Raw genomic sequence first — 57,671 nt, 5'->3', positions numbered from 1 at the left:
TGACGCTTCCCTCTTGAGCGGCCAAGCCGACGGGGACGAGCAACAGGCAAAGGCTAAGTATCGTTTTCATGACGGTTGGATGGCGGGAAGCGTGCGGGCGTTAATTATCAATTGTCTTCTACTAGTGACACTGAAGCACCGTTCCGCGCTGACGCTGACCTCAGAGACGACTAACCCTCGCCGCTCTGCCGCCGCCAAGTCGTATTCGGCTTTGGCGAGCGCCAACTCGGCACCAAACTCACGGCCCGCCAAGGCGTCAGAGCGTCTCAGACGCAGCACGACCTCTGCGGGGTGGTCCAGGCTCAGGCCGTCATGGCCGGCGAGTTCCTCGAATGCGCCCAGGTCGGATGCAGTCAGGACCAGGCGGGGCCCGGTGGCCCAGTCGAGCCACCACCGGCGGCGAACGATGGCTCCAGCGACCCTGCTCAGCGAGACCACGATCTCGCGCACAGGCTCTACCTCTTGGTCAGAGCGCATTTCGGAGCCCATGTGCTCGGTCTTCCGTACCAGCCGCCACTGGATCTTGAGTTCGTCGTTCTCGGGCCGAAGTAGGCCGTGGACGGTCTCAACCGTGCTCGTCATTCCCTCGCCGGAGAAGACGTCGGAGCCCCTCTTGATGATGAAGGGGAGGGAGTCGGAGTGGAACATCGAGAGGTCGCTCTGCGGGATGTAGAGTACCAACGATGTCATGCCGCGCCGTGGCGCGGAAGGTCTGCCGAGGGAGGACCTGTCCTTGCTGGCATACGGCCTCCGATCTACCGTGGCGTCCTTCAGCAGTGTCGTGTGGTTCTCCGGAGGAGGAAGCGGTATGCGGTTCATGCTCACATTAGGCGTCGTGGCTTTGGTATTCGCGGCGGACGCCGCACCTGCAGCGGCCCAGAGCTCGGATCGACTGAATCCCATGATCGCGCTACACGAGGCGGGTATGCCGGTGTTCGGGATGTATGCGCCCCGGGCGAGTGCGGGGCGAAGGGGTGCGCCTGCCGGTCCGGTGAAGACGCCGGCCCAACTCGCTGAGGAGACGCTCGCGTATACGATGAGTGACTTCGTCTTCGATGGTTCGATGGAGGGCGGTGTGGATCGTGGCCTGCCTGCGTTCAACAGCTTCGTCTCCGCGATGAGCGGTGCTGGCGCATCAACGCGAACGAATCCTCTTGTCGTGAAAATGCAGGAGGTCGGCACGGACTATGCGGGTGCACGGGACGCCATCGCGAAGCAGTTGGACGCCGGAGCGAGCACGCTCATGGCGGTGAAGGTCGAGTCTGCGGAAGAGGTTCGGCAGGCCGTGGCCGCCATGCGATATGAATCGAACGGCGGCACGCGTCCGGACCGCGTCGGAAACGCTCCTGCCTATTGGGGCGTGAGCGAAGCCGAGTATCGCGCCAAGGCAGATGTGTGGCCGCTCAACCCAGACGGTGAACTCATTCTATGGGTCATTGTCGAGAGCCACGCGGGGCTCGCGAACCTGGCCGAGATTGCGGCCGTGCCAGGGATCGGCGTGCTGTGGCCGGGAGCTGGGACGCTCCGGGGCATCTTCTCGTCGCAGAACGCCGAGGGCGAGCGCGTACAGAACCAGAACGGCTGGGAGCACGCGATTCAGTCGGTGTTGTCTGCCTGCAAGGAGAACGATCTCGAGTGCGGATTCCCCTCTAACGCCTCCGACATCGCGATGCGCATGGAGCAGGGTTTCAGCGTGCACGTGATGGGGTGGGGCGACTCGGGCTTTGCGACGGTTGAAGCCGGACGAAAGGCTGCGGGCCGCTAGCGTTTCTATGCAAGATCGCGTCGTCCGTCTCAACGCAGCGCTCTAGAGGCATCGGTCGAAATGCACTGGTCGGTGACTGGCGCGACAACAGTAGTAATCGATGGTTCTCAGGACGAGATTGACGGCTTGATCACTGTGACGCCGACGGAGACTCGGGACTTCATGTTGGTGGCCTTAAAGAGGATGATGTCAGTGGTGCAGAGGGCCATCACGATCGAGGTGATTGGTTTCCCGCCGGAAGGCTCTCCGGTGTTGGACTACGTGGCCGTCGCTGCGGTGCTTGAGACGTTGCGCGGAAAACGCATAGAGCAGATCGGGGTGGAATGGCCCTTCCATTTCCGCGGGGATGCAGGTGCTCGTGAATGTGGAGAGGCGCTTTGGGCGCCTTGCTGAAGGGAGCATGAGAGATGAGGCAGCCGGCGTGTTTGAGCGCTTCAAAGAGATGCTGTTGCGGCTGTAGCGGCGCAGTCTGGTAGCGCACCTGATTTGGAGCGACTTTTGGGACTTCGGTGGGCCTCGACGCATCTGTGACACAGTTGTGGGGGCGCTCGCGGTTTGACCCCCTGCACGGCATCTTGCCAGGGTCGCGACCCCATCAAAACCCGCGGGCCCACCCCTAGTCCTTCGAGCATGTCGTGCGCCTCCTGCCCAGGTATAGTTTGAAAGTCTCCCGACGGTCTTTGCTGCTGCTAGCGACCGGCTTGATGGCGGCATGCAGCCCATCCTCAAACGGCACGTTGTTTCAAGATGTGCGCGTTATCGATGGTACAGGCTCGCCCTCGTCCCCGGGGTCAGTGCGCGTCGTCGACGGCCGAATTGCCGAGGTCGGCGAGCTCACGCCGCGCAGAGGTGAGACCGTCGTGAATGGTGGGGGCGCTGTACTCTCGCCCGGCTTCATCGACACGCACAGCCATCACGACCGAGGATTGCTCAGCGACATGCGGTCCGCTCGGGCCGTGGTAAGTCAGGGCATAACGACCATCGTGGTGGGTCAGGATGGCGGCTCCCAATATCCCCTCGTCGACTTCTTCACCCAAGCCGAGGCGACGCCTCCCGCGGTCAACGTTGCATCGTACACTGGACACGCAGCGCTTCGGCGGGAGGTCATGGGTGATGATTTGCAGCGCACAGCGACCCCACCCGAAACGGACTCGATGTCTGTGCTGCTCCGGGCGGATATGGAGCAGGGCTCTTTCGGTCTAAGTACAGGCCTCGAGTACTCGGCTGCCCTCAACAGCACGACCGAGGAAGTGGTCTCCCTGGCCCACGTCGCCGCCGAGTTCAATGGCCGCTACATCAGCCACATCCGAAGTGAGGACCGGACATTCTGGGATGCCATCGATGAGATCCTCTTCATCGGCTCCGAAGCTGGCCTCCCCGTCCAGGTGAGCCACATGAAGCTTGCCATGACCAGCCTTTGGGGTCGCTCGGATGAACTGCTCCAGAAGCTGGATGCGGCCAGGGCGAGGGGCGTCGACGTCACGGCGGACGTCTACCCATACACGTACTGGCAGTCCACGATGAGAGTGCTGGTACCGGACGGGAACTTCACTCGAGAACAGGTCGGGTTTGCCCTCCGAGAAGTGGCGCTGCCGGATGGGATCATTTTCGGACGCTTCACCCCGGAACCGTCCTACGTGGGCCTTACGCTTGAGGAGATCGCGTTAGAGCGGGAAGAGGATGCGGTCACCGCGTATCTCGCCCTTCTAGACATGGCGTACGGTCCCGACGCTCCTGATGACGTGCGAGAGTCGATCGTCGCTCGCAGCATGAAGGAGGAAGACATTGCCGGCCTCTATCAGTGGGCGCATACGAATGTGAGCAGCGATGGTGAACTCGCGGGGCCCCATCCACGTGGGTATGGGTCCTTCACGCGAGTGCTTCGTACGCAGGTGAGGGAGGACGGAATGCTCTCTCTCGAGGAGGCGGTCTATCGGATGACTGGCCTCGCAGCTGAACACATGGGAATCGTGGATCGTGGGGTCATCCGAGAAGGAGCATGGGCCGACCTCGTACTGTTCGATCCCGAGATGGTCACGGACCACGCGGACTTCGAGTCTCCCCAGCTTGCTTCGACGGGCATCCACGGCGTGTGGGTCAACGGAGTCCAAGTCTGGGACATTGATTCCGTCGTGCAGTCGGCGTATCCAGGCCAGGTGCTCAGGCGTGGTGGTTAGGACGGGGGTGAGTGCTGCGCGAATGTGATCACTAACCCCTAGCCCGAGCTGCCTCCGCATGCCAAGACCCATCACTCAGCGCTGCCTTGGCTTTCCGGACAAATGGGTCGTTGGAATACCTGTCCCCTGCTGGACCTCTACTTCTAGTCAGTGAGACTGCTTGGGCCTGATCACCGGCCCAAGCAGTCCAACGACGGCCGCACCGAGCCTCATCGGTTCACCGGCCGCGGCCCGCTCCGCCAGATCTCATCGTAGATCCATGGCCGCGTCCCGTACGCGCGCTGCTGTGGCCATACCTCGTCGAGCGTCATCCCGTCGTACAGAACGCCTCCCTTCATCACCGACTGGATGTCGGTCGTGTTCCGGATGTTGTCGAGCGGGTTGGAGTTCAGGATCATCAGATCGGCCAGCTTTCCGACGGCCAGAGATCCGACGTCCTGCTCGGCTCCCAGGAAGTACGCGCCCTCGTTGCTCGCGAGTTCGAGCGCCCCCATCGGCCCCATCGCGGAAGCCGCGACCCAGACCTCCCAGTGCGAGGCGAGCCCGTGCTGCTGGCCGTGTGAGCCGATAGCGCCATGGCCGCCCTCTGCGATGATATCGGCAAGGACCTGCGCGAGCATTGGATAGCTGTAGTCCGTCTCAGGACGCTGGAACGGGCGGCGTGCGTGGGGAACCAACTGCTTCCACGGCATCCACAGCCGCAGTTTCTCATTCCTCCACACCTCGGTCTCCTGGAAGAAATACTCGTCGTTCCAGGGCCCAGGGCCTCCGACCATGAAGGTCGGTGAGTACACGGTGTTTGCCATCCCGAAGAAGCGCGTGGCATCCGAGTACATAGGCACGTAGCTGATCGGGTGCTCCCACGCGGTCTGTCCGTCCATGATCATGCTGAGGTTGTAGGCCAGGTCGCCCCCCTCGGCGGTAACCATGAGGCCACGCTCACGCGCGACATCGGATACCCACTGACGCTGATTGCGACGGGGCTGCATGTACTGTTTCAGCGAAACCGCGCCCCACGACTGCAGTCGCGCGATGTTGTCGTCGGTGACCTCGTAGCTGCTCAGGTCGTTCTGTCGGGCCGCGTCGCCCCGATAGAGGGGGTCACCAGTCGTGAACGTGCGCGATCCGACGAGCGTGCCCTGCTCGATCATCTGGATCGCGGGGAAGATGTCCTGCGACCACATCGAGTTGTCGAGGTTCGTCGTGACACCGTACGCGAGAGGGACGGCCGCCTCGAACGCCTTCGGCGGGATGATGCCCCGGTACTCGCGGAAGAAGTGCGAGTGCATGTCGATGAAGCCTGGAATGAGCGTCTTTCCTGTCGCATCGACGACGTGGTCGGCTCCTGAAGTGTCACAGGATCCGATGCAGGTAATCCGACCGTTCGTGGCAACCAGCGAGCCGTTCTCGATGACCTGTCGGTTCTCGAGGGTGATGATGCGGGCATTGGTAACCGCGATGGTTCCATCGGGGAGTACGTCACGATCGAGCTCGAGCTCGATCGCGATCGTATCCGTCGTCTCGGCCGCGACGTCGTGCCGGTAGTACGTCGCACCGCTCCCGAACTCGACCGTGTTTTGGTCGCGCCAGCTCGGATAGATGCCGCCGCCACGACTCAGCTGCGTGACCGGAAGCGCACCGCTCTTCTTGTCGATGCCGACCGGGACAACCGCGGACGGGATGGGCACCATGTACACGTTGTCGCCCTCGTTGAACGCGGCCCGGCGGCCATCCGGCGAGATGACGACCTCATCGGCGAATGGAAGCATCAGATGGACGCGTGGGTCACGACCATCGCGGGCCACTGACATGAGTCTGGTCGAATCAGCCCGGTTCGTTCCAAGCTGGGGGTAGTAGATCCGTCCCTCCGGTCCGAAGGATGGGCGCAGGAATTGGGTCCGTGTGGAGAGCGTCGGCCCTTCGACGCGCACGATCCGGTCACCCGCTCCGCCATCGGCCGGAAAAACCGTGATGTCGTACCAGGGATTGTGGGCCATCGTGCGTTGACGAGCCGTCGCGCCCGAACCCCACGTCGCCACGATCTCGGAGCCGTCCAGGCTCCAGCGGGTGTGTGAGTATTCGCCGTGTTCCTGGCTGACCTGCTGCGGCGTCCCACCACCGCTCGGGATCTTCATGACGTGACCTGCGCCCGTCTCGTCGACGGTCGTGTACGCGATCCAGGCACCATCCGGGGACCACGACGGCGCGTACTCAAAGTGCGGGTCGGAGTCCGACGTAAGGCGACTCGGTGTTCCGTTCGGCAGGCTCATCACATAGATGCGCCCCCCTGCCGTGAAGGCGAGGCTCGATCCGTCCGCCGATCCGGTCTGCCAGCGGGTGTACGTCACCGGCATGGGGCCGTCGTCGATGCGGAAGGCCCGATACGCCTGTTCCGAGATCGTCCGATGGACCCTCGCGTCGAAGTCGATCGTCGCGACGTTGCCGCTCGCCACGTCGAGGCGGCGGATCTTGCCACCTTGGGATATGACGATGCCGCTTCCGTCAGGCGTCCACGAGTAACCTGGAAGTGGGCGAATCGTCTTCATGCCCTCCGTCATGTCCTGGCTGATCGGATCCATGACGATACGCTCGGAGCCGTTTCGCAGGTCACGGACCCAGAGCGCGGTGGAAGGTCCGAACTCATGCCCCTTCCACTCGATCGTGCCGTCGGGCATCCGGCGAGCGAACGCCATGTAGCGCCCGTCGGGGGAGACCTCACCGGCGATCGCGCCACCCGACGACAGTCGGTACTGACGCGAAGGGACACCACTGGTGACGCGGGTCACCGCGCCGGTCGCGAGATCCATGCGTGAGAGGTTGTTCGCACCCTGCATCGCATCCGCGACCGTCTCGTCATCGATGTGATCGACCGCCCATTGGACCGCCTGCCCTCCGGTTCGGACCTGGTAGTAGACATAACGACCATCCGCGGAGGTCGACGGCCACGAAGGCGCTCCACCTTCGTTGTCGACCAGCTGGATGCCCGTCCCGCCGTCCTGGTGGTACATCGAAATTCCGCCGTCCTCGACGACAAGGATGTACTCTCCGTCGGCGGTCCATTCGGGCATGGTGACGCGCGTGTCCATGCTGGTCTGAACCTGACGCGGGTGCGACCCGTCGGAGTCCATCACCCAGAGATTGGCCTGACCACCTCGGTCCGAGATGAACGCGATCCGGGTCCCGTCCGGCGAGTACTTGGGATGATAATTGAGCGCGACGCCGCTTTCCTGCGTCAGGCTCTCGGCGTCTCCACCTCCCATCGGCACGCGGTACACGTGAGCCAGCATATCGAAGACGACCCACCGACCATCCGGTGAGACGTCGACGGACATCCACGTGCCCTCGTCGGTCTGGAAATCGATCTCGCGAGTCTCACCCCGCGCGAGCGTCACATCCCAGTCCTCGGACTCCTCCTGCGCCGCAGCCGGAGCGGCTGGCCACGCCAACGTGAGAGCGAGGAAGACAGAAAATGAGATCCGGAAACTGAGCGCACGCCACATCGCAGACTCACATCGCTAAGTCCTGGGCCAGGCCTGGGTGGCCTGCCCGAAGTGGTCAGACTAGGGTTGGCGGTGCGGCGTAGCCAGTCCCGGGAAGGGCCTGGAGCTCACATCGACCCCGGGTCCGGCAACGTGTCTGCAGGATTCGAGAAGATCCGCTGGTTCGGCAGAGCACCGAGGTCGACGACTGTTCCGTCCCTGATGACGGTCTCGATCACGCGAATGTTGCGGATGTCCTCGAGCGGATCCGCCCCCAGAATGACCACATCGGCGAACTTCCCTTCCTCGAGGGTCCCCAGTTCGTCGAGCATGAGACAAGCCATCGCTCCATTCTTCGTCACTGCCACGATCGCCTCCATCGGCGTCATCCCTAATTCGACGAGCCCCTCGGTGGCGAGCACACTCCCCGTCCCGAAGGACTGACTGAGCGCTTTTGTGGGGTCGCGCCGGAATTCAGGCGCAGTCCCGAGGTAGTTGTCCGTGCCGATCGTCGTCACACAACCGGTCGCGATGAGCTTCTCCGCATTCTGGCGACGGATGTCCATGCCTTCGCCGTTCCCGCGCGCCTCGGCCCGCAGTTCGGCCGAGGTTCTCGCCCTCTCCTGTCCCGCGTCCTCCTCCTCCTCTTCTGCCTCGCTTTCGGCACGATCCGCCTGCTGCTTCAGGTGTCGTTCCCAGGGCTCACCCGTGAGCGTGTTCGACAGCATGGCGCAGATCGTCCCGCGTCGGGCGATGTCCTCGGCGAGCGCGTCGGACATGACGCTCGGAAGTACCTCCGGGTGCTGAATGAGATCGATGCCGGCCTCGACAGACAGTCGCAGGCCTTCCGGGCTCGTCGAGTGCGTCTCGGCCACCAGGCCTCGCCTGTGTGTCTCCTCGACCATGACCTCCTGGGCCCGTGGGCTGAAGCCGATCATGATTGGGTTCGAGAAGTGACTCGTCCCCCCGAACTTGATGAAGTCCGGTCCCAGATCGAGATAGTCGTTCACGGCGACACGCAGATCCTCGGGCTCCATCTCCATCCACTCCTCACCCGACCCCTGCGTAATGAAGTCGTTGAACTGCTCCTGAAAAAGCGTGAGACCGGTGCCGCGCACGAGCGAGAAGGTGATGGAGTACGGCCCACCCCACCCCACGATGTTCCCCGCCACGAGCATACGAGGACCGACCACCTCTCCTCGAGCGATCGCGTCTCGGACCTCCATGAGTGGAAGCAGCGACCCGTAGCTGTCCCGCACCGTCGTGAATCCGTTCTTGAGCTGGAGCTGGGCCGACTCGAGCGTCAGGTCTGCGTTCCTGTCTTCATACCGGACGATCGTCTCTCCTGCCCCGTACAACGAGAGATGGACGTTGCTGTCGATGAAGCCCGGGGTGACGAATTTGCCCCTACCGTCGATGACCTGGGCCCCATCAGGGACGTCCACGCTCCCGCTGGGACCGACCGCGCTGATGCGGTTGCCCGTCAGGACGATCGTTCCATTCGCGAGGGGCGGACCTCCATTTCCGTCGATGATCGTGGCGCCGACGATCGCGATGGCGCTCTGCGCGACCAAGGCCGCGGGCGCGAGCAAAGCGAAGGCGAGCAGGACGGCGATGGGACGGAACGTGATGTGCCTCGGCATGGTCGATCCTCCTTTGCGGCGACGCGGCGGTGAGCTTACCGCCATCGCAATCGCACAGCCAGTGATCCGGCGGTTCGCTTGCCCCGCGCGAGGCGAGGAGCATCTTACTCCGCCTTGGTCGGCCCACTGCTCTTGAGGTGAACGTCATGTTGTGTACGTCGGGCTCGGAGAACCCTCGGGCCAGCAGGCGGTCGGCGACGTCCACGATCTGGGCGTAGTCGTCGAAGCCTGAGATGTTGCGCTCAAGCGGCGGCGGGCGAGGTGGCTCGACGATCAACGTCGCCCCATCTTGGCCGCGACCACTCCCGCCCGCGCATTGTTGAAGGTTCGTCATGAACTCACGTCGCATCCTGCCCGCACTCGCTTCGATCCTGCTCTTCCTTCCCGGACCGGTGACGGGTCAGTGGACGAGCCGCTACACCCAGGTCGGGAATGGCCACCACGTGTACCTCGAAGGGTACGAGCTCCCCACCCTGGCGACCGGCCCGATGGATCCGGCCGTCTCGCCCGATGGCACGCAGATCGCGATGGCCGACCGAGGCTGGCTGTGGCTCGTCGATCTCGAGACCGGGGTCGCCACGCAGCTCACGACGGGCGGAGAGATGGACTCACGTCCTCGCTGGGCCCCGAACGGCGACCGGATCGTCTTCGTGCGCGATGACGGAGCGGACACGTGGATCGTCGAGATCGATGTGGCGAGTGGACGGGAGGACATCGTGGTCGACACAGACGCGATCGAACTCGATCCCAGCTACGGCCTGGACGGATCGATCTGGTACGCCTCAGGCGAATCGGGGGCGATCCGCATTTGGCGGCTCGATCCGGACGGCACGACACGCACGGAGGTCGCAGGCGAGGGCAGGGTTTCTCGCAGACCTCAGCTCACACCGGACGGTGGCCAGCTGCTGTACCTCGAGAAGGGCGGCAGCAACCGGGTGCTTCTTCGGGACCTCACCACCGGAGAAGAACGAACGATCGTCGAAGGGATGCTCCTCTCGCAGACCGAGCCTGCCCTCTCGCCCGACGGGCGTCGGGTCGCCTTTCAAATTCCCCAGGCCCACGGCGACGGGTGGGAGCTTCGCTTCGCTTCGCTCGATCGTCCTGGCTCCACGATGCTTCTCGCGGGCGGAGGCGACCGCCTGCCCCTCGCCCCGGCCTGGGGCCCCGACGGCCAGTGGGTCTGGTTCAGTGAAGCCGGCGACGACGAGATCTTCCGTCTCTACAAAGTCTCCGTTGACGGAGGTCCCGTTGAGATGGTCGACATCACGGCGTTCGACACCGCGGCTCGCTGGGGTCGGCTGCGGTTGACGACACAATCGGCCCTCCAACCCGGGCCCGTCGCCACCCGCGTCTCCGTGGTGGATGCGAACGGTCATGCTGTGTTTCCCCGGGGTCATGTGCCCCGGTTCGACGGCCAGACGGGGCGGGTCTTCTTCTACTCCGACGGCGTCGTGGAGCTGGACGCACCTCCGGGCGAGGTGACAGTGACGATCGCCCGAGGGCTCGCTGCGCCCGCCGAGCAACGCCGAGCCGTGGTTTTGCCTGGACAGGTCGCAACCCTGGAGATCCAGCTTCGGCCGGTGTGGGACGCCGCGGCCGCCGGATGGCTCTCGGGTGACCAGCACTTCCACCTCAACTACGGCGGGCCCTACCGACTCGACCCGGAAGACCTGCGTGCGGTCATGGCTGGAGAGGGTCTCGATGTGGCCACACCGCTTGTGGCCAATCTCCACGAGCGCTTGGGAGAGCAGCACTGGTTTGGGTGGGCCGATGGCGGTGCGGCCCCGATGGTTCGTTTCGGTCAGGAGGTTCGCTCTCATTTCTTGGGACACCTGGGGCTGATCGGGACCGACGAGATGTTCTGGCCCTGGGTTTGGGGTCCGGGCTATCAGGCGTACGGCCAGGACGACCGGGCCAACGACGAGGTCACGAAATTCGCCCGCCGTCAGGGAGGAATCGCGTCGTATGTGCACCCGGCGGGCGCCGACCCCTTCGGCGATCCGGCGGCACTCGGCCTTCCAGTAGGACTCGTCGCGGACGGTATCCTCGGCGACGTACAGGCCCTCGAGATCGCCTGCCTCTGGACCGACGAGCTCGGGACTGCCGAGGTCTGGTACCAGTTCCTGAACCTGGGATGGCCGGTTGCGGCGACGTCGGGCAGCGACGTGATGCTGAACTTCTACCGGACAATGGCGCCCGGCGCGACGCGGACCTACGTCCACACCGGCGATGCACAGGACTTCGACAGCTACCTCGCGGGAGTCGCGGCAGGACGGAGCTTCGTGACGAACGGTCCGCTGATCGAATTTGAGGTCGAGGGAGCCGGCCCGGGTGAGACGACGCCGGCCGATGGCACCGCAGAGTGGACACTCGCCCTGCACACCGCCGTGGGTGTCTCCAGGGTCGAGATCATCGTCAATGGCGAGGTCGCCTGGAGCGACGAGGCTGGAAGCGGGGCGCATCAACGCTTCTCAGGCAGCGTCGAAATTCCGGCTGGAGGATGGATCGCCGTGCGGGTCGTAGGCCCGGACACAGAGTCATGGCCAGCGATGGACAGCTACGCCTTCGCGCATAGTTCGCCGACCTGGATCGGCGAGGTCGGCAGCGTCGATCGTGAAGCCGAACTCCGGTCGGTCGCGACCCTACGTGCGGCGCTGGTGGGCGCGAAGGCCTCGCTCCTGGAAGGATACGAAGGCGCCGACATTCCGACTCTCATCTCTCGTTTCGAGGCCGCGGAGGCCGCGCTCGACGCCCGCAAAGGCGGGGTGCCCCGCCCCTGAGCGACCCCGATCCCGGCCGATATCGCTACCTGCGATACCTGAACACGGCGGTATTCTGGATGTCGAATTCGTCCCGGAGGATGCCGAGCAGGAGATCCCCCAGAACGGCCTGAAGCTCCAATTGTTCCGGACAAATGGGTCGTTGGAATACCTTGTCCCCCCCCATGCGAAGCCGCCAGAAGCCGTCATTGACCACGACCTGGTTGGTTCCGCAGGGCGGGTCTTCTTCGGCATCCAAAGTCCGCCCGACAGCCGGTGACACTCTCAACACTTGGGAGTCGTCGGCGCTGACGCGTTGGGCGTCCGGGCGCTCTGGCTTGACAGCGAGCAGGCCAAAGCCGCAACTGCAGGTGGAGCATCCACGCAGATTCGGAGTTCGCGATGTCACGTGCCACCATTGTCCTCGCCGTCGCCATGGCGCTGGCCAACCCTCTCTCGGCCCAGATGTCCAAGGCGGACGTCATGTCGTTCCTCGACTCCCAAGAGGAGCAGCTCACAGACATCGCCATGGAGATCTGGGATCTCGCCGAGGTCGGGTACCTGGAAGAACAAAGCTCAGCACTCTTGGCTGGCGAACTTGAGGCCCATGGCTTCGACCTCGAGTGGGGCGTCGCGGGGATCCCGACCGCATTTGTCGCGACATATGGCTCCGGATCGCCCGTGGTGGGCGTGCTCGCTGAATTCGATGCGCTTCCGGGCATCAATCAGGACGCTGTTCCGTTTCGTTCACCCATCGAGGGGAAGATCGCAGGGCATGCCTGCGGCCATCACTTGTATGGCACTGCGTCCAGCGCAGCGGCGATTGGGGCCGCAGAGTGGCTGCGGCAGACGGGCAATCCGGGCACGATCAGGCTCTATGGCACGCCTGCGGAGGAAGGCGGCTCGGGTAAGGTCTACATGGTCCGCGAAGGCCTCTTCGACGACGTCGACGTGGTGCTCGCCTGGCATGCTGGCGATCGCAACAGCGCCAGTCCTGGATCCAATCTGGCGGTGAAGTCGGCCAAATTCCGCTTCAGCGGTGTCTCGGCCCACGCCGCCGGCGCCCCCGAACGCGGACGGTCGGCTCTCGACGGGGTGGAGGCTATGAATTTCATGGCGAACCTCATGCGCGAGCACGTTCCGCAGGAGTCACGCCTGCACTATGTGATCACATCAGGAGGCTCGGCGCCCAATGTCGTGCCCGATTTCTCCGAGGTGTACTACTACGTCCGGCACCCTGACCCAGAGATGGTGCGCGCCATCTTCGACCGGCTCGTGAGCGCGGCAGAAGGGGCAGCATCGGGGACCGGGACGACAATGGAGTACGAAGTCATTGGTGGGTCGTACTCGCGTCTCTCCGTCACCGCTCTGCAGGAAGTCGTGTACGAGAATCTCATGACGGTGGGCGGCGTCTATTACGACGACCAAGAGTGGACATTCGCCGAGGCTCTGAAGAACGAGTTGCCTGCCGCACCTGAGTTGGAAAGCGCGGCGGAAATCATGCCGTTCGAGTACCGTCGCACCAACGCCTCGTCCGACGCCGGAGACGTGAGCTGGATGGTGCCTGCTTCCACGTTGTCCACGGCGACGTGGATCCCCGGAACGGGCGCCCATTCCTGGCAGGCCATCGCTGCAGGGGGCACCACCATTGGCGCGAAAGGCATGATGGTCGCAGCGAAGACGATGGCCCTCACGGCGATCGATCTCTTCACCAGTCCCGAGAAGGTGGCCGCGATCCGAGCGGAGTTCGAAGAGTTCCGTGGCGTGGACTTCCAATACGACCCGCTCATTGGCGATCGCGCTCCGCCACTGGACTACAGGGCTTCACTGATCGGTGGTCGCTAGAGGATGGAGCACCGCCGCATGGTGAAAAGTTGGAGGAGCCGGGGCCTGGTTTTCTTCCTCCTCGGGGCGATAGCCGCGTGCGAACCGCCCGAGCCTGTGGATTTACTGCTCCACAACGGAAAGATCGTGACGGTCGACGACGCTTTCTCGATCTACCAGGCGGTAGCAGTGCGCGACGGTGTGATCGTCGACGTCGGCGGGGATGATCTGCTCTCCCGGTACGAAGCGACTCGCACGATCGACCTCGAAGGGAAGACAGTCCTTCCGGGGTTCAACGACACACATCTGCACATCAGCGGCGACCCCATCCGTCAAATCGACCTGACTGAGACCGGTTCGGTCGCGGAACTGCAAGAGCAGGTCCGGGCCAAGGTCGCAGAACTCGGGGAAGGGGAGTGGATCACCGGATATGGCTGGTCCGAAGATGCCTTCACAGAACAGCGCAAACCGACACGAGCGGACCTGGACGAGGCGGCTCCGAGCAATCCTGTGACGCTAACCCGAGCGGGTGGGCACAGCGCGGTGGTCAACAGCTTGGCGTTCGATCTCGCGGGGATCACCAAGGACAGCCCGAATCCAGATCGTGGCATCCTCGAGAAAGATGGGCGGGGCGAACTGAACGGCGTCATCCGGGAGCGCCAGGACATCGTGGGCAGGCTTGTCCCTCGTGCGACACGAGAGGAGACCCGCCCGAGCTTCGTACAGCACCTTCAAGACCTGCTCGAGCTTGGCATCACGAGCATGACTCAGGCAGGTGTATCGACGCGCGGCTACGAAGAGTGGGAGACGGTTTATAGCGAGCACGGAGAGGGACTCCCGCGCGCCAGCGTTCAGATCAGATGGGGCGGACCCGAACAAATGGAGGCCTTCGGCAAGAAGACCGGCGACGGAGACGACCGGCTGCGGGTTGGGGCGGTAAAGGTCTTCGTCGATGGTGGCTTCACTGGGCCCAGCGCTTATACGATCGACGAGTATCTGAGTGAGCCCGGTTTCCATGGGTCACTCGATATCGACGAGCAGGAATTGTTGACGCTCGTCGGGCAGGCCCATGAGATGGGATGGCAGATGGGTTTCCACGCCATCGGAGACGCGGCGATCAAACTCATCGTCGACTATTTCGCTCAGACGCTCGAGGCCTCACCGCGCGACGATCATCGGCATTACCTCAACCACTTCACGGTGCGTCCTCCGCCGGAAGTGATGGAGTTGATGGCCGAACACGGGATCATGATCACGCAGCAGCCGAACTTCACCTACACGCTCGAGGGTCGGTACGTCGAGTACCTGCACGAGGAGCATGCGGCGCACAACAACCCGCTACGCAGCCCTATGGATCACGGCGTTTTTGTGGCGCTTAGCAGTGACATTCTGCCCATTGGCCCAATGGTGGGCATTTACGCTGCGGTCACACGGAAGGGTGCATCAGGCGCCGTCTTCGCACCGGAAGAGCGACTGACGATGGAAGAGGCGATTCGTGGCTACACACGGAACGGTGCCCACATCACGTTCGAGGAAGGCGTCAAGGGCACTCTGGAGCCGGGTATGCTGGCAGACATGATTGTCTTGTCCGACGACCTGTTGACGATCGATTCTGAGCAGATCCTAGACGTTCTGATCGAGACGACCATCGTCGGTGGGCGGGTCGTCTTTGAGCGGTAACATCGGCGCGTCTGCCTCCGCAGGAGGAGGTACGGATCGACCAGAGCTGAAGCGAGCGATCAGCGGCTTCGGCTTCTTCGCACTCGCGTTCGGCTCGATGATCGGAGTCGGGTGGATCACCGCGCTGGGCGGGTGGTTCGAGCAGGCAGGCCCGGTCGGAGCGATTGTCGCGTTTATTGCCGGCGGCACGCTCATGTTGATCATCGGGCTGTGTTACGCCGAGGTCACACCCATGCTCCCGGTCACCGGTGGAGAGGTCGCATACGCGTACAAGGCGTATGGTACCTCGAAGGCCTTTATTATCGGGTGGTTCTTGGCCTTCGGCTACCTGTCTGTTTCGGCCTTCGAGGCCATTTCGGTGGGGTTGGTCCTCTCGTTTCTGTTCCCCCAGGTCGACGTCTTCCCGCTCTACGAGATCGCCGGCTCGACGGTCTACGCTTCGCACCTGTTGCTGGCGCTCGTCTTCACCGGCTTCATCACGGCCATCAACTACTTCGGCGTGGGAATCGCATCGCGCGTACAGATTGTTCTGACCGCGCTCTTCCTGCTCTGCGCTGGCCTGTTTGTGGTGTCGGGAATCAGTAGTGGGGAGCTCGGCAATTTGGCTCCTTACTTTGGGGATGTGACGCTCGGGACCGGTGGGCTCGGAGGCATACTTGCCGTCTTCGTGACGGTGCCCTTCTGGTACGTCGGCTTCGACACGATTCCGCAGGCCGCAGAGGAGCGTCGGGAAGATGCTCCGCTGAAGCGGCTAGGCCTCTATGTGGTCCTCGCCATCATCGGTTCCACGGTTTTCTACATTGCCATCATACTCGGGGCCGGCATGGCCGGGCCTTGGCGGGAAACCGTGGAGAGTGATCTGCCAACAGCCGCGGCGTTTGCGGCGGCTTTCGAGTCTCAGACGCTCGTGCGGCTCGTGCTCGTGGCTGGTCTCATCGGGCTGCTTACGAGTTGGAACGGATTCTTCTTGGCGGGTTCCCGCGTGCTGTTTTCGTTGGGCCGCGGCCGCATCATCCACGAGTCGTTCGGTGAGGCGCATGCCCGATACGGGACCCCCGCGAGGGCTGTCCTGTTCAGCGGTCTGGTGACTTTCTTGTCGGCTTGCCTGGGCCGAGGTGCGATCCTCGCCTTCGTCGATGTTGGGTCGTTCTGCATCGCGCTGGCGTTTCTCGGAGTGTCGCTCTCGCTGATTAGACTCCGGAAGGCGTTCCCGGATCTGGAACGGCCGTACCGGCTACCAGGCGGAAACGCGCTTGCGTACGTGGCGGCTGCCGGGTCGCTGTTCATTCTGCTCGTGATGCTCGTACCGGGGAGTCCGAGTCAGCTCGTTTGGCCTCTGGAGTGGTTCGTGCTCGCGGCGCTCAGCGTAACCGGGCTCGCCTTCTGGTTCAGTGCCCGTGGGTACAGACAACGGGTATCCGAAGACGACCGGGCGAAGCTGATTCTGGAGGACTACGCCTAGGAGCAGAGCGAGATCAGTTGCGGGTGCACGTGCTGAGCGATTCCCTCGAAATCTCGGTCGCGAGCTAGCACGGGGTGTTCCCGCCGCAGCGCCATGACTGTGATGAGCCAGTCGATCACCGATCGCACCGTGCAGCCTCCGCTCCGGCAGATCCGCCCGACGAGCACTGCATCTTCGAAGCCTGCGAGCCCTTCGACGTCGAGGATCTCGGAGCACCCCAGAAAGTGCCTGAGTTGTGCGGGCTCAGCTTCGGTTGGGCATCCGGGCAGGAGTTTCATCACGACCGGTGCCAGAGTGGCAATTGGGGCATCTCACTTCGTTGAGTCAACGAGCATTTCTCTCGGGCGGGCCGTGCCCACCCGACGAAACGACCCCCGGCGCCTCACGGCACCGGGGGTCGTTTTCCGCCTAGAAGGCCGAGAAGTCGTCTAGTTCCAAACGATCTCGTTGTCCCAGGTGCACCACGGCTCCGTCAGACTCAACCAGTCCTGCGCCGGAGACCCGATCATCCAGTTCATTGCCGGCTGCCCGATGGGCGCACCCGGAGGTGCATTTACGCCGCCGACTGCTTCAGCCGGTGCATGTGGACGCTCCATGAAACGCTCGATTTCCTGAGCGAGGGTCATGCCGTGCGGACCCGCCTCTGCGAGACGGGTCTTCATCCGGTCCAGCATCCCGTTCGTCGTGGCCCGTACCGAATGCATGCTCGCGTTTCCGGCGAGCCACATCATCCGGTCGATCACGATGGCCTGAACGGCCTGCTGGATCTGTGCCTCGTAGGCATCGGACGACATCTCACCGAAGGTCGAGCGGATCAGGCCGCCGAGCACGGCATCAAGACTCAGCTGGTCATCGTCCAACATCGACTGCTGAACCAGCCGCGCCGCGCGGTCAGCCGTGAGCAGGCTATTTACGGTGTGACTCGCAGCCACGACTGCTGGTGTTACCGCGTCGAAACGCCCGCCCGTGTAGCGCGGGAACGTCTCGCGGCTCCGTCCGTATCCCGGCGGACGAGGCGGAATCAGTCCGATCACGTCACGTGGCAGCGCCAACTCCGACGGCTGTAGCGTGCGCATGAGGGCACTCAGGGCTTCCCGCTGGGCACTGGCGGAGACGGTCTCGAACGGTGTCAGCCCGTCACCCCGGGTCGCGTAGACGTATTCCACACCACCTACCGCAGTCGCAGTCGATGCGACCTGGTACCGGTGGTACATGTAGAGCGGCACCAGCGCTTCTTCGATCGTGGCCATGGGGCGGCCACCACGGATCGCGGCTTCACCGAAGTTCGACATCGCCGCCGCGCGTACATCCATCATGCGGTTGAGTTCGGCGGCCATATCGGTGCCGTTTGCCCACTGATCGGCCTGCGGCCCGTTGCCGACATCCCCGCCCGTCATGTAGCGGACGTCGTCGTCCCATGCGTCCTGAAGTATCTCCATGAGCTCGGCTTCTTCGTCCGTTCCGTCCGGGAAGTCCGAGTAGCCGTACTTGATTGAGGCGATGTCCCATTCGCCGATGTCTGTGTCGTAGACCTCGGAGTGGTCGAGCCGTCCGTTCTCGAGCGTCACCAGCGGGTGCGGATAGTCCAGCACGGAGATGCGGCCCGCGGTCGAGTTGTAGTAGTTGTGCCCCAACCCGATGGTGTGTCCGACTTCGTGCGCGGACAGCTGCCGGATGCGCGCGAGCGCCCACTCGGAAAGCTCCGGTGGGTTCTCATCACCGTCGGTGTAGGGTGACAGCATTCCCTCTGCCATCATGTAGTCCTGACGAACACGCAGAGAGCCGAGGGTCACGACACCCTTGATGATCTCTCCGGTGCGCGGGTCAGTCACGGAGCCACCCGTGGACCAACCACGCGTTGAACGGTGCACCCAGTTGATCACATTGTAGCGCGCGTCCAACGAACTGATGCTGTCTGGCCGCATCCTGACCTGGAAGGCGTTGTTGTACCCGGCAGCCTCGAACGCCTGGTCCCACCAACGAGCACCGTCCAGAAGCGCCGAGCGTACGGGCTCAGGCGTGCCGGGATCCAAGTAGTAGATGATCGGCTCGACCGGGTCGCTCATGGCCGCATTGGGGTTCTGCTTCTCGAGGCGATGACGGCGGATGGCCCGTTGCGTCATGTCCTCACCGAGCGGGACCGCGTAGTCCTGGAACGAGTTCGCGCCGTAGCCCGACCGTGGGTCGTACATGCGTGGCTCGTAGTTGTCGTCGGGAAGCCCAACGAACGAGTGATGCAGGCGAATGCTCGCTGCGGCACCCGTAGCTGCCACGCTGCTCACGCCCTCGAAGCCGCCGCCACCGCGCCCGAAGCCCCGACCGCCGCCGCCGGCGGCGTTCACGAAGGTCAGCTCGGCTTCCATCTCCGTATTCGTGGGGAAGACGTTCGTCATCTCCATGAAGACGGTGCTGCGATTCGCATCCAGCCGATACGTACCGGGCTGCATCGACGCGCCGGCATTGATGTGGTCGGCGAGCACGAACGGCGTCGCGTCCACGAGCACTCTGCCACCCGTCTCTGCCGCAGGGGCGAAGTCCCAGATGACGGAGCGGGCGAAGGCGTCACGGACGGCGCGCCGCTCGTCCGGGTTGTCGCTCTGGGCACGGAACCGGTAGTTCGGCTGCACCATCAGGATCTTCCGACCCACGCGCTCGAACTTCACGATTCGCGAGCCACGCAGCGCTCCGCGGTCGAGTCCGAGATCGTTCGATCCGAGTCCGGCCCCGTATCCCATGAAGTGGATCATCTCGACGCCCATCTCCGGAATCTCCATCCAGAGCTGGCCCATGTCGGCATCCCAGTACAGCGGGAGGAAGCCGTCCATACGGTCCATGCCCTCTGTCTTGTCGGCGATCGATGGCAGTTCGCCTGCCGCAGCTCCACCGGCGCCACCGCCGCGCTGAGCTTCTGCTTGCTCTGGTACCGTGGCGAGGGCCACCGCGGCGAGCACTGTGAGGCTCAAGAACGAGCGAAGGATGCGTTGAATCATCTGATGTAACTCCTCTGGATGCGTGTCAGGTGGACATCATGCAATGAGGTGTGCGATCCCGCGAGCCTCTGTGTCCCAACGCACCTCAATGGACGACCTCATTCGACTCGCCCAAAGCGGTGACCATGGATATGTCAGGAGGTTATTCACTGAATTGCGGCCCAGGGTGTGTCGCTGGGCGGTGATCTGGACCGGTAGCACTGACATCGCCGAGGACGTAGCGCAAAGCGTACTGCTGCGAATTCACTCCGCGTTGCCGGCCTACAAGGCGAAGGGCCAAGCCATGACGTGGGCGCACAGCTTCGGGAAGGCGGAGAAGTCGCTGACTGCGGAAAGCTGGACCAAGATGGGTGCATGGCTCGGCGTAGCCGACTTCGGGACGAGCGTCCGGTCCATCCCTCAACTCTCTATTGGAGACGAGGGGCTCATACCTGACCGGCATGCTGCTCGACCTGGCCTTCACGTTTGGTCTCTCGCTCATAGCGGTTTTTTGGGTACGATGTCCCGGTCGCGTCCCGTGACCCGGGCAACACCGTTGTGACGTTCGACGCGGGGACTATGGGACTGCCGGTCGGACTCTTCTTCTATTCGGCCTTCTTCACCTCTGCGTGGCTCTGGTTACGCGTGATGGCTGTGGTCGCGTCACGAATGATGCTGCGTATGAACCACGGGGTGGGTTTCCTCATCCGGATCTCAGATGTCGAAGAGCAGCCGTTCCGGTCTATGGGCTTCGTCAGCGTGATCATCACCAGCGCGCTGTTCCTCCTTGGGCTTCCACTCGTGCTCATTTAGGACGAGCCGAGCGCGTCGGATCTCGCTAGGATCGCGTTGAGACGACACTTTGCGCCCCATGAACCAACCACTAAGGGTCGGAGTCATTGGCGCAGGTCGCTGGTGCAAGACCGCCCATCTCCCCGGATTCCATCGCTCGCCTCTGTGCGAACTCGTTGCGATCAGCGACCTCCACATCGACCTCGCGGAGGCGCGCGCGTCCGAGTTCGACATCCCGAGTGTCACCACGAACTATCGGGAACTGCTCGAACGTGACGACATCGACGTCATCGACGTCGTCACCCGCGGCGACCACCAGGACCTCGTCTTCGAGGCGCTCGAGGCCGGGAAACACTGCTTGGTCGAGAAGCCGGTCTGCCACGACTATCGCGACGTGTGGAAAGCCCAAGCGTTGGCTGACGCGAAGGGCCTGAAGACGAAGGTCGGCCTGACCTTCCGATACGCTCCCGCCGTCATGTACATGTTCGACCTGATTCGGCAGGGCTTCATTGGCGAGCCTTACGTCTTTAATGGCTACGAGCAGAACTCGCAGTGGCTCGATCCCGACAACCCCATGGACAAGCGCATCCATAGGGTGCGGCCAGAGGGTGAGCCGGAATGGGGAACGGAGCTGACACGCGAAGGCATCACCGTGTCGTCGCTGGAAGGGTACGGGGCACCCACGATCGACATTGGTCTAGAGTGCGTCGGGAGTGAACTCAAGGAGGTCGTTGGCATCTTGGCCAACATGGTGCCGTTCCGGAGGCGCACGAACCTCGACACCGAGCGCGAACGCATCAACATCGACGATGCGGACATGTTCATGGCCGAGGCCGAAAACGGTGCACTCTTCTCCATGCAGTCCAGCTACGTGACGGTGGGGAATTATCCGGGCATCGAAGCGCGGATCTTCGGCTCAGAGGGAGCGATTCAAGTTCGGCTCGTCGAGGAGTTCGGAGTGATTCAGACGATCCATACCGCGAAACCCGATGCCGTCGAGTTCGTCCAGCAGGAGATTCCCGAGCAGTACTTTCCGCCCGGCTTCCAGGACGATGACCCCTGGGGCACGGCGTTCTACGGGAACCTAGTGCATAACTTCTGTCAGGAGATCCTGGAGGGTGGAGACACCAATCAGGGCAACTTTGCGCAAAGCGCACGTGTGCAGGAGATCATCAATGCTGTGGCCCAGTCGCACCGGGAGCACCGTTGGGTTGGACTGCCCTTGGCCCAGGATTTTCATGACGACGCTCAGCAGAGCCCTTACTGAGGCAGCCTCCAAATGACCGACAGAAAGCTCCGCTGGGGAGTCCTGAGCACTGCGAACATTGGTCGTGCCGCAGTGAATCCGGCCATTCAGGCCTCGGCGAATGGGGAACTCGTCGCCGTTGCTTCTCGTGACGCCGAGCGCGCCAGCGCCTTCGCGGAGCAGTGGGGTATCCCCAAGTCTTACGGTACCTACGAGGCGCTCATCGAAGCCGAAGACGTGGACGCCGTCTACATCCCGCTCCCCAATAGCCTGCACAATCCATGGACGATCCGGGCCGCGCAGGCCGGGAAGCACGTCCTGTGCGAAAAGCCACTCGCGCTCGATGCGGCGGAGTGTCTAGAGATGCAGGCAGCGGCCGACGCAAACGGTGTGAAGCTCATGGAGGCGTTCATGTACCGTTTCCATCCTCGGATGGATCGAGCGGTGGAGATGGTCCGCGACGGCGTGGTCGGAGATCTACGCGTGATTCGGAGCGCGTTCTCGTTCAAGCTGACCAACCCGGCGAATATCCGGATGGATGCGGCACTAGGTGGCGGAGCCCTCATGGACGTGGGCTGCTACTGCGTGAATTCGGCCCGAACGATTGCCGGGAAGGAGCCGGTGGAGGTTCAGGCCTTCGCGCGATGGACCGCGGGTGATGTCGACGATCAGCTCACCGGCACGCTCCGCTTTGACGATGACCTGACTGCACACTTCGACTGCTCACTGACAACCGAACGGTGCGAGTTCTTCGAGGCCGCGGGTACGGACGGTGTGCTGCGGGTCGAGTCCTCGTTCCTGCCCGGGAAAGGGGACGTGGTGATCGAGGAGTTGAGAGGTCGGGACGGCGCCATCCAGCACCCGGTGACGGGTGCCGACGAGTACCAGCTAATGGTCGAGCACTTTGCGGATGCTGCGTTGAACGACGGGCCCCTTCGTTACACAGGGGCAGAGGCAGCATCGAACTTGCGCGTCATCGAAGCGTTGTACGCTTCTGCACGAAACGGCGGGCGACCGGTCTCGCTTTAGCGGAGATCGTTGCTCGTTAGGACCCTCGGGTGAGTCGCATATCTCCGCTGAGTTGGTCCGTGCAGTCCGTGATCATCATGGACCCGGTCAGGACACCTCCGCCCTCCGACACAGTGGCGACCCCGCCGACCGTGCCGTCGCACCCGGTCATAGGATTGTTCCGGTAGTCGATCATGATGTCGAGCTGATCACCGAGCAGCGTGCCTTCGATCACTCCGACGATCTCGACGGGCTGGGTGACCCGGAACACGCCGGACACGAGGCCTCCGCCCTCCGTGATGATGGACGCCTCGACCGCGAAGCCCTGGCCGTCCACGCCGAGCGTGCCGGAGTAGGCCCCCTCAACATTGTAAGGATACCCGGAATCCCCCGGTGCAGGCGGCCCTCCACAGGCACCCAAGAAAGCAACAAATAGAAGCAGTGCCGCCTGTCGAATCTTCGTCATCCTGTGCCTCCCTACTGTGCGCCGTGTATGCTGGGTATACACCTATTCGGAACCTAAGACCCCCGTGTCTCCGTATATCCTATTATGAGACTCATTCGATTGCTCCGTTCGCGCGTCGGCCTGGTCCTCGCTTTAATCGCCGATCTGCTGATCTTCGCGGGTTCCCAAGGCCCGTTCGAGTACTCGAATGCTTCGTTTGATGCCGCGATGAGCCTCCAGTCTCAGGTGACCAGTGAATGGTTGGCTCGTGACGGTGTCGTAGGGACGGCGATTGGTGTGGATGGGCGGGGAAACGCGGTGCTCAAGGTGTACCTCGAGTCCCTGGGGGCGGCGACGTTCCCGCAGAATGTGCTGGGCATCGAGGTCATCCCGGAAGTCACGGGTCGCTTCGTGGCTCTCGGTGCTCCGGCGGATGCCGACTCGGAAGCCTTCGACCCGAAGGTCAATCATCCGCGGCCTGTTCCCATTGGTGTGAGCACTGGCCATCCGGACGTCACGGCAGGCACCATCGGAGCGCGAGTTACGAACGGTTCTCAGGTGTTCGCGCTGAGCAACAACCATGTAGCTGCGAACAACAACCGCGGGAGTAAGGGCGACGAGTTACTGCAGCCGGGCAAAGTCGATGGGGGGCGAGCTGGGCAGGACGCCATCGGAACGCTCTACGACTTCGAGCCGATCTCGTTCTGCGCGGGTCGCGCCTGTGAGTTGAACAAACTCGACGCCGCGATCGCGCTGTCGAGCGAAGCCGATCTGGGGAACTCCACACCCGATGGCAGCTACGGGACGCCGAAGCCTTGGACCGTGGAGGCCCGGTTGGGCATGAGCGTCCAGAAGTACGGGCGGACGACTGGGCACACAGAGGGTCGAATCTCTGGGGTGAACGCGATCATGGACGTGGCCTACCCAGGTGGGACAGCGCGCTTCGAAGGACAGATCGTTATCTCCGGGAATCGCTTCAGCGCGGGCGGAGACTCCGGGTCGCTCATCGTGACCGACGGTGTTCTCCTCGCCGACCGCAGGCCTGTTGGACTGCTCTTCGCGGGCACGACGGTCACCACACTCGCGAACCCGATCGAGTTGGTGCTCGAGCGGTTCAGCGTGAAGATCGACGGCAACTAGCCGCGAATGGCCGACATCAATTCAGCGCAGCGTGATCTCGCCCAGAAGGTCATGGGCAAGCCGGGTGTCACCGGTGTTGCCATCGGCGAAAAACGCGGAAAGCCCTGCTTGAAGGTGTATGTGTCCGGCGCGGCTTCGGGGATCCCAAAGTCGGTCGGTGGCTACGCAGTCGTGACTGAGAAATCAGGGGCCTTCAGGAAGCTCTAGAACTGTTCAGTTCACAGTGAACCTGATGGTGTCCACGACCCACGGCTGAAGCGGCATGTGCACCCCGTCCGCTAGAACAGCGATCAGCCGGTGCTCACCGGGCGCGACCCCCTCGAAGATGTACTCCGAAGAACCGTCCCCCATGTGAATGATGCTGCCCGGGACCGAGGGCACGGGTACTGAGCCGTCCGTCAGGTCCGCATCCAGATACAGGTGGTGATGTCCGGTGCCTGGTACGAGGGCGCCGGCCGGCGCGATGGCAACACCGGCGACTACCAATTCGACCGTGACTTGGTCACCCATGATGACCGCACCTTCTTCGGGCCCGGTGATCATCACACGGGCATCTGCGGTGGACACCTCTTCTTCTGGTGTGGCCTCGGCGGGTTCTTCTGCCGGAGGGGCATCACCACAGGCTAGGACAGATCCGGCGAGAAATATGACGGACAGGGGATACGCGTTCTTCATGGCATTCAGGGAAGGGAGGAGAGTCTGAAAGCGCGGTCATCGATTTGTATGCTCCAGCAGTCTACACAAAGGCGGTGTGGGCGCGCCACGGGGGGAAGCGTAGCTTGGGTGGCCCATCCACACGGAGTTGTTCATGCGTCGCACATCCCTGGCCCTTTTCACGCTCCTCATGGCGACCGCATGTGGGCCCATCGCGGACCATGCGACTGAAACGGAGTGGACCCCCACCCTCACACTCACGCTCCAAGAGTCCGGTACGGACGCGCTTCTTCAGGCAATCAGCTTTGGGGACGGTGGGGTGATTTGGGCAAGCGGCCACCAGGCCACGTGGGTGCATTCCGTCGATCGCGGGGAAACGTGGACGGCCGGTACGGTAGAAGGCGCGGAGGGGCTTCAGTTCCGCGATGTCCACGCCTTCGGTGGATTCGGTGCCTACCTCATGAGCTCCGGGAACGGCGACCTGTCGCGGATCTACCGGACGGACGACCGAGGTCAGAGTTGGACACTTCAATACACCGCGTATGACCGCGCCGCCTTCATAGACTGCATGGATTTCTGGTCCGAGGACCGAGGCCTCGTGTATGGCGATGCGGTGGACGGGGTCCCCTTCATTTTGTCCACCGAAGATGGTGGAGCCACATGGGGACGTGTGCCTGCCGAAAGGCTACCGGTAGCCCTCCAAGGCGAGGGTGGTTTCGCCGCGAGCGGCACCTGTCTCGTCACCGGCGACGACGGTCGTGCGTGGATCGCGACTGGGAATGGGGAGCGAGCTCGAGTGCTGAGCACTATGGACTACGGTGTGACGTGGACTGCCACCGATGTACCGGTTCCGGGCGGCACTTCTGCCGGCCTCACTACGGTTCAGATGAACCGCGAGAGCCGCGGGATCGCCATGGGCGGCATCATTGGTCAGGACTCCGTGCGTACCGACAACATGGTCACGACCCTGGACGGTGGAGCGACGTGGCAGCTCGCTGCGGCCCCTTCCATTGATGGCCCCGTCTACGGGGCGGCTCTAGTTGATTTCGGGCCGGAGTCTCACATCCTCGCCGTGGGCCCGCGGGGTCTCTCATGGTCCACTGACTTTGCGGAGACGTGGGTCACCGTCGACACCCTTAGCTATTGGGCGGTCGCCCACACGGGAGCTGAGGATGGCTGGGCGGTCGGCCCTGGCGGGCGGATCGCTCACTTGGCGATCGGTGGTCGGGCTTCAGAGGTGCCGTCCGGCTCCTAGTCTTGCCTAGGCTTCGAAGTCCAACGCGACGTCGAGCGCGGGCGCGGAGTGTGTGATCCATCCCACGGAGATCCAGTCGACGCCAGTTTCCGCGACGGCACGGACGGTCTCAAGAGTGATGCCCCCGGAAGCCTCGAGTACACACCGGCCGGCTGCCAGCTCCACAGCGGCCCGCATCGTCTCGGGGTCCATGTTGTCCAACATCACGATGTCGGCTCCGGCCTCGATGACGGCATCCAGATCGTCTACCGAATCGATCTCGACTTCGACCTTCGTGTCCGGCCCGACATAAGCACGCGCTGACGTGACCGCCGCGGCGGCGGATCCTGCCGCCGCGATGTGGTTGTCCTTGATGAGCACTGCGTCGTAGAGCCCCATGCGGTGATTGCCACCACCACCCGCGAGGACCGCCGCCTTCTGAAGGGAGCGCATACCTGGCACGGTCTTTCGGGTATCGATTATGGTGGCCTTCGTGCCCGCGACCCGATCCACCAGGGCGCGCGTGGAGGTGGCCACACCGCTCAGCTGCCCCAGCAGGTTCAACGCAAGCCGTTCAGCGGCCAACAACGAACGTGCTGGCCCGGCCACCACAGCTAGGTCGTGGCCCGGTTCGACACGAGATCCGTGAGTAACGATCCGGGTCACTTCGACCTCCGGATCGACCAGGGTGAACACGCGCAGTGCCACATCGAGGCCCGCGATGAATCCGGCCTCTCGGGCCACGAGCGCACCCACGACGATGGCGTCGTCCGGGATGACACTCTGTGACGTTAGGTCGCCGTTCTCGCCGAGATCTTCCTCGAGGGCGGCTCTCAGGAAGCCGTCGAGAGCAGATTCAGTCGTCAGGCGGGTACCTCGAGCATACGACTCACGGCAGACTGGGCACGTGCGGCGACCTCAGGGTCGACCTCGACGACGTGTTTCATATCGCGGAGGCTGTCCCGGATTCCCTCCAGCGTGATCCGCTTCATGTGCGGACACAGGTTACAGGGCCTCACGAATTCAGTGTCCGGAGACTCGATGGCCACGTTGTCTGCCATCGAACACTCGGTAACCATGACGACGTGACTGGGGCGTTCGTCATGCACCCAGCGGATCATCCCCGCGGTGGACCCCACGAAATCGGCCTCCTCGAGGACATCGGGTGGGCACTCCGGATGGGCGATGATCTGCACGCCGGGCGTGAGCGCACGGTAGCCGCGTAGTTCTTCTCCGGTGAAGCGTTCGTGCACCATGCACGACCCTTCATAGAGAATGATCTCAACGTCGGTCTGGGTTGCGACCCACTTTCCTAGGTACTGGTCCGGGAGGAAGATGACCCGATCGGCCCCGAGCGAGTTGACGACCTCGACCGCATTCCCAGAAGTGCAGCAGATATCCGATTCGGCCTTCACATCTGCCGAAGTGTTCACGTAGGTGACAACTGGGACGCCGGGATATCGTTCTTTCAGGAGCCGTACGTCAGCGCCTGTGATCCCGTCCGCGAGGGAGCACCCGGCTTCCGTGTGCGGGATGAGCACCGTCTTGTCCGGATTCACGATCTTGGCCGTCTCGGCCATGAAGTGGACCCCGGCCATCACGATGACCTCGGCCTCGGTCTCTCCTGCCATGCGAGCGAGTGCGAGGGAGTCACCCTTCAGATCTGCCACGCCGTGGTAGATATCTGGCGTCATATAGTTATGGGCGAGCACCACGGCGTTACGAGTTCGCTTCAGCTCGTCGATCTCTTCGATCAACGGCGTGAGCGCTACGATCTCGACTTCGGGCAGCACACCCTGCAGCCGCTCGCGCGGGCTGACTGGTGCGGACGTGGAACTCACTTAGGACTCCAGCAGTTGGTCACCGAACCGAAACGGTAATGGAACACGGCGCTCGTTCAATACGTCGAATGGATTGAGGGGTTCCAGCTTCCTTCTTGGTCACCTGCCGTCAGCGGACATCGGGCTATTGGTCGGTCACGGAGGCTGGCCTCCCGGTTCGCTTGAAGTGCATGTCGTAGACGCGCGAGACGCTGAGGCTCAACCCTTCAATCTGGCCGTCCGCGTCGCGCCGAAAGCGTAGAATAGACCCGGATCGTCCCCGGAAGGCGTTCTCGTAGACCGGCGTGAGTTCGAAGGTGTGACCGGGCCGCTGCCACACGATCAAAGCGCCGTCCTCGACGGTGATCTCATACGTCGTCTCGGCTTCCGTGCTCTCATAAGTGCCGACAAAGGCGGCCAGTTCAGCCGAGCTGGGCTGCCAGGCGTCCACGGGCTCGTAGCTTAGTTTTGTGTACTCCCAAGAGTTGACGCTGAAGGACGGACGTCCCGGGCCATCTTTATGAAAGTCATAGAAGGTCTGCCTGGTCCCGACCTGAAATCGGGTGTCAGAGAGTGGGGTCAGTCGTGCTGTGCCGGCGCGGAGCGTCCCATTCGAGACCCGCAAATTCACCGTGTTGCCGGTGACGGGGTCACGATAGAGCCCGGCGTAGGCCTCCAGCGTTTCCGCGGACACTGGGACCCCCTCAGCGGCGACAGGGTCCTGTACGGCATCGCCCAAGTAAACTCGGGCGACGGCCTGCCCATTGCCGCCGGTTGGAGCGTTCGAGGCGTTGCACAGCATCGAGACGGATAGTCCTTGGTCCGGATATCTGGCCGCGAAAGCGCGGTATCCTGACGTCGAACCCGTATGAGAGATGGTGCGGACGCCCATACTCCTGTTCACCTGTAGGCCACCCGCGTAGGTGATCTGAGACCCGTCGTTGAGTTCGGCTTGGTCGTGCATCATGCGGGTAAAATCCGGCCCGAAGCGCTCGTCGGTGAGTGCCTGGTTCCACCGGGTGAGGTCGCCGACCGTGGTGAGGATTCCTCCGTTTCCATGCACGTATTCGATGGGCCGGTTGATTTCCCAGCCGCCGTCCTGGGTTGCGTTGTAAGCCGAACTCCGGCCAGGAACGATGCGGCGATAGTCGTCTCTCCACTGCGTGTTCGTCAGGCCCAGTGGCTTGAACACGCGCTCCGTCGAGAACTCTGCAAAGGACATTCCACCCGCCCGAGCCACGATCACCGCGAGCAGGTTGTATCCCGAGTTCGTGTAGGAATACTGGCGGCCGGGTTCGTAGTTCAGAGCGGTTTGCCGGCTGAGAATGTCGACGACCCAATCGTGGTCATGACTGCGCTGTTCACGTCCCCACGTGGATATCTGGGCAACGGAGCCCCAGTCCCGGAGTCCGCTCGTATGTGTCATCAGATGCTTCAGGGTGATCGGATCGCCGTAGTCCGGAAGCTCCGGGATGTATTTTCGGACGTCGTCGTCGAGGGAGATCTTACCGTCCATGGCGAGGAGCACGATTGCCGCCGACGTGAATTGCTTGGACAGCGATCCACCTTCGAAGATTGTCGCCGGTGTATTCCGGATTCCGTGTTCGAGGTCCGCCATCCCGTAGGCTCGCTCGAGAACGGTGAGGCCGTTCACCGATACGCCGACGGCGCATCCAGCCGACGTATTCGAGTCCCAGCGGGAAAAAATCTCGTCGACCCGCTGAGCGGCGTCGGCGGGGATCTGAGCCATGGTCGGGGTAGCCACCGCGAGCGTCGTGGCGAGGGCAGTAAAGGCTGTGAAACGAGCTAGGTCAGTCGGAGTCATGCGCACGTCCGGTTGAGAGTTCAGGCCGTATAGTGCGGCGGGGACGCTCAAGACAAAACCCCGCCCGGTCTATGGGCCGAGCGGAATTTAGAGATTGGCCGGACGGGACGGCAGCGAGAAATCTGCATCCCCGCGAAGTCGCTCCAACGGATCCGTACCTCATTCGCACCGTCTTCGGTCACAATACCGCACGGTCAGTGCCGGCTCCGTATTCCGACAACCGCTCGATCGCATATATGTGTGAGACGCGTCAGAGCAGATGAAGGTTGTGAGTGGGCTCAGGCCGGCCCTTGGCTACTGCGTGATCGGCTTCCTCTGGGGCTCGAGATGAATATCGAGCCACGCTGTCCAACGAGCCCAAAGGTCGAGCAGCGTTTCTTCTGTCGCCGGTCCGTGGTCCTCGAAGGGATACAGGTACATGGCCGCCGGCTTGTTCAATCCGTTGAGCGCATGGAAGAGCTTCGGCGAATGGATCGGATCCGTTCCCACGTTCTGGTCTTGGAGGCCGTGATACATCAGCAGCGCGCCGGTCAGGTTGTTCGCATAGAGAAAGGGTGACATTCCCAGGTACACGTCCTTCGCATCCCACAGGAAGCGCCGTTCACTTTGGAAACTGAGCGGTGTCAGGGTGCGGTTGTAGTTTCCGTCCCCTGCAATGCCTGCTTTGAAGAACGGCGTGTGCACCATCGCATTCACCGTCCCGAACGCGCCGTACGAATGGCCTCCGAGCCCGAGGCGACGTCGGTCGATGATGCCGCGTTCGTCCAACTCGTCGATTACAGCAGCCAGATTATTCCGCAGGTCGTGCTCGTAATTGTTGTTCATCGCGCCCTGCTTCCCGACAATTGGCGCGTCAGGCGTCACGACAGCGTACCCCAACCGGACGAGGTACTGCATGGAGCGCGTGCCGTAGTTCTCGAACGCGTTCTTGTTGTAGGTGCGACCGCGATCGTCGTAGGACTCTTGGTCCGTGAACTCGCGCGGATAGAACCAGAACATGGCGGGTAGTCGTTCCTCACCGTCCCAGCCCGGCGGAAGCTGGACGTTCACTAGGAAGCGGAATCCGTCCGGGCGCTCCACGGTGAAGCGCTGCCTGGGCGCATTCGTGATATCCGGGGTGTAGTCGATGTTCTGGGTCAGCTGGGTTCGCTGGCCATTGGAGAACCGGTACGACTGGGGCACATCTGTGGTCGTCTCACGCGACACTATGAAGTCTTCCGCGTCGACATCCACTACAGAAACGATGCGTTCGTACTGCCCGTCGTTCGAACTCTCGTAGAGTCGCTCGGTCTCTCCGGTCCGGATGTCGACCCGGTCCAGGAAGTTCATGGGGCTGCCGGCCATCGGATCTTCGTTGTACTGCGTTCCTGATAGGAAAACCGAAGCACCGTCGGCTGAAGTCTGGACAATCTGACCGCCGGCGCTGCCTCCACGTCCCCGCCCGCCGCCCGCGACTTGCCCGCCCGCCAGCAGAAGTGTGCCAGCATTGGCGTAGAAGTCGTCGGCCTCGTATTCGGCGATGGTATACGCTGTTTCGGGATCTGACAGGTCGACCGCGAATTCTGTCACGGTGCCACGCGCTGCAGAGCTACCAAAGCCACCCCCCTGGGGGCGGCGGGAAAGAAACAGCATGTTGTGATCTAGAGAGAAGCGATGGGATGCCAGTCTCTGAGAGCTCTCGTAGACGACGGTGACGTTGTCCTCACCAAAAGGGGCGCTCCACAACATTACCCGGTCGGGTTGGCGGGCACCGCCAGCTCGACCGCCGCGGCCACTGTCCTCTTCGGCCTCATCCTCATCCTCTTCGGCAGCTTCTTGCTGCAAGAAGGTCAGACCGGCGCCGTCTTCTCTCCAAGCCAGCTGCCGCCGGTCGGGCTCTTCTTCGTCCCCACCGACTCCAGGAGCGGAAGGTGCCCCTCTGAGTCCTGTGTTCAGTTCGGTGACATCGATCTCCGCCAACATGCTCCCGGTGCGGTCCCAGATCTGCTCGGTGCGGCCGAAGCTGGTGACAGGGACGACGTAGCTGAACGGCCGCTGCATCAGTGTGACGCGCGAGAACTCACCGGTAGGTGAGAAGTCGAAACTCCGGATCATTGATGGCGAGCCGACCCGAGTGACGCGACGGTCGTCTACAGAGATGCTCGCGAGCTGGCCGGTGACGTGCCACTCGAGAAGCTCTTCGTGATACGGTGTTTCCATGAGGCTGGCATAGGTACGGAGCACGTTTTCGCCTTCCTCCGTCTGCTTCACCTGCGGACCCGTGGGCACGCGGCGTTCTTCCGGTCGCACCGCGCGGTTGTCCGGGATTAGGACCGTCGCGATCTCCTGCGAATCTGCGGTCCACTCGAAGCTCTGAACCAGGGTGGCGAGCACGGGTGAGCGTGTGATTTGTCGAGAATCACCATCCGTGGGGTCAGCCACGTAGATGTGCGTCTCGTCGTCCGTGTGGACGAAGAAAGCCAACTGCGAGCCGTCCGGCGACCAAGTCGCGTTGGAGGCTTTCGCCCCTTCTGGAATTGATACCTCGATAACCGAACCGTCCTCGGCGGAAATGATGTTGATGCCCACGCTGGATCGTGTCGTCAGGTTCCGGTGACGATTCGCCTGACGGTCGTAGAATTGCCCGCCTAGTTCGTCGAACGGGCGAGAGAAGCGCTCCATGGTCGGCGGGCCTTCACCGATCATGTGGAAGAACCACGCCTTGTCCGGGCTGATGTTCGTGAGCGTTGCATTCAAGTAACGAGGGGCGAGAACCGCTTCAGCGATGCTCCCTGGAGGCGCGACCCAGTCCTTGGCAGCGAGGATTGCCTCTGAATCGGTCGCGTCCTGGGCAACGGCTGGTACAGCGATTACGCAGGGAGCGGCAACGAGCAAGATCCAAAGAAGAAGCCTGCGGGCGGACGTGGTCATGAACGGTGCCTCCAGTGAATTCAACGGCATCCCGAAAAATCGGGATCGCTTCGGCTCCGGATAAAGTGTGCCGAGATAGACATTATGGATAGATACGGCCCGATGCACCGTTGGGCGTTTTCCTGGCTGCGATTACCTTTCGGCTCTCTATTTTTCAGCCCTAGCGGATGGATCCGCGGTGGGTGATACAAAGACTAAGGATCAGATATGCGAATTCGACTCGGCACGGCGGCGCTCGGCGTTGCAACGCTTCTAGCGGCGTGCACAGCCTCAGAGGGTAGTATGGATATGTCGTCGGCCGCGCTCGACTCGAACGACCAGAAGGCCTCTTATGGCATCGGCCTGAACGTTGGTAGTCAGATCTCGGAGACCAAGGACCGCCTGGACCGCATGGCTTTCCTGCGTGGTGTGGAAGACGCGCTGCAGGGATCCGACCCGGCGATCGAGCCGGAAGAACTCCAGATGGTTCTCAGTCAGTTTGCTGAGGAGATGCAGGCCGCATCCCAAGCCGCGTACGAGGCGAGCGCCGCAACGAACCTCGAAGAGGGCGCCGCGTTCCTCGCTGAGAACGGTGGCAAGGAGGGCGTGATGACGACCGAGAGTGGCCTGCAGTACGAGGTCATCGCTCAAGGCGACGGCTCGATGCCGACCGCTGCGGATCAAATCCAACTGCACTACCGGGGAACGTTGATCGACGGCTCCGAGTTTGATTCGTCGTACGGTGGCGAGCCGGCTCAGTTCGGAGTGGGCGGCGTGATCCCGGGTTTCGGAGAAGCGCTGATGCTGATGGCCGTGGGCAGTCACTACAAGTTCGTGATCCCGTCGGAAATTGCCTACGGTCCCCAGGGTTCGCAGGGTGTTATCGGCCCGAACGCGACGCTGATTTTTGAGATTGAGCTGCTCGCAATCGTCGAAAACTGACGACCCGTTTGATCGGTCTGCGCGACCCCGCTACGAGATGGGGTCGCGCGGGCTGAACGGAACAGGCGGCGGCATGGCCGCCTATTCCGTACAACCGAAGTACACGTCAAACAGCCTGGGGCCATGTCACCACTCAACCGCCTCTTCGGATCTAACGCCGCTTGGTGTTCCTTCCCGTATGCTTGGTCGATCCCGTCCATAAGGTCCCGAGGACCCAGCGCGAGCACATTTCCCTGACCGTCCATGACTTCGAGCGTCGCGCAGATCCCTAGCTCCTGCATGGAGGCAAACGTATTTTCTGAGCCGTCGACCCATCCCGTGTCGAGTTCGCCGATCAAGTAGGCGGATCTGTTTTCCGGTAAGAGCCGAGAGGTCGGAAGCGTCACCTGGGTAAGATCCGGGCAACCCGACCATCGTTGTGAAGCGATCCGGGAAGGCGGAGGTGTTCGGTGCGCCGGGACTCGGGCTTGCGAACGGTTTTATCAAACCCTTGCTACTCGCGCTCGCGTTGCCCATCACGATCCTGACGTTTGGGCTCTTCTGTGTTCATAATCAACGCTCTGATGCTCATGCCCGCTGCAGATAGAAGTTCTGCATGTACGCGCCGCCTATCCGGGCCCCAGGGTACCCCGCAAAGAGTTCCTGCGTGGCTGAGTTCGCGGGGTCGACAGCGACTGCGGCCATTACGAAGAAGATGCGTCGGACGAGGGTGTAGCGAAGCACTGCGTACCTCCGGGGTCGTTTCGTAGAGGAGGCTAGCTTGGGTCCTGCCCCGGCCGAGACAAGCGATGTGCCGTGACGGCCGGGCGTCTCCTTTCTAACTTTCCCGTAGCGTCGATCTGTCGCCGCCGTTCATTGGAGAATCCATGTCGAGTCGTCTAAGTAGCGTCCTGCTTTGTCTCGCTCTGGCCGTTTCAGGGTGTGCGTCCGCGAGTGATCGGCTGGCGGAGGGTATCGAGCTCCAGAACGAGGGGCGGTATTTGGAGGCCGCGTATCGCTACGCGGATGCGGTCGATAAGGACGATGAACTCGTCCAAGCGAGAGAGCTTTTCGTAGCGGTTTCGGATACCGCCGTCATGCTCGCGATGAAGTCCGCAGACGACCTCGTCGGTGCCGGTGATCCCATTCGAGCCGCTGAGGCATTCCGTCGTACCGATGCACTTTTTGCCCGCGGCCGTGAGGTCGGCGTGGGACTGACGCCACCTGCGGACTATAACCAGCTGAGGCGCCAATCGTTCGACGACGCGATCGACGGGCTCATGCAGTACGCGGCCTCGGTCGCGGCCGATGGCGAGATGAGAGACGCGCAGCGGGCGTTGCGGAGGGCGAGATCGGACTTCGGAGCTTCCTCGGCCCAGCGTGAGGCCTCCGTAGCTGCCGAGATCGATCTGCTGTTGGACTGGGCGGAGTACGACCTGGGAGACCGGTACTACAAAGCGGCCTTCGCCCGCGCGGGTGAAGCGGTCGATCTGCAGTCACCTCCTACGCGTGGCACCGTCCGTAGAGCGGACGACATTCGGAACGAGGCTCTGGACCTGGGCATGGTGCGTATCGCGATTCTTCCGCTCACGAGCCGGTCTGATGTCCGAGACTCGGTGGGTTCGCACTACCAGGACGAGCTATCGGACAATCTAGAGATCGACTACTGGGTAACGCCGCCCCCCTTTGTAGCGGTGGCCAATTCCGCGCTGGTGCGTCGCGAGGCACGGGACGCGGCGAGTGGGGGGCGGCCCCTCAACGCACGACAAGTGAGTCGTGTGATGGACGCAGTCGGCTCAGATCTCGGGGCTCTGATCGAGGTGACCTACGTGAGCATGACCGATCAAAATGTCCGAAGAACTTCCGCATGGGCACGGAAGCGGGACGGTGAACTCGTACCCTGGACCCTGGAACGAGGGCGCTACGTCCTCGAAGTTCGCGCGGAGGTCATTGTCGTCGATAGAGATGGCGACGAGCTGGAGCGGTTCGTCGAATCAGGACGAGAGACCGGCGGATTCGAGCGCGGCGTCTACGGCGAGAATCCGCGCGAGTTGCAACTGAGTTCAAACGAGTCTCGCTACTTCGATCCCGACCTTTTGGAAAAACAGCGCGCCGAGGTGCAGCAGGCGGCGCTCGAAGAGCTGGCCGAGCAGCTGGCCGATCGACTCTTTCGAGAGGTCATCGACCGAGTCCGGTAGATCGGCTACATCCCTTCCTGTGGGGAGACATGGAACTGGATCACCTTCCATCCGTCGTCTGTGGAGACGCGAGTCTCGGAGTACCGCCACGTGCCGGGCATGACGAGTCCTCCGGGGAGTGTGAGCGACCCGGTCAGGTACGCAACGGAAATGGCGGTCTGCCCGTGGATCTGCACGTCGAGATCTTGGACGTCGACGTCGGCCGCAAATCCTGCGTTCGCAGCAGCCTGAAGCAAGGCGACATTGAAGCCGCCATCCATCAGCGGGCCTCCGTCCAAGAAGAAGCCACGAGCGTCCGCCTGATACTGGGCGACGAAGTCGGCGTACTCTCCGGCGCTCCATGCGCCGAGGGTGGCGTGCACGGCGGCCTCGACTTCGGCCTCCTGCGCGGAGATGTTCGGAACCGCTCCAAAGACCAGCAGAACCAAGCCCAAACCTAAAGCGCGATGACGCACGCGTGCCTCCCTATGAATTCGAGCCTACTCATGTCGATCCCCCTACGATGTACGCGTGGGGATGTTCCGGACGGTAACGTGGCGCAGGGAGGTTTTGCAGATGCTATCTAAGTTGTGGATGCGCCGTGGCGCGGCGTGGGGCGCGATCGGCATGGCCGTTGTGGGACTTCTCGCCGTGCGTTTGCTCGTCGATCTGTCTCCGCAGGTCGAGGAGGGTTTCTTCTTCGCGGAGGACGATCCACAACTCGAAGCATCTCGTGAGATCGCGAGCCAATACGGATCGAGCCCCCAGATCATTGTCAGGGCTGAAGACCGAGTCGGCGACCGGCGAGCATACGAGAACAGGGTGGAGGCGCTCGCCGATGCTCTCTACGCACTTGAGGGCATCGACGGTCGGTACAGCATCGCAACGGAGGACCCGCGGCGAAGTCCGATGTTCGCTCAGATTCTACTGACGCCGGATTCGCTCGCGACCAACATCTTGATCATGGTGGACGGGACGGACCCGGAAGTGCTTCTCCCACGGGTCGAGGCTGTGCTCGCCGACTTCGACAGTCCAGACTTCGGGGTCGTCATGTCCGGGGTCCCGGTGATCGTGGAGCTGATTCGCCGAAACCTCTTTCAGGATCTCGTGGTGTTCAGCCTCGCTGCGGTGCTCCTTTTCGCGTTGCTTGTCGGTCTCGTGTATCGCGATGGCGCGATCGTTCTGGGCACTTTGGTGACCTGTTTCGTGGCGGTCTCAGTCACGCTGGTCATCATCCAGTCGGCCGGGATTGCCATCGGATTGTTGACGGCGAATCTCGTCACGATTGTGTTCGTGCTCACGCTGTCCCACGTCGTTTTTCTTACGGCGAACTGGGCCCGCGCCACGCGGACAGGAACGGGTGCTCAGAACCGACAGTTGGCTCTGTCTGAGGGTGTGCGGGACACCCTTGAAGGGTCGTTCTGGAGTATGACCACGACGCTCCTCGGTTTCCTCAGTCTCCTGACTGCTTCCGCAAAGCCTCTTCGTGAATTGGGTATGGCCGGAGCGGTGGGCGCTCTTATCGCGATGGCCGTCGCATATACCGTGTATCCGGCGTTCCTCGCACGATGGGCCAAGGTGAGGACCGCATCCGAAGTGGGAGGTTCAACGGGCAGCCCCCGAGCGGGCCCTTCGACCGTAGTCGTTGCTGGGGTGATCATTGCCGTACTGGGATTGGGGACCCTCCGGTTAGACACCGACCCAGGCCTCTTGACCTACTTCGCGTCAGGCGACCCGCTGCGTGAAGGTCTGGAGATGATCGACCGGGACGGGGGGAGTAGCACGCTCGATATCGTCATACGCGATCAGGGCGGGGGTCGTCTCGACTCTCCCGAGGTCTTCGCCAAGATGGAAGTCTTCCAGGCCTCGCTCGAAGCCGATCCGGCCGTCGGCATGGTTCTGTCACCCGCGACACTGATCGGGCATGCGCGAACGATGCCACTGGCTCGTTTCTTCAGCCTCGAGATCCTCCTAGACCTGGCGTCGAGTCCCGAATTGGGAGGGGCCGGACTGGCTTATGTGTCCCCAGAGCGCGACCAGGGGCACTACTTCATGCGCATGCACGAATCGACTCGTGCTGGGTCGCGCGACGAAGTCATCGAACGACTCAGTGGCAGCGCCCGGGATGCAGGTCTCGAGCCGGTTCTCGTCAGCGGACTGTACGATCTTCAGGCTCAACTCGGACATCTCATCGCCTCCAGCCTCCGTGTCGGCATCGGGGGCCTGTTGCTGCTGTTCATCCTCTTCGGGTTCGTCGTGTCGAGATCTGCGGCGGTCACGGCGAAGATGTGGATCTGCCTGGCCGGGATCCCGTTGGTCGTCCTCGGGACGTTCGGCCACTTCGGGATCGCAGTCGACATCATTACTTCGCCCGCCGCGAACGTCGCCTTGGCGATGGGCGTGGACTCGATGATCCACCTCGTCGTGCGCGTCAGGCGGCTCGAGGCCCTTCGGACCGAATATCCCTGGGCGGTGGCGTTGTCACAGATCCGGGCGCCTGTCCTGGGTGCCACGGCCATTATCTGCGCCGGCTTCGGGATCTTCGTGATGTCCAGCTTCCCGCCCACGCGCAGGTTCGGCTTGGCCGTCATGCTGGGCACGGCCACAGCGGCGACGATGGCGTTGGTGGTCTTGCCGCGATTGGCGGGAATCGGGGGACGGGGGGATGCCGATCCCGCCTAGTTCGGGACGATCGACACTGGCTCGGTGAGGGGCGGGGTACCGGGCGGCTCACCGACTTGCTTGCGCCGAGCCACGCCCACCCGACAGCTTCTCCCGCCCCGCCAACTCCTACCAAGACCCCGTATGTCCGATACGCCTGGAACGGCTTCGAACGCGACCGGCCTGACTCGCCGCCTCGGCCTCATGGGCCTTGCTGCGACAGGGATCTGCTCAATGCTCGGGGCGGCCATCAATATCGTGCCGTTCATGCTCCAGCGGAGTGTCCCGGGAATCGGGCCATACGTCCTCTCTGCGTATGTATTCGCGGCGGTGCCCGCGATCCTCGCAGCACTCGCTTATGCGATCCTGGCCTCCGCCATGCCGAGAGCCGGCGGGAGCTACATCTATGCGAGTCGGGGACTGAATCCCTACCTGGGCTTTGTCGCCAGTTTCTCGCAGTGGTTCGGTCTGTCGATCGCGATAGGCGTCGTGTCCTACCTCATGATCCCCTTCATTCGTGACGTCGTTGCGGCGGTAGGGATGGATGGCGTGGCGGCTGCGCTCGATACGGGGCCCATCCGGGTCGGTATCGCCCTGGCGTTCTTGTGGACGTCGGTCGGCATCAACATGCGGGGACTGAAGCTCTACCAGGGCATTCTCGTCCCGATGATGTACGTCATGTTCGTTCTGGGAGGGGTCGTTATCGTGGCCGGCTTCTGGTTCGATCAGGGAGACTTCGCTGCCGGGCTGATGGCGGCTGAAGGTGTCGCGGTGCCCGTTGCTCCAGAGACTCCGTTCACATGGACCGGATTCATCGCGGCTGGAGCCATCCTCTTCTCGAGCTTCATCGGCTTCGACTCCATCGCTCAGGCTGGTGGCGAAGCCAAGAATCCCAGCCGGAACCTACCGCTCGCGATCGGGATCGCTGTTCTAACGGTGGGGAGCTTCTACATGCTCTTCACCGCGGCCGTCTACCACACGGTCCCCTGGAGTTTCGTCGCGGAACGCGCACAAGCCCAGGACCTCACCGCGCCCGGGCTACTGGGGTACGTGCTGTCGCCGACGTGGACTGTCTTGATCGTCGCCGGGGCGTCTGTGGCGCTCATCAACGACCTGCCCGCCATGCTTCTTGCGGTGTCACGACTGATGTTCGCATGGGCGGAGGACGGAGTATTTCCTCGAGGCGTCGCGGCGGTTCACCCCATCTGGCACACTCCCCACGTGGCGTTGGTGCTTTCGGGTGTGATGGCGTCCATCGCGATTCTTGGGAGTCACCTCGCTGGTGACTTCTTCCTCGGCGTCGACATTCTGGTGACGTCCATGTTGGTCAATTTCATGCTCATGTGTGTCACGGTGATCACTCTGCCGGGGCACAATCCTGAAATCGCCAAGGACGTCACCGTTCTCCCGAATCGGTCTCTGCAGGTTCCGCTAGCAGGGGCTGGCTTCGTCCTGCTGGGTGTCTTCCTAGTCGTTCACATCATGAAGGATCTGAATGCCGATGTGGAAGCCTGGTACTTCCATTCCACTGTGCTGTGGGTTGGGGTCATGGCGCTCGCTTCGGTGATTTACTTCAAAGAACTTGCGACTCTGAAGAAGAACGGAGTCGACACCGATGCCCACTTCCTCGCACTACCGCCGGAATGACCATGGTGGAGAGAACTGAACTGGCGCCTGGCCTCGAAATCTCCCGAATCGTTACCGGTCTGTGGCAAGTCGCGGATATGGAGCGTGAAGGTTCAGCGCTGGATCTCGACGACGCCTCGGAAGAGATGGCGCGCTACGTCGGAGCCGGCCTCACCACCTTCGACATGGCGGATCACTATGGTTCATCGGAACTGATCGCTGGCCGATACGAAGAGCGATGGCCTGATACGGCGCAGCTGTGCACGAAGTGGGTGCCTAATCCCGGGCCGAAGTCCGCCGAAGATGTGCGGCGTGCAGTTCAAAGGGCATTGGATCGAATGAAACGCGATTCGATCGACTTGCTCCAGTTCCACGCATGGAGCTATGCCGATCCGAGTTGGCTGGACTGCATGTTTGAATTGCAGGCGCTCAAGGACGACGGGCTGATTCGACATATTGGGCTGACGAATACCGATGCCGCCCACGTGGCGATGTTGTGTGAGAGCGGCGTCGACATCGTGTCGAACCAGGTCTGTTACTCGCTCCTGGATCAGCGCGCAGCGGGCGATATGGCTGATGTCTGTGCCCGCTATGACGTGAAGGTCCTCGCGTTCGGTACACTGGCCGGGGGATTGCTTACTGAGCGCTGGCTAGACGTTCCAGAGCCGGACATGAGTGACCTCGAGACTTGGTCGCAAATGAAGTACAAACGGTTCATCGACACGGCAGGTGGATGGTCCAAGCTCCAGTCCCTTTTGGGGGCCGTGCAGCGGGCTTCCACGCGTGTTGGCGCTTCGATGGCCAATGTCGCGACTCGGTACATGTTGGACGCGCCGGCGGTGGCAGGTGTGATCGTCGGTGCCCGGCTGGGCCTCAGCGAACATTTGGACGACAACCAGCGGATGTTCGACATCGAATGGGACGATGAGAGTCTCCAAGAAATTGCCGCGGCCGTCGCGGCGCTCGATCCGATCCCCGGTGGATGTGGTGACGAATACCGGAAGCCACCCTTTCTGACCGCAGCGGGCGACTTGAGTGACCACTTCGATGACTTCCCGTCTCCCTATCCAACTGAAATCGGGTCGGATGGTCGTACGAAGGCGTTGAGCGGGACGGTGTGGGAGGATCTCGCCGGCTTCTCGCGGGCCGTCAAAAAGGGGGACCGAATCTTGGTGTCCGGGACCACGGCGACGCATGGCGATCGGCTCATTGGGAGTGCGGACCCTGCGTCCCAAATGCACTACATCATCGACAAGGTGGAAGGGGCGATCCAATCGCTCGGTGGAGTTCTGGAAGACGTAGTGAGGACCCGGATCTACATCGGCGACCCCGACGTCTGGGACCCGGTGTCGCGCGCTCACGGAAAACGGTTCAGAGACATCCAGCCGGCGAACACCCTCGTGAACGCTGGACTGATCGGCGACGGTTACGTGGTCGAGATGGAGGCAGAGGCCATTGTGTCGGGAGGTGACGGATGAGACGCATCGACTCCGGCGCCGTGCCCCACAATCCGGCAGACGCGAACAACTTCGTCCTTCCCGCGACCATGCAGCGGCTGTTGGGTCCAGACGACGGCCAGGATGTGCGGCTGTATCGTGTCTCGTTCGCCGAGGGCGCGCGGACGAACTGGCATGTTCATGATGACGCTCAACTCTTGTTCGGCCTGGCCGGCACGTGCGTGGTCGTGGACCGTGCCGGTACGGAACTCGTGCTCGCAGAGGGCGACGTCGTCGTGATCGAAGCGGGCAACGAGCACTGGCACGGCGCAGCGCCGGGTACCGCCGGAGCCCATCTCGCCATCAATCTGGGTACGAACACGACCTGGCTGGATTCGTCCGCAGGGGAATAGGCCCTATCTGCGGACCGCGGTGAGGTTACGGATCTCCTGACGGATCTCAGCCGTCTTCCCGGTGCCGTCGAGTTCGGCCCACATCAGTTCGACGAGCCCGGCGTTCACCAAACCTGCAGGGCTGCCACTGGATGAGGCGTTGCTGAGGCCGTGATCGGCCCTGAATCGTTCGACCGCAGCCACGATCGCGTCGTCATAGAACTGCCAGCCGTCTTCGCGCGTGATGACTTCGAAGTTGGCCATGTAATACTCGAGCGCGTGCATGATGAGCTTCACTTGCCACACGTCGATGCCCGACGGCTGCGACAACTCTCGGAAGCCGAGCGTACCCGAAATCGTTGAATAGATGCGCCGAAGCTCGGCAACAGGGGTGTCGTGTTGGCAGACGTTGATGTTCGCCGTGTACCCATCGGGTCTGCGTGAACGTCCCTCCCGTGGATCGGCCACGATGACCGCGGCGGACTGAAAACGCCCTTCACGGCGGTCTCCGCCGAGGGACTGCCCGGCCGCGAGTGCCTCAATGAGTCGGTCTGCGAGGTGACGTCCGGAGCCTTCGCTCGCCTCGAACGTCGCAGCCACCGCCGCGATCACCTCAGGCCCCACGAGTACGTTGCCCTGAGTTGCGTAGTTCGGACCTGAACGGTGGCCTGCCCAGGCTCCCGGGAGCGTGCCTGTGTGCTGCGCAGACGTCCCGTCCATACCCACGACGCCGACTTGCCGACGTGGCGAGTCCGGGTCACTCGCAATGGCTCGGTCCATCGCTTCTTGGGGGGATAGCCCCCCCTCCATGAAGTCGAGCAACTCTTGGCCGTACTCGGTCCGTGTCGACGCCTGGGTCGCTACGGCCCCCACGCCGGCACGCACCCAGGGCACGCCATTACCGACACATGGGACGCGTGTCGTGACTGCAACCCCCGACTCTCGTGTGACTGGGTCGACGGCGGCGATCGAGAACGTGTGGAAGACCAGCTCTTCGCCCCACTCGGCCGGCTCCTGAGCTTCAATCGTCGCGGGGACGGTAATGCCAGCCAAGGCCAAGAGGACAACAGTGCGTGACACGACGAGACGGAGCCGGGGAGTCTTCATGTTGTTTCGTTTCGGGGCGCGTAAATGATTTGCGGCTGCAATGTGTATGGGTACCATAAGGCCAGCCTGCCGCCCTTCCGGCCGGGCGGCAAGACCGTGACTCGAAATGGCTACGGCCGACTGGACGGACGGATGGACAAGTTCCTCGACCTTTTCACTATGGAAGGCCGCGCGAATCGTGCCTGGTATTTTTGGCACATCATCCTGGACGATCTCGCGATCTTAACCGCCATCGCGATGTGCGCTGGGCTCGTGTTCGTCACGGGAAGCCCGCTGTTCATCCTTCCCGGGATCGGTGCTGTCGTGGCTGGCTTGTGGGCAGGAATCGCGATCACGGTAAAACGCCTTCACGACTTGGACCGCCCAGGTTGGCACTGGTTCCTGCTCGCCGTTCCGCTGTACAACATCTACCTGGCGATTGTGTTGTTATTCGGCAGAGGCAGCTGGGGGCAGAATCAGTTCGGAGCCGATCCGCTGCAGGCAGCTCAAGTCGACGGGTACTTTCAGCCTTAGGGCGTATTTCGGAGGAAGACGTCGTTGCTTGCTCCTTGCGAGGGCGCTTGAATCTGCTGCGGTTGTGGGCGTCCGCTTGTTGCTTGGTCCACTCCTCCTTCTCGCTCCTTCTCTTCGCTCCGAGGCATAGCCTCGAGCCTCGCAAAGAGTAAGCAACGACGCCTTCCTCCCAACGGGTGGGCTACACGTCGATTGGCTGCGGGGTGGACGGGCGCTGGGGGTGGGGTCACAGGGCAGGCGGGTTAGGCGGGCTCGCGAGTTGACGTCGGACGATAGCGGGCCCCGGTGGTCCCCCTGCCTGCCCGGTCCGTGACCCACAACCGGGAAGCTGTTGTGCCCCAAACGTCGGGCGGCGGCGGGTTACGAAGCTCCCGGCGCCGGCTCGAGGCTTTGCCTCGGAGCGAAGCGAACGAAGACGTTGGGATACAGGAAGCAGTTACAAGCCAACGCCGACAGACGGAAGGACGCGCAGCGCCCTCGCCGGGAGCTTCGTAACCCACCGCCGCCTCCCGAACCCCTCAAACCCTCACGACGCACCCCCAACCAACCGCCCACGAAACTCCCTCATCAACAACCAAACAGAAAACAAAGCATGCAATCCAGCCGTCCCCACCGACAAATACCAGATGTGGTTGAGTTCGAACCATGACTGTTGGCTCATCCAGATGGCGGGCACGACGAAGGTGAGCAGGCGGGTGCCGGCGCTCATGAGGGCGGGCATGGTGTTGCCCATTCCTTGAAAGACGCTGGAGCAGGTGAAGATGATTCCCGTGGCAACGAAGTTCCACGAGATGATCCTCAGGAAGTCCGCCCCGACGGTGACCACCTGGAGGTCGTCCGTGAAGAAGGCTATGAATGCGTCGGAGCGCCACTGACAGACGAGCGTCAGTACGAACATGATCGCGCTGCCCTGGATAGCTGCCGTCTTGAACGTTTCGCGCACCCGGTCGTAGGCGCGGGCTCCGAAGTTCTGCCCTGCTAACGGTGCAGCGGCGAATGCGAGAGCCATGGCGGGCAGGAAGATGGCCTGCATGACGCGGGAACCGATGCCGTACCCGGCTTGGGCCTCCGCTCCGAAGCCCCGAATCGCCCAGTACATCACGCCGATGTTCACGAAGATGAGCAAAAACTCTCCTCCGGGAGGCAGGCCGATCTTGAGAATGCGCTTCCACGCCTCGAGTCGGGGTTTGAGCATCGCGAGGTCGAAGACCACGTACCGTTCCAGTCTCACGAAGTAGAACGAGATCATCACGACGCCGACGGCGATTGAAATCGTTGTAGAGATCCCTGCTCCGGCGACACCGAGAGGCCGCCCCGTCAGCCACCCGGCGATCATGATGGGCGCAAGAATCGCGTTGAGCAGGACGGTCGAGACTTGGACGATCATCGTGGGTTTCACGATGCCTGTACCACGGAGGGCAGACCCCATCGCAACCAAGGCGAACTGGAGCGCGAGACCTGGCAGGAACCACTTCAGGTACGTCATCCCGGCAGCCGTCGTCGCGGCATCGGCGCCGAGCGTGCCCATGTAACGGCCCGCCAGGGCGTATCCGCCCACAAGGGTCACCGTGGCGCAAAGAAGGGCGAAGAGGATGCTTTGATTGAAGATCAGGTTGGCGTCTTCGCGGTCTTTCCTGCCGCTCGCATGGGAAATGAGCGCCATAGTCCCCACACCGAGCACCTGTGTCAGAGCCATGATGAGGAATTGAAGGTTTCCGGCTGAGCCGACACCGGCAATGGCTGCGTCACCGAGTTGAGCGACGAAGTAGAGGTCGACCAGATAGTACGCGGTCTGGAAGATCATCCCGATCGCGATGGGGCCAGCCAGCTTCACGAGCTGTTTTGGAATCGGTCCGGTGGTGAGGTCCTCCATTAGAGGACTCTCTCTGCCAGCATGCGGGCATGCTTCCGGAGGTCCTGCGGCCAACCTTCGGATTCGGCCATGAACCTCTCACGGTCCCTCGCGTACAGGGCCCGGTTCGCCTCTTCGAAGCCCGGTTGGTTGCCGACCATGGCGACCATGAAGCGATAGGTGGACTCCTGAAGAGCGACAATTGAATTGGACTCTGAGTGTTCTTTTCGTGCCTGTTCTACGAGTCGGCGTAGCGTTGCGGAAGCGCCACCGGTCTGCGCCTGAAGGAACTTCCAATGGCGGGGCAGGAGGGTCACCTCCTTGGACACGACGCCGAGTTTCGGCCGGCCCGGTCCTCTTTTGGCTGACGGCTTCTGTGCCGGCTCCTCTTTCTTCGCACTCTCGTTGGCCTCAGCTGCTGTTGTAGCGATCACGGCCTCGACCCGGCCTCGGACGGCATCGAGTGAACCCCGAAGGTCCAGCTCCACCAAGCGGCTCGTGCTGTCATCGAAGACGAGGAGCAGAGTGTTGGGATCGTGGTCCACAACGGTCTTGGAAGCCATCGCTACGTGCATGAGCGACCCCGACGCAATGCGGCGTTCACCTGCGAACGCGGTGCATCCGCTTGGGACTTCACTCGTCATTCGTTCATCACCCGATTGAAGGAAGCCAATTTTATCAGGGTAAAATACGACTGTCAATATTACCCGGGTAAATTGCGGAACGTCCATTTGTGCAGGTACTTTCCGGTGTTGTATTCATTCGTTCATCGATGGTAGACATGGAATCACAGATCCAGATTGATCGAGGCGTCGTCATCCACGGTGGGGTGGGCACTCTGAGCGCCGCTGCGCTGACGGACGAGATTGCGGCATCCTACCGTGCGGTACTGACGGAATCGCTCCTCGCAGGAAGCGCCGTCATCCAATCCGGCGGACCGGCGGTCGACGCTACTGTCGCTGCGGTCCAGATCATGGAGGACTCAGAGCTCTTCAATGCCGGCCGCGGGTCCAACTTTGACGAGCGTGGTGTGATCACCATGGACGCGTCGATTATGGACGGAGCCACGCTTGACGCCGGTGCTGTCGCGGGGGTCACTAATGTGCGTTCTCCCGTGCACCTCGCTCAGTTGATCATGGCGCGTTCCGAACATCTCATGCTGATTGGAGAGGGGGCCGAGTCGTTTGCTCGATCCCAAGGCGTCGATGTCACAGAGCCTTCGTTCTTTCACACCCAGCGGAGATGGGACGAGATGCAGCGGGCGAAGGAACGCGGGGAAAGTGCGCGACCCAACGTGCTCGGGGACGCAGATGATGCCATGGCTCCTGCTTCAGCGGACGGCGCACCGATCTCCGCCGAGGGCAAATCAGGCACAGTCGGTGCAGTCGCGCTCGACTCCGCTGGCCATCTGGCTGCGGCTACGTCCACAGGCGGGATGGCGAATAAGATGTGGGGTCGCGTGGGCGATTCGCCGGTGATCGGAGCGGGGACCTATGCCTCCGCTCTATGTGCCGTGTCGTGCACTGGATGGGGGGAGTACTTCATCCGTAATGCCATCGCCTTCGATGTTCACGCGCGTATGGCCTACACGGGTGCGACGCTCGCAGAAGCGACCCACGCTGTGATCTTCGAGACGCTCCAAAAACAAGTACCCGGTTCGGGCGGCATGTGTGCGTTGGATGCTCAGGGTCGTGTCGAACTCTGTTTCAATACACCGGGGATGTATCGCGGCTGGATTGGCGAAGATGGTGAGCCGCACGTGGGGATCTTCCGCTAGGAGATCACAGCCTCCTTGCCGGCGTTCTTGACGTATTCGTCGAGCCATCCCGTGAAGCGGCCCCACATGTCGAGCTTGTTCTCGATCGCCCGCGGTGTGTGTGACTCGTACGGGTACTCATACAAGACAGCGTTCTTTCCAAGGATAGTGAGCGCAGAGATCATGCGCCGAGACTGAATGGGGAATGTCCCGGAGTTGTTGTCATCGCCCCCGTGGTACATGAGAAGCGGCGTCTCGATCTGGTCCGCCTTCAAGAAGGGTGACATTTCAATGTAGGTCGACTGCGCTTCCCAGATGTTGCGGCGCTCGGCTTGGAAGCCGTCAGGGGTCAGCGTCCGGTTGTACGCGCCATCGCCTGCGATCCCCGCCTTGAAGAAGGGCGCGTTGGCCAAGACGTTGGCTGTCGCGAACGCTCCGTAGCTGTGCCCGCCGTGTGCCAACCGGTCGACGTCGACGACGCCGAGCGCGTCCACCCCGCGAATGGCGCCATACATCGCATCGACGAGAGACGAGATGTAGGTGTCGTTGTAGTTCTCACCGATGATCGGGATGTCCGGGTAGATCAGCGCGTACCCAGCCGCGAGCCACATGTCGGACCAGCGCAGCCAACTCATGTGCGTGAAAGCATTCCTGTTGCGACTGCGGACGGCTGCATTCTCATACTGCTCCGTCCGGTTGTACTCGCGAGGATACGTCCAGAAAATACCGGGCACTTTTTCATCGCCCGGCTCCCAGCCGACAGGCATCGACACCCGGCCTTGAACCATGAGGCCGTCACGTCGTTCGAACTCGAAGTCCATCCGCGAAACAGACGTGACCTCGGGGAACGGGTCGACGTTGTTGGTGAGGTTCGGGCCGTAGCCGCTGTCGGCCGACCACAGATAGCTGTCTGGGAAGTCGTAGACGGATTCTCGGCTCGCGATCATCTGTGAGAAGTCTGCGTCGAGAGGAACGAGCGGTTGGTCGAAAGAGTCTGTCGCGCCTTCGAAGACACGGTCGGTCGAAGCGTCCGCGATGGAGACACGATCCACGAACGGCTGCGGCGTGAACTGCGCGTTGTAGCCGTCCCCTTTGAGGTAGGCGGACCCACCGTTCGACGTCACGTAGACATAGCTGAGGCCGTTCGACGTCACGCCCGTCAGAAGTGAGCCGGGTAGGTCGGCCGGATCGTCTGTGTCGTGGAAGTCGAGAAACATCGAGGCGGATCCACCGGATCCGACGGCGAAGTGCCGAATACCGGATTGCCCGTTCTTCGAGACGTTCCCGAAGGCGTGCTGACCGTCCAACGAGTAGCTCACTCCACTGATCGGGTCCTCGCTTTCGGCGACGACCTGACCGTTGTCGAGATCGAAGGGCGCGGTCACGACCATGATGAGGTCGGGGCGGGGTGCGTCATCGTCCTCGCGCGCCGGGCGCTCTAGGTAGCCGAGGCCTGCGCCGTCCGGGCGCCAAGCGAAGGCTCTGGGACCGTTGCCGCCGCCTGAGCCACCGAAACCACCCCCTTCTCGGAGGGGGGTCTCGTTCAGGACAGAGACTTCGTTTCCGTCACGGTCCATGACGAGTGTGGTCCGCGGGAACCCTTGGTAGGATGTGATGAAACTGAATGGCCGTTCCATGCGCGTGGTGAGGATGTGCTCCCCGTCGGCGCTGAGCCGAATCGACTCGTACATGCCCGGCTCACCGATCGGGTTGGGGTCGCCGTCGCCCAGTTCGGCGATCTGCGACGTCGTGTACCGTTCGAAGAGCATCTCGTCGTGTGCGTCTTCGAGCAGGTTCGGGTACGTGCGAGTCCGCGTCGCTTCTGCGCGCGTGTTACGCGTGAGCGGCCCGGTCGGCATGCGACTGCGCGCCGGCTCTGCCCCTCGGCCTTCCGGGACCAGGAGCGAAATCACTGTCCCTTCCGGCGTCCACTGGATCATGTTCGATGAACTCGTCCCCTGGCCGCGGGCGCTGGTGGCCACAGTGGCCAGCACGCGGTCATTACTGAGACTACGGGTGCGGCCGTTAGCCGCATCGGCGGTCCACACCTCGGTGTGGGTCGGCAGGTGTGCGAGGAACGCAAGCTGCGAACCATCTGGGGACCAAGTGAAGTCGCTGAAGAAGGAGTTGTCGGGCAGGTCCACCTCTAGGAAGTCCCGCGACTCCAAGGAGTAGAAGCCGAAACTGTCGATGCCGTAGGTGTCGAGGTGCCACAGCCGGTCCGTTTGTGGACGTAGCTCCAGCTCCGCCAACCGGTACGTCTCCTTGGACATCAGCTCGAGCGTAGAGAGCTCATTGACGTGCGGGATCAGGAAGTGCTCCCCGTCCGGGCTCATGTAACGGAGCGTCGCGTAGTTCTTGTCCGTCTCCAGGATGTTCTGGAGCGCCGGAGGAGGCGTGATGTAGGACGACGCGTCCGGGTTGGTGGTCGGAGCGTCCTGAGCGACCGTGGCCACGGGTGCGGTGATGGCCAGGGCAAGAGCGAAGACAATGGCCTGAAGTGGTTTGTGCATGCGATACACGGACTGCCTCCCGGGGCGGTCTGACGGACATGATTGTGTTACGTAAACACGATGGTTCGGTCCGACGTTCTGCACCAGTACGGGGCGGGGGTTGGTTGGATCAAAAGGACTACGACCGTGTCACTTCGAGTATGAAGTTCAGCAGCAGAATACCGTGGTCGTGACGTTACATCGGTTCGTGTGGAGTTAGGGAAGGGATGCATCAGTGGATGAGGAAGCTTCGCGGTCTGGCGGGCCTCGCATTAACCGGCGGTGTCTGCGGTGCCGTCCTGGGGAGTGGACTGGTACTGACCGCCTCCGAAGTGGCCCGCCACGTCCATGAGGTGTGGGAACGTCTCCTCAGAGGGACAGTCCAGCACTTCGTAGATCCGCACGGGCTCGGTCTTTCCCTTCACGATCACGTCGTCGATGTCGCGGACGCGGTATGTGCCCTTCAGGCCGTTCACCGTGTTCTGCGATACCAGGATCTGCGCTGAGCAGGTCTTGCACAGGCCTTCCATGCGCGAAGCGAGGTTCACGCCGTCGCCCATGACCGTGTAGTCCATTCGTTTCGGCGAACCGATGTTGCCGGAGACGACGTGATCCGTGTTGATGCCGATCCCGATGTTCACAGGCATGCCGCCGGTTTGTGCGCGCGCCGTGTCCCAGGCGCTCAGCTCGCGAACCATACCGATGGCGCAGCGGACGGCCCGGTCAGATCCTCTGCCGCTTCGCAGCCTTCAAGAACCTTCTTGCCAGTTGAGCAACCCGGTCCTGCCCCGCCTCTTCGGCCTCGGTCAGAATCTTCTCAACGTGGGGTACGAGGTGTGCCTCTCCCCATACGAAAGCTGTCGCCAGCTCGGCGCTGCGGGTTTCGCCGTCGTTGGCGCCATTGATGAGCGCCCAGGCAGCCGCCTCGTCGTAGTACGGTGAGTCTTCGTCCGGGAGCCGGTAGTCCGGCTCCTTCTGGGAGTCGTCCTCTTTGACGAATGCGCGCGACATCGGTGTGAGGCAGTCCGGACCTAAGCGCCCGCTGCCGCGGGGCCAGGCTTGGGCAGCTTGATCTCCGGATCTTCTGGATCTGGTCGATAAATCACGATGGTCTTTCCGATGATCTGTGGTACATGGCTGTCCCAGATAGCGTCGACGATCTGCGCAGCCACCTTCTTCGCGTTTTCCGGTGCGGACTCGAGGACCTTCACCTTGATGAGTTCACGCGTGTTCAGGGCGTCCGTCACGGACTGTACGGCGGCGTCCGTTACTCCCTCGTGCCCGATGTGCACGAGGGGCTTCAGGCGGTGAGCCAACTTGCGCAGGTGTGCGCGCTGTTTCGATGTCAGGTCCGCCATCAGCGGGTGAACTCCGAGGTGCAGATGAAAAGTTGTCGGAAAGAATAATGAATCGTGGCCTGGCATGGGCGTTGCCACGTGATGTAGCGCGGAGTGTGCAATTTGGGGCCATGTGCGGCGTCTGTAGTTTGAGGCGGAATACTACGCGCTGGCCGGCCGCATCGACGAGGCGAGATCGTCACCCATGGCGCTGACTTCGGACGATCAGCGGAGAGGTGCAGGTGTTGTGTTCGAGGCCGGGCATCCGGTGGCGGACGCCGGAGATGAAATGGCGGATGGCCCTCTCGCGGAGCGGGTGGTCGAGTTCTGGCCCAACCACTATATGGAGCTCTACCATGCGGGGGCCGCGATCTACGAGCGTGGTGAAGCTGGGTTGTCCGGTGAGTACCTCATTCGCTTTCTCGACAACTATGTTCTGGATGACAGCTGGCGAGTAAACGCGCCCACCATCTTGGCCGAAATCGGGTAGTCAGGACGTACCCCGAGCCGAGAGGTGCTCGTCAGCGGAATGGCCTGGGATCTGAAGCGAAATCCGTTCGTTATTGTAGTTGCGTACACTACCCGCTCGGCATCAGTTGCCGGGTGCATCTCGGTGCCTCTACACTGGATAAATGAATGGCTCACCGACTTCGGCCGCTGGCCCTCGCCCTCTGCTTTATCGTGGCGTCGTGCGGGGATTCCGGACCTGTGGGGGAAGAGGGAGTGGTCGATTTCAGCGGTACATGGGTGCTTCGGCTCGACTTCTCCTATCCCGCTGAAGACGTTTTCTGTGCGATCACCGACATCAGCCTCACAGTGGTGCAAAACGGAACCGTGCTTTCAGGTGGGGCTACAGGCGGCACCCAGGCCTGCTCTCAAACCGGTACCGACTGGCCAGAGGGCCAAATCGTAGACCAGATCCTGTCAGGGAGAACACGCTCTAATTCTGCGGTGTTTTCACTCAAGGGCGGTGGCTATTCGCTGAGCCTCAGTGGTCTTCCAAGGAGCGGTCGCTTCGATGGTACGTTTCAAGGCAACGCGTTCCTCGATCCGTTCGATGTTGGCGACGTGACGGTTTCAGGAACCTGGAGTGCCAGTCGGTAGTGTGTTGATTCCCCGGACATCTGCTGGCCCGCGCGCGCGTGCGCTACTCGTTGTTGCGGTGTCCGTGTTCGCTGCGTGTGGGATTTTCGGGCCTCCGCCGGTCGGTGTGGTGCAGTTGCTCGAGGCGTTCCTGACCGCTGAGGTCGCCACCACGCTCTCATTCACTGTGGAAGTCGAGGACGAAGTCGGCCGGCCCATTCAGGGATTCCCAGTAACGCTTGTTCCGGCTCAGGGCTCGGGCACGATCACCCCGACCTCCGTCAGCACAGGAGCAATGGGGACGATCACGATTCAATGGACGCTGGGGACAGCCGCGGGTATCCAGTCAGTTCGTGTATCCGCTGGTGCCAAATCTGTGACGGTCGAAGCGACTGCCACGCCGGGGGCTCCGAGCGAAGTCAGGGTAGCATCTGGAAATGGTCAGACGGGGCAGGTGGGCCTTCCTTTGAGCGCTCCGATCGTCATTGCCGTTCAGGATCGGTTCGGAAACCACGTGCCGGACGTGGGGGTTCACTTCTCCACAGACTCGGGACTGTTGGCTCACCTGCTCGTTATCTCGGATGCCGGAGGTGAAGCGGAAACGTCATGGTCACTAGGAGGGACGCTCGGGAGTCAGGCGATGTCGGCTTCCGCGCTCAATCTGACGGCCGTTCAAGTGACGGCCACGGGAATACCGGGCCCACCTGCGTCGTTGGTGGTGATGTCGGGAGATGCACAGAGCGGCGTCGTCGGGGAGGCTCTCGCGGAGTCGATCGTTTTCGAAGTGCGAGACGCTTTTGCGAATCCGGCTATCGGAGCAGCGGTCGATTTTTCTGGGGATGGTTCGGCTGATCCCCTGGCCGGCGCCGCAGACGATCAAGGCCGAGTCGCCGTGACATGGACCCTCGGCACGGCGGCCGGATCACAGGCCTTGGAGGCAGCGGCCGGCTCGGCCACCGCTGCGGTGGCGGCAGTCGCCCAGCCGGGTGCTCCGGCCAGCCTCAAAGAGGTCTCTGGCGGTGGGCAGCAGAGTTATGCCACGGCGACGCTGGTGGAACCCATGGTGGTCCGGGTCCTCGATGCGTTCGGAAACATGGTGCCGAAACCGCCGCCTGACCGTTTGCGACGGTCTACGTAGCTGAGCGACTCCATGACGTAGTGGGCTCGCCGCGTCAGGAGTCACGCCGCATGTTGGGCGTAGGTCACAACCCCATCGGAGAGTTCCTCATGCGATTCCTCGCATCGATCCTTCTGTGCGCTACCCTGGTCATCGGCGTCGCGCAGCCCGTTTCTGCACAGCCCGCTCAACTCGAGGGTTGGAAGAGTCAGCTCGTCGAGACGATCGAAGGTAGGCGTCAGTTCACCGCGAATGTGGTGGACCAGATCTTCAGCTACGGAGAACTCGGCTTCCAGGAGTTCGAGACGTCACGATATCTTGTGCAAGTGCTGAGGGACGAAGGCTTCACGGTCGAAGAGAACTACGCGGGCATCCCGACGGCCTGGGTCGCCACCTGGGGGTCAGGCAGTCCCAAGATCTCGCTCGGAACCGACATCGATAACATTCCCAAGGCATCGCAAACGCCGGGCGTCGCATGTCACCTCCCTCTCGTTGATGGAGCCCCAGGGCACGGGGAGGGGCACAACTCTGGTATGGCCGTTCAGATCACGGCAGCACTAGCTGTGAAGGATCTGATGGAGGCCGAGGGACTTCCCGGTACGATCCAAATCTGGCCCGGAGTCGCTGAAGAGCTCGTTGCCACCAAGGCGTACTATGTCCGCCAGGGCATGCTCGAGGACGTCGACATCGTTCTCTACGCCCACGTGGGGAGCAACCTCGGCACGGGCTGGGGGAACACCCCGGGCACGGGGCTGGTGTCCGCGATGTTCACCTTCGATGGTTTCGCCGCTCACGCGGGTGGGTCTCCGTGGCTCGGTCGTAGCGCTGCGGACGCGGCAAACCTCATGGAAGTAGGCTGGAATTTCCGTCGGGAGCACATCCGCACGCAGGCCAGGTCACACTCGATCATCTACGACGGCGGTGACCAGCCGAATGTCGTGCCATCGAAGGCGTCCGTCTGGTTCTACTTCCGCGAGAAGAACTACCCCCAGATCCGTGACCTCTTCGCCGTGGGCGATTCGATCGCACAGGGTGCCGCCATGATGTCGGGCACGAGGCTGGAGGAGACGCGGATCATCGGCTCGGCTTGGCCTGGTCACTTCAACAAGATCATCGCCGAGACGATGTACTCGAACATCCAGAACGTCGGCCTTCCGGAGTGGACTGAGGCCGACCAGCAGTTCGCACGTGCCACGCAGGGCGAAGTAGGTGGTCGTGAGTCCGGCTTGTCGACCGAGCTCAGCATCTTGAGGCCCGCTCCTACCGAGGCTCAGCGGACTGCCGGCTACGCAGACGATATCGGGGACATCTCGTGGAACGTGCCAACCGCCACGCTATCGTTCCCGTCTAATATCCCGAACCTGCCGGGCCACAACTGGGCCAACGCGATCGCGATGGCAACGCCGATTGCCCACAAGGGTGCGACGCAGGGCGCGATGGCTCAGGCGATGACACTCTTGGACTTCATGGTCCGGCCGGAGCTGGTGGAGGCTGCGTGGGAGTACTTCGACGATGTGCAAACGGCGGATATGACGTACACGCCGTTCATCAGCCCAACGGACATGCCCGCCACCGAAATGAACGAGGGCATCATGGCTGAATTTCGTGAGGAAATGAGCAAGTACTACTTCAACCCGGACGAGCATGACTCGTACCTGGAGCAGCTGGGGGTGTCGTATCCGACGTTTCGGCAGCCTGATGGGCGGTGCCGCATTGGGTCAGTGAGCGAGCAGGGACAGGGTGGCTGACGGCAGCGGGTGACGGTTTACCTCTCGTCGCCCGGGGTGCCGCAGTGGACTTGGACGTCGTGTCGACGGTTGTGGCAGCGTATCAAGTGACGCCTTAGCGGATCGATCCAGACACTCAACTGACGATTCGTGATGCCTGTGACCGAGGGCCCCCCACCTGTGACGTCGATCTCGGCGAGTTCGACGCCGACGGCTTCGTGAGTTGGTTGACCGGGAACCAAGAATTGGCGGGGAGTCTCACACTAGTGATCACCATGCAGTCACGTGGGCAGCAGGACTACCTGCCCTCCTTTGGTTCGGATTCGGGCTGACGCTCTAACTGCCCTGATCGAACCCGAACTGGCACGCTCACATGAACTTCTCGTGGGTGGGTTTTGTGGACTACGAGGAAGCCACTGTCCAGCGTTGAGACGCTTGCTACGAGTTATGTCGGAAGCCTAGAAAGCGCCCGGACGCTTCTTCGATGTCGTCGGCATTCCTGCCCAGATGGGGCGACTCAGCCGCCCAGTCGTTCGAGTGCGGCTCGGGCATCTGCGTTACCACGCTCGGCAGATTGCCGGTACCAGGCCACCGCCTGCTCGAGGTTGGTCTCTACGCCGTTCCCTACTTCGTAGGCTTCACCCAGGCGGAGTTGTGTGATCGCGTCGCCCTGGTCGGCGGCGAGCGTCCACCAAAAGACGGCGGCCTCCGGGTCGAGTGGCACGCCGCGCCCGACTCGGTACGCGTTCCCGATGTTGTGCGCGGCCAGCACATGTCCGGTCTCCGACGCTACGGTAAACCACTCGACTGCGGTTGCTGGGTCGGCCTCGACTCCGAGGCCTTCGTCGTAGGCTGTACCCATTAGGAAGATCGCTTCGGGTTCTTCGGTCTCGGCCAGTTCTCGGATCTCCTGGATCACTCCCGCGGCCAGCGAGCGGGCGAGGTCTTCGTCCCTGTCGAAGCCCATGCGTCCGCGAGAATAACAACGGGCGAGCCACATCCGAGCGAGTGCAGAGTCGGTATCCTCAAGGACCTCCAGGAGTAACTCTTGCGCCCGGGTATCGTCGACGTGACCTGCGACCCCGGTGTACCAGTCGATCGCTTCCAGAAGGCGGGGATCGGCGCTCGCTGCTGACCGCCCGAAAAGGAAAACATCCGCCTCTTCCACGGTAAAGACCGGTGTGCTCTCCGAAAGCGGTGGGGCTCCCATCTGTGTCGTGCGATTCTGCACCCGTTGTGCGCGCATTTCTTCGCGGTTGTTGAGAACGACCCAAGTACGCTGAATCGTGGGCGCTCCTTGTGCCTGAGCCTCGCGCGGCCGGAGATATCGCTCCACGTAGTAGTCCAATGGCTCGGCACTGACGAAGTCGCTCGCGACGAGGTCGCCGGGGCGGAAGTACTCCATCATTTGGATCGCGATCTCTTCGCCCTCAGGAAATCCTCCTGTTTCGAGCGATGCGCGCACGGGTGAAGCCAAGACGATGTGAACGGTCATCAGTACGGCCCAAAGTCTGATGAAGCCTCCAGTGACAGAACTCGGCAGGAGTCGCTTCAAAGAAGACGCGCAACGTAGAAGCTGCCACGAAACGGTTGGCAGTAAGGGCCTCTAAGCCTGTAACCGCGCGCGTTCGTCGAATACTCGATAAGGACCGGGGAGGTCTCGACGATCATCGCTGCGATGAGACCTGCGCGTCGACCGGAGGCCTGGTGGCCCACCCATGCGGCAATGGAGATGAGCATGCATCCCGCGAAGAAGGCGGGAAGCCGAATGATGATCGGGGCGGCTCGCATACGAAACCGCCTACTCTTTTCCGACGGAAGCAGGGCCGATATCTGCGATCGACGCGGTACCAGCCAGTCCCATGGTGACCTCGAGTTCGTTCTGGAGAATCTCTAGGACACGTTCGACGCCGGCCTGCCCGAAGGCCCCCAGGCCCCACAAATAGGGGCGCCCAACTGCCACTGCGGTCGCCCCTCGAGCGAGGGCCTTGAACACGTCCGTCCCGCGTCTCACTCCACCGTCCATGATGATGGGTACTCGGCCATCCACGGCCTCCGCCATTTCGGGAAGTGCGTTGATCGTCGCGCGGCCGCTACCCTCGGATCTGCCCCCGTGGTTCGAGACCCATACGGCGTCCACGCCGTGTTCTACGGCGAGCGTGGCGTCTTCGTGTGTGACCAGGCCTTTCACGATGATGCGTTGGTCCGTGATCTCCCGGAGCCGGCCAATGAAATCCCATGTCATGGCGGGGGTGCGCAAATCGCTGGGTGGGGAGGACGTGCCTTGGTACATCGGCTTCACTGGGGGTGCTTGGCCTCCTTCTGTGTGACAGCCGGCACAGTTCCGGTCATCGATGCGTGCCCATCGTTCCTGAGTCAGGCGATTGCTATCCGAGGGTAAGTCGACCGTGAGTACGATGGTGGGGCACCCCGCTTCACGGACCCTCGCTACAACGTCCTGAGTCACGCTCCAATTGGACGTCGCGTAGAGCTGGTACCAGACGGGTTCACCCCGTGCTTCGTTCACTTCTTCAACTGCGGTGGAACTCACGGAGGAGAGGACTTGGAGATGGCCCCTGGCTCGCGCCGCTCGTGCGGTTCCCGATTCCGCATCCTCGTGGAAGGCGCGGTGGCTCCCGGCCGGAGCAATCACGATTGGCGAG

At 62.4% G+C, this 57,671-nt stretch carries 50 protein-coding genes (2 of these 50 cut by a window edge); 26 read left to right on the top strand and 24 right to left on the bottom strand.

Annotated features, from left to right (window positions below; translation table 11 throughout):
- On the bottom strand, positions 1-70 hold the 5' end (the start) of the coding sequence (locus P8L30_07940) for a GLPGLI family protein (GenBank protein ID MDG2240120.1). 821 nt of this gene lie to the left of the window's left edge; only the first 70 of its 891 coding nucleotides appear in the window; its start codon is at positions 68-70; the stop codon falls past the left edge of the window.
- Positions 67-690, bottom strand: a complete 624-nt coding sequence (locus P8L30_07935; GenBank protein ID MDG2240119.1) for a hypothetical protein — start codon at positions 688-690, stop codon at positions 67-69. The genes P8L30_07940 and P8L30_07935 overlap by 4 nt, the downstream gene beginning before the upstream one ends.
- Between P8L30_07935 and P8L30_07930 the strand changes: the two genes are divergently transcribed.
- The 3 genes from P8L30_07930 (at position 689) to P8L30_07920 (ending at position 3,942) form a co-directional block, all read left to right on the top strand.
- Positions 689-1,765 carry an aldolase/citrate lyase family protein gene (locus tag P8L30_07930; protein ID MDG2240118.1) on the top strand — a complete coding sequence of 359 codons (1,077 nt, stop codon included), beginning with the start codon at positions 689-691 and terminating at the stop codon, positions 1,763-1,765. The genes P8L30_07935 and P8L30_07930 overlap by 2 nt on opposite strands.
- Before the next feature lie 72 nt (positions 1,766-1,837).
- Positions 1,838-2,158: a hypothetical protein gene (locus P8L30_07925; GenBank protein ID MDG2240117.1), complete on the top strand. Its 321-nt coding sequence runs from the start codon at positions 1,838-1,840 to the stop codon at positions 2,156-2,158.
- A gap of 401 nt (positions 2,159-2,559) precedes the next feature.
- Positions 2,560-3,942, top strand: a complete 1,383-nt coding sequence (locus P8L30_07920; GenBank protein MDG2240116.1) for an amidohydrolase family protein — start codon at positions 2,560-2,562, stop codon at positions 3,940-3,942.
- 209 nt (positions 3,943-4,151) lie between these two features.
- Here P8L30_07920 and P8L30_07915 read toward each other — a convergent pair whose 3' ends face one another.
- Together P8L30_07915 and P8L30_07910 are read right to left on the bottom strand one after the other, a co-directional pair.
- A complete protein-coding gene (locus tag P8L30_07915; protein MDG2240115.1) occupies positions 4,152-7,442 on the bottom strand; it encodes an amidohydrolase family protein in 3,291 nt (1,096 codons plus the stop codon).
- Positions 7,443-7,549: 107 nt separating this feature from the next.
- Positions 7,550-9,064: an amidohydrolase family protein gene (locus P8L30_07910; protein MDG2240114.1), complete on the bottom strand. Its 1,515-nt coding sequence runs from the start codon at positions 9,062-9,064 to the stop codon at positions 7,550-7,552.
- A gap of 332 nt (positions 9,065-9,396) precedes the next feature.
- On the opposite strand from P8L30_07910, the gene P8L30_07905 reads away from it, so the two are divergent.
- Positions 9,397-11,844 (top strand): CehA/McbA family metallohydrolase, encoded by a 2,448-nt coding sequence (locus P8L30_07905; protein MDG2240113.1) that lies wholly within the window; start codon positions 9,397-9,399, stop codon positions 11,842-11,844.
- Between the two features lie 25 nt (positions 11,845-11,869).
- Here the strand turns inward: P8L30_07905 and P8L30_07900 are convergent, their stop codons facing one another.
- The gene (locus P8L30_07900) at positions 11,870-12,106 is read right to left on the bottom strand and encodes a hypothetical protein (protein ID MDG2240112.1); all 237 of its coding nucleotides are present in this window, start codon (positions 12,104-12,106) and stop codon (positions 11,870-11,872) included.
- 119 nt (positions 12,107-12,225) lie between these two features.
- On the opposite strand from P8L30_07900, the gene P8L30_07895 reads away from it, so the two are divergent.
- The 3 genes from P8L30_07895 to P8L30_07885 all read left to right on the top strand — a co-directional run bounded on the left by P8L30_07895 (position 12,226) and on the right by P8L30_07885 (position 16,789).
- Complete coding sequence (locus P8L30_07895; protein MDG2240111.1) at positions 12,226-13,668, top strand: amidohydrolase; 1,443 nt, start codon at positions 12,226-12,228, stop codon at positions 13,666-13,668.
- 96 nt (positions 13,669-13,764) lie between these two features.
- On the top strand, positions 13,765-15,327 hold the full coding sequence (locus P8L30_07890) for an amidohydrolase (protein ID MDG2240110.1): 1,563 nt from the start codon (positions 13,765-13,767) through the stop codon (positions 15,325-15,327).
- A complete protein-coding gene (locus P8L30_07885) occupies positions 15,317-16,789 on the top strand; it encodes an APC family permease (GenBank protein ID MDG2240109.1) in 1,473 nt (490 codons plus the stop codon). Before P8L30_07890 ends, P8L30_07885 begins: the two co-directional genes overlap by 11 nt.
- Here the strand turns inward: P8L30_07885 and P8L30_07880 are convergent.
- Positions 16,786-17,067, bottom strand: a complete 282-nt coding sequence (locus P8L30_07880) for a hypothetical protein (protein MDG2240108.1) — start codon at positions 17,065-17,067, stop codon at positions 16,786-16,788. The genes P8L30_07885 and P8L30_07880 overlap by 4 nt on opposite strands.
- Positions 17,068-17,217: 150 nt before the next feature.
- Positions 17,218-19,779 carry a zinc-dependent metalloprotease gene (locus P8L30_07875; protein MDG2240107.1) on the bottom strand — a complete coding sequence of 854 codons (2,562 nt, stop codon included), beginning with the start codon at positions 19,777-19,779 and terminating at the stop codon, positions 17,218-17,220.
- A gap of 70 nt (positions 19,780-19,849) precedes the next feature.
- Here P8L30_07875 and P8L30_07870 point away from each other — a divergent pair, with 70 nt between their 5' ends.
- Genes P8L30_07870 through P8L30_07855 form a run of 4 tightly spaced genes read left to right on the top strand, consistent with a single transcriptional unit; the run spans position 19,850 to position 22,825 of the window.
- The gene (locus P8L30_07870) at positions 19,850-20,320 is read left to right on the top strand and encodes a sigma factor (GenBank protein MDG2240106.1); all 471 of its coding nucleotides are present in this window, start codon (positions 19,850-19,852) and stop codon (positions 20,318-20,320) included.
- Positions 20,317-20,571, top strand: a complete 255-nt coding sequence (locus P8L30_07865; GenBank protein MDG2240105.1) for a hypothetical protein — start codon at positions 20,317-20,319, stop codon at positions 20,569-20,571. Before P8L30_07870 ends, P8L30_07865 begins: the two co-directional genes overlap by 4 nt.
- 58 nt (positions 20,572-20,629) lie before the next feature.
- Positions 20,630-21,817 (top strand): Gfo/Idh/MocA family oxidoreductase, encoded by a 1,188-nt coding sequence (locus tag P8L30_07860; GenBank protein ID MDG2240104.1) that lies wholly within the window; start codon positions 20,630-20,632, stop codon positions 21,815-21,817.
- 12 nt (positions 21,818-21,829) lie between these two features.
- Positions 21,830-22,825 carry a Gfo/Idh/MocA family oxidoreductase gene (locus tag P8L30_07855; protein ID MDG2240103.1) on the top strand — a complete coding sequence of 332 codons (996 nt, stop codon included), beginning with the start codon at positions 21,830-21,832 and terminating at the stop codon, positions 22,823-22,825.
- A gap of 16 nt (positions 22,826-22,841) precedes the next feature.
- Here the strand turns inward: P8L30_07855 and P8L30_07850 are convergent, their stop codons facing one another.
- On the bottom strand, positions 22,842-23,270 hold the full coding sequence (locus tag P8L30_07850) for a hypothetical protein (GenBank protein MDG2240102.1): 429 nt from the start codon (positions 23,268-23,270) through the stop codon (positions 22,842-22,844).
- 84 nt (positions 23,271-23,354) lie between these two features.
- Between P8L30_07850 and P8L30_07845 the strand changes: the two genes are divergently transcribed.
- Positions 23,355-24,389 (top strand): hypothetical protein, encoded by a 1,035-nt coding sequence (locus P8L30_07845; GenBank protein MDG2240101.1) that lies wholly within the window; start codon positions 23,355-23,357, stop codon positions 24,387-24,389.
- 6 nt (positions 24,390-24,395) lie between these two features.
- Positions 24,396-24,596: a hypothetical protein gene (locus P8L30_07840; GenBank protein ID MDG2240100.1), complete on the top strand. Its 201-nt coding sequence runs from the start codon at positions 24,396-24,398 to the stop codon at positions 24,594-24,596.
- 6 nt (positions 24,597-24,602) lie between these two features.
- Here the strand turns inward: P8L30_07840 and P8L30_07835 are convergent, their stop codons facing one another.
- Positions 24,603-25,064 carry a DUF4399 domain-containing protein gene (locus P8L30_07835; GenBank protein ID MDG2240099.1) on the bottom strand — a complete coding sequence of 154 codons (462 nt, stop codon included), beginning with the start codon at positions 25,062-25,064 and terminating at the stop codon, positions 24,603-24,605.
- 133 nt (positions 25,065-25,197) lie between these two features.
- Here P8L30_07835 and P8L30_07830 point away from each other — a divergent pair, with 133 nt between their 5' ends.
- Positions 25,198-26,298 carry a hypothetical protein gene (locus P8L30_07830; GenBank protein MDG2240098.1) on the top strand — a complete coding sequence of 367 codons (1,101 nt, stop codon included), beginning with the start codon at positions 25,198-25,200 and terminating at the stop codon, positions 26,296-26,298.
- Between the two features lie 6 nt (positions 26,299-26,304).
- Here P8L30_07830 and nadC read toward each other — a convergent pair whose 3' ends face one another.
- The 4 genes from nadC to P8L30_07810 all read right to left on the bottom strand — a co-directional run bounded on the left by nadC (position 26,305) and on the right by P8L30_07810 (position 32,832).
- Positions 26,305-27,114 (bottom strand): carboxylating nicotinate-nucleotide diphosphorylase, encoded by an 810-nt coding sequence (gene nadC, locus P8L30_07825; protein MDG2240097.1) that lies wholly within the window; start codon positions 27,112-27,114, stop codon positions 26,305-26,307.
- 26 nt (positions 27,115-27,140) lie between these two features.
- The gene (nadA, locus tag P8L30_07820; protein MDG2240096.1) at positions 27,141-28,118 is read right to left on the bottom strand and encodes a quinolinate synthase NadA; all 978 of its coding nucleotides are present in this window, start codon (positions 28,116-28,118) and stop codon (positions 27,141-27,143) included.
- 124 nt (positions 28,119-28,242) lie between these two features.
- Positions 28,243-29,922 (bottom strand): serine hydrolase, encoded by a 1,680-nt coding sequence (locus P8L30_07815; GenBank protein ID MDG2240095.1) that lies wholly within the window; start codon positions 29,920-29,922, stop codon positions 28,243-28,245.
- Between the two features lie 294 nt (positions 29,923-30,216).
- Positions 30,217-32,832: a prolyl oligopeptidase family serine peptidase gene (locus tag P8L30_07810; GenBank protein ID MDG2240094.1), complete on the bottom strand. Its 2,616-nt coding sequence runs from the start codon at positions 32,830-32,832 to the stop codon at positions 30,217-30,219.
- Positions 32,833-33,039: 207 nt separating this feature from the next.
- Here P8L30_07810 and P8L30_07805 point away from each other — a divergent pair, with 207 nt between their 5' ends.
- Positions 33,040-33,753, top strand: coding sequence for an FKBP-type peptidyl-prolyl cis-trans isomerase (locus P8L30_07805; protein ID MDG2240093.1), 714 nt, complete (start codon positions 33,040-33,042; stop codon positions 33,751-33,753).
- A 567-nt stretch (positions 33,754-34,320) separates the two neighbouring features.
- On the opposite strand, the gene P8L30_07800 is transcribed toward P8L30_07805, so the two are convergent.
- Positions 34,321-34,476, bottom strand: coding sequence for a hypothetical protein (locus P8L30_07800; GenBank protein MDG2240092.1), 156 nt, complete (start codon positions 34,474-34,476; stop codon positions 34,321-34,323).
- Positions 34,477-34,619: 143 nt separating this feature from the next.
- On the opposite strand from P8L30_07800, the gene P8L30_07795 reads away from it, so the two are divergent.
- On the top strand, positions 34,620-35,930 hold the full coding sequence (locus tag P8L30_07795) for a hypothetical protein (protein ID MDG2240091.1): 1,311 nt from the start codon (positions 34,620-34,622) through the stop codon (positions 35,928-35,930).
- Between the two features lie 5 nt (positions 35,931-35,935).
- On the opposite strand, the gene P8L30_07790 is transcribed toward P8L30_07795, so the two are convergent.
- Positions 35,936-36,385 carry a nuclear transport factor 2 family protein gene (locus tag P8L30_07790; GenBank protein MDG2240090.1) on the bottom strand — a complete coding sequence of 150 codons (450 nt, stop codon included), beginning with the start codon at positions 36,383-36,385 and terminating at the stop codon, positions 35,936-35,938.
- A gap of 100 nt (positions 36,386-36,485) precedes the next feature.
- Here P8L30_07790 and P8L30_07785 point away from each other — a divergent pair, with 100 nt between their 5' ends.
- The 4 genes from P8L30_07785 to P8L30_07770 all read left to right on the top strand — a co-directional run bounded on the left by P8L30_07785 (position 36,486) and on the right by P8L30_07770 (position 42,045).
- The gene (locus tag P8L30_07785) at positions 36,486-38,591 is read left to right on the top strand and encodes an MMPL family transporter (protein MDG2240089.1); all 2,106 of its coding nucleotides are present in this window, start codon (positions 36,486-36,488) and stop codon (positions 38,589-38,591) included.
- Between the two features lie 123 nt (positions 38,592-38,714).
- Positions 38,715-40,217, top strand: a complete 1,503-nt coding sequence (locus P8L30_07780) for an APC family permease (GenBank protein MDG2240088.1) — start codon at positions 38,715-38,717, stop codon at positions 40,215-40,217.
- A 2-nt stretch (positions 40,218-40,219) separates the two neighbouring features.
- A complete protein-coding gene (locus P8L30_07775) occupies positions 40,220-41,674 on the top strand; it encodes an aldo/keto reductase (GenBank protein ID MDG2240087.1) in 1,455 nt (484 codons plus the stop codon).
- The gene (locus tag P8L30_07770) at positions 41,671-42,045 is read left to right on the top strand and encodes a cupin domain-containing protein (protein MDG2240086.1); all 375 of its coding nucleotides are present in this window, start codon (positions 41,671-41,673) and stop codon (positions 42,043-42,045) included. Before P8L30_07775 ends, P8L30_07770 begins: the two co-directional genes overlap by 4 nt.
- Before the next feature lie 3 nt (positions 42,046-42,048).
- Here P8L30_07770 and P8L30_07765 read toward each other — a convergent pair whose 3' ends face one another.
- Positions 42,049-43,131, bottom strand: a complete 1,083-nt coding sequence (locus tag P8L30_07765) for a DUF1028 domain-containing protein (GenBank protein ID MDG2240085.1) — start codon at positions 43,129-43,131, stop codon at positions 42,049-42,051.
- 24 nt (positions 43,132-43,155) lie between these two features.
- Here P8L30_07765 and P8L30_07760 point away from each other — a divergent pair, with 24 nt between their 5' ends.
- The gene (locus P8L30_07760; protein ID MDG2240084.1) at positions 43,156-43,644 is read left to right on the top strand and encodes a DUF805 domain-containing protein; all 489 of its coding nucleotides are present in this window, start codon (positions 43,156-43,158) and stop codon (positions 43,642-43,644) included.
- Positions 43,645-44,170: 526 nt separating this feature from the next.
- Here P8L30_07760 and P8L30_07755 read toward each other — a convergent pair.
- Both P8L30_07755 and P8L30_07750 read right to left on the bottom strand, forming a co-directional pair.
- Positions 44,171-45,517 (bottom strand): MATE family efflux transporter, encoded by a 1,347-nt coding sequence (locus P8L30_07755; GenBank protein ID MDG2240083.1) that lies wholly within the window; start codon positions 45,515-45,517, stop codon positions 44,171-44,173.
- Positions 45,517-46,140, bottom strand: a complete 624-nt coding sequence (locus P8L30_07750) for a DUF2239 family protein (GenBank protein MDG2240082.1) — start codon at positions 46,138-46,140, stop codon at positions 45,517-45,519. Before P8L30_07750 ends, P8L30_07755 begins: the two co-directional genes overlap by 1 nt.
- 137 nt (positions 46,141-46,277) lie before the next feature.
- On the opposite strand from P8L30_07750, the gene P8L30_07745 reads away from it, so the two are divergent.
- Positions 46,278-47,273 carry an isoaspartyl peptidase/L-asparaginase gene (locus tag P8L30_07745; protein MDG2240081.1) on the top strand — a complete coding sequence of 332 codons (996 nt, stop codon included), beginning with the start codon at positions 46,278-46,280 and terminating at the stop codon, positions 47,271-47,273.
- Here P8L30_07745 and P8L30_07740 read toward each other — a convergent pair.
- From P8L30_07740 to yhbY, 4 genes are all read right to left on the bottom strand, one after another.
- A complete protein-coding gene (locus P8L30_07740) occupies positions 47,270-49,765 on the bottom strand; it encodes a prolyl oligopeptidase family serine peptidase (protein ID MDG2240080.1) in 2,496 nt (831 codons plus the stop codon). The genes P8L30_07745 and P8L30_07740 overlap by 4 nt on opposite strands.
- Before the next feature lie 251 nt (positions 49,766-50,016).
- Positions 50,017-50,490: an adenylate/guanylate cyclase domain-containing protein gene (locus P8L30_07735; GenBank protein ID MDG2240079.1), complete on the bottom strand. Its 474-nt coding sequence runs from the start codon at positions 50,488-50,490 to the stop codon at positions 50,017-50,019.
- A complete protein-coding gene (locus P8L30_07730; GenBank protein ID MDG2240078.1) occupies positions 50,468-50,755 on the bottom strand; it encodes a hypothetical protein in 288 nt (95 codons plus the stop codon). The genes P8L30_07735 and P8L30_07730 overlap by 23 nt, the downstream gene beginning before the upstream one ends.
- Positions 50,756-50,775: 20 nt before the next feature.
- Positions 50,776-51,102 carry a ribosome assembly RNA-binding protein YhbY gene (gene yhbY, locus P8L30_07725; GenBank protein MDG2240077.1) on the bottom strand — a complete coding sequence of 109 codons (327 nt, stop codon included), beginning with the start codon at positions 51,100-51,102 and terminating at the stop codon, positions 50,776-50,778.
- Positions 51,103-51,286: 184 nt separating this feature from the next.
- On the opposite strand from yhbY, the gene P8L30_07720 reads away from it, so the two are divergent.
- The 4 genes from P8L30_07720 (at position 51,287) to P8L30_07705 (ending at position 55,029) form a co-directional block, all read left to right on the top strand.
- On the top strand, positions 51,287-51,571 hold the full coding sequence (locus tag P8L30_07720) for a hypothetical protein (GenBank protein MDG2240076.1): 285 nt from the start codon (positions 51,287-51,289) through the stop codon (positions 51,569-51,571).
- 146 nt (positions 51,572-51,717) lie between these two features.
- Positions 51,718-52,185, top strand: a complete 468-nt coding sequence (locus P8L30_07715) for a hypothetical protein (protein ID MDG2240075.1) — start codon at positions 51,718-51,720, stop codon at positions 52,183-52,185.
- Complete coding sequence (locus P8L30_07710; protein MDG2240074.1) at positions 52,172-53,302, top strand: hypothetical protein; 1,131 nt, start codon at positions 52,172-52,174, stop codon at positions 53,300-53,302. Before P8L30_07715 ends, P8L30_07710 begins: the two co-directional genes overlap by 14 nt.
- A gap of 50 nt (positions 53,303-53,352) precedes the next feature.
- A complete protein-coding gene (locus P8L30_07705; protein MDG2240073.1) occupies positions 53,353-55,029 on the top strand; it encodes a hypothetical protein in 1,677 nt (558 codons plus the stop codon).
- Between the two features lie 496 nt (positions 55,030-55,525).
- Here the strand turns inward: P8L30_07705 and P8L30_07700 are convergent, their stop codons facing one another.
- Positions 55,526-56,503 (bottom strand): tetratricopeptide repeat protein, encoded by a 978-nt coding sequence (locus tag P8L30_07700; protein ID MDG2240072.1) that lies wholly within the window; start codon positions 56,501-56,503, stop codon positions 55,526-55,528.
- Positions 56,504-56,809: 306 nt separating this feature from the next.
- On the bottom strand, positions 56,810-57,671 hold the 3' portion of the coding sequence (locus P8L30_07695; GenBank protein MDG2240071.1) for an alpha-hydroxy acid oxidase. Its footprint extends 374 nt past the window's final position; 862 of the gene's 1,236 nt are visible here — the last part of the coding sequence; its start codon lies beyond the right edge, outside the window — the gene reads right to left on this strand; the stop codon is at positions 56,810-56,812.

The organism is Longimicrobiales bacterium, from assembly GCA_029245345.1.
Classification (GTDB): domain Bacteria; phylum Gemmatimonadota; class Gemmatimonadetes; order Longimicrobiales; family Gaopeijiaceae; genus CALFPJ01.
The sequence above is the reverse complement of the archived record's forward strand: the minus strand, read 5'-3'. Positions and strand labels throughout refer to the sequence as shown.

Bases quoted from the DNA above. Each gene is read 5' to 3' on its own strand.
- P8L30_07930 (MDG2240118.1), top strand. From the start codon at position 689: ATGCCGCGCCGTGGCGCGGAAGGTCTGCCGAGGGAGGACCTGTCCTTG.
- P8L30_07935 (MDG2240119.1), bottom strand. From the start codon at position 690: ATGACATCGTTGGTACTCTACATCCCGCAGAGCGACCTCTCGATGTTC.
- P8L30_07915 (MDG2240115.1), bottom strand. From the start codon at position 7,442: ATGTGGCGTGCGCTCAGTTTCCGGATCTCATTTTCTGTCTTCCTCGCT.
- P8L30_07910 (MDG2240114.1), bottom strand. From the start codon at position 9,064: ATGCCGAGGCACATCACGTTCCGTCCCATCGCCGTCCTGCTCGCCTTC.
- P8L30_07905 (MDG2240113.1), top strand. From the start codon at position 9,397: ATGAACTCACGTCGCATCCTGCCCGCACTCGCTTCGATCCTGCTCTTC.
- P8L30_07895 (MDG2240111.1), top strand. From the start codon at position 12,226: ATGTCACGTGCCACCATTGTCCTCGCCGTCGCCATGGCGCTGGCCAAC.
- P8L30_07880 (MDG2240108.1), bottom strand. From the start codon at position 17,067: ATGAAACTCCTGCCCGGATGCCCAACCGAAGCTGAGCCCGCACAACTC.
- P8L30_07875 (MDG2240107.1), bottom strand. From the start codon at position 19,779: ATGATTCAACGCATCCTTCGCTCGTTCTTGAGCCTCACAGTGCTCGCC.
- P8L30_07860 (MDG2240104.1), top strand. From the start codon at position 20,630: ATGAACCAACCACTAAGGGTCGGAGTCATTGGCGCAGGTCGCTGGTGC.
- P8L30_07855 (MDG2240103.1), top strand. From the start codon at position 21,830: ATGACCGACAGAAAGCTCCGCTGGGGAGTCCTGAGCACTGCGAACATT.
- P8L30_07850 (MDG2240102.1), bottom strand. From the start codon at position 23,270: ATGACGAAGATTCGACAGGCGGCACTGCTTCTATTTGTTGCTTTCTTG.
- P8L30_07845 (MDG2240101.1), top strand. From the start codon at position 23,355: ATGAGACTCATTCGATTGCTCCGTTCGCGCGTCGGCCTGGTCCTCGCT.
- P8L30_07840 (MDG2240100.1), top strand. From the start codon at position 24,396: ATGGCCGACATCAATTCAGCGCAGCGTGATCTCGCCCAGAAGGTCATG.
- P8L30_07835 (MDG2240099.1), bottom strand. From the start codon at position 25,064: ATGAAGAACGCGTATCCCCTGTCCGTCATATTTCTCGCCGGATCTGTC.
- P8L30_07830 (MDG2240098.1), top strand. From the start codon at position 25,198: ATGCGTCGCACATCCCTGGCCCTTTTCACGCTCCTCATGGCGACCGCA.
- P8L30_07815 (MDG2240095.1), bottom strand. From the start codon at position 29,922: ATGACTCCGACTGACCTAGCTCGTTTCACAGCCTTTACTGCCCTCGCC.
- P8L30_07810 (MDG2240094.1), bottom strand. From the start codon at position 32,832: ATGACCACGTCCGCCCGCAGGCTTCTTCTTTGGATCTTGCTCGTTGCC.
- P8L30_07805 (MDG2240093.1), top strand. From the start codon at position 33,040: ATGCGAATTCGACTCGGCACGGCGGCGCTCGGCGTTGCAACGCTTCTA.
- P8L30_07795 (MDG2240091.1), top strand. From the start codon at position 34,620: ATGTCGAGTCGTCTAAGTAGCGTCCTGCTTTGTCTCGCTCTGGCCGTT.
- P8L30_07785 (MDG2240089.1), top strand. From the start codon at position 36,486: ATGCTATCTAAGTTGTGGATGCGCCGTGGCGCGGCGTGGGGCGCGATC.
- P8L30_07780 (MDG2240088.1), top strand. From the start codon at position 38,715: ATGTCCGATACGCCTGGAACGGCTTCGAACGCGACCGGCCTGACTCGC.
- P8L30_07775 (MDG2240087.1), top strand. From the start codon at position 40,220: ATGGTGGAGAGAACTGAACTGGCGCCTGGCCTCGAAATCTCCCGAATC.
- P8L30_07770 (MDG2240086.1), top strand. From the start codon at position 41,671: ATGAGACGCATCGACTCCGGCGCCGTGCCCCACAATCCGGCAGACGCG.
- P8L30_07765 (MDG2240085.1), bottom strand. From the start codon at position 43,131: ATGAAGACTCCCCGGCTCCGTCTCGTCGTGTCACGCACTGTTGTCCTC.
- P8L30_07760 (MDG2240084.1), top strand. From the start codon at position 43,156: ATGATTTGCGGCTGCAATGTGTATGGGTACCATAAGGCCAGCCTGCCG.
- P8L30_07755 (MDG2240083.1), bottom strand. From the start codon at position 45,517: ATGGAGGACCTCACCACCGGACCGATTCCAAAACAGCTCGTGAAGCTG.
- P8L30_07750 (MDG2240082.1), bottom strand. From the start codon at position 46,140: ATGACGAGTGAAGTCCCAAGCGGATGCACCGCGTTCGCAGGTGAACGC.
- P8L30_07745 (MDG2240081.1), top strand. From the start codon at position 46,278: ATGGAATCACAGATCCAGATTGATCGAGGCGTCGTCATCCACGGTGGG.
- P8L30_07740 (MDG2240080.1), bottom strand. From the start codon at position 49,765: ATGCACAAACCACTTCAGGCCATTGTCTTCGCTCTTGCCCTGGCCATC.
- P8L30_07730 (MDG2240078.1), bottom strand. From the start codon at position 50,755: ATGTCGCGCGCATTCGTCAAAGAGGACGACTCCCAGAAGGAGCCGGAC.
- yhbY (MDG2240077.1), bottom strand. From the start codon at position 51,102: ATGGCGGACCTGACATCGAAACAGCGCGCACACCTGCGCAAGTTGGCT.
- P8L30_07720 (MDG2240076.1), top strand. From the start codon at position 51,287: ATGGCGCTGACTTCGGACGATCAGCGGAGAGGTGCAGGTGTTGTGTTC.
- P8L30_07715 (MDG2240075.1), top strand. From the start codon at position 51,718: ATGGCTCACCGACTTCGGCCGCTGGCCCTCGCCCTCTGCTTTATCGTG.
- P8L30_07705 (MDG2240073.1), top strand. From the start codon at position 53,353: ATGTTGGGCGTAGGTCACAACCCCATCGGAGAGTTCCTCATGCGATTC.
- P8L30_07700 (MDG2240072.1), bottom strand. From the start codon at position 56,503: ATGACCGTTCACATCGTCTTGGCTTCACCCGTGCGCGCATCGCTCGAA.